Source organism: Nocardia veterana NBRC 100344 (genome assembly GCF_000308855.1).
Classification (GTDB): domain Bacteria; phylum Actinomycetota; class Actinomycetes; order Mycobacteriales; family Mycobacteriaceae; genus Nocardia; species Nocardia veterana.
In genome coordinates, this window is record NZ_BAGM01000011.1 from 1 (window position 1) to 57,671 (window position 57,671).

Annotated in this window: 50 protein-coding genes, 4 tRNA genes, 1 pseudogene and 1 riboswitch; of the genes and pseudogenes, 28 read left to right on the top strand and 27 right to left on the bottom strand. The window is 68.5% G+C overall.

Annotated elements, in window-relative coordinates; genetic code table 11:
* From ON37_RS33760 to ON37_RS03030, 5 genes and pseudogenes are all read right to left on the bottom strand, one after another.
* Positions 1-282, bottom strand: a pseudogene (locus ON37_RS33760) (LCP family protein); the annotation flags it as partial.
* 176 nt (positions 283-458) lie between these two features.
* Complete coding sequence (gene dusB / locus ON37_RS03015; protein WP_217999909.1) at positions 459-1,580, bottom strand: tRNA dihydrouridine synthase DusB; 1,122 nt, start codon at positions 1,578-1,580, stop codon at positions 459-461.
* A gap of 145 nt (positions 1,581-1,725) precedes the next feature.
* Positions 1,726-2,370, bottom strand: coding sequence for a TetR/AcrR family transcriptional regulator (locus ON37_RS03020; protein ID WP_051031100.1), 645 nt, complete (start codon positions 2,368-2,370; stop codon positions 1,726-1,728).
* A 91-nt stretch (positions 2,371-2,461) separates the two neighbouring features.
* Complete coding sequence (locus tag ON37_RS03025; RefSeq protein ID WP_040716366.1) at positions 2,462-3,433, bottom strand: acyl-ACP desaturase; 972 nt, start codon at positions 3,431-3,433, stop codon at positions 2,462-2,464.
* Between the two features lie 336 nt (positions 3,434-3,769).
* Positions 3,770-3,842, bottom strand: a tRNA-Lys gene (locus tag ON37_RS03030).
* A gap of 909 nt (positions 3,843-4,751) precedes the next feature.
* Here ON37_RS03030 and ON37_RS03035 point away from each other — a divergent pair.
* From ON37_RS03035 to ON37_RS03070, 8 genes are all read left to right on the top strand, one after another.
* A complete protein-coding gene (locus ON37_RS03035; protein WP_040716368.1) occupies positions 4,752-5,417 on the top strand; it encodes a TetR family transcriptional regulator in 666 nt (221 codons plus the stop codon).
* A 91-nt stretch (positions 5,418-5,508) separates the two neighbouring features.
* Positions 5,509-5,581 (top strand) — tRNA-Glu (locus tag ON37_RS03040).
* A gap of 28 nt (positions 5,582-5,609) precedes the next feature.
* A tRNA-Asp gene (locus ON37_RS03045) sits at positions 5,610-5,683 on the top strand.
* 32 nt (positions 5,684-5,715) lie between these two features.
* Positions 5,716-5,789: transfer RNA gene (locus ON37_RS03050), tRNA-Phe, on the top strand.
* A gap of 289 nt (positions 5,790-6,078) precedes the next feature.
* Positions 6,079-7,350, top strand: coding sequence for a PucR family transcriptional regulator (locus tag ON37_RS03055; RefSeq protein WP_040716370.1), 1,272 nt, complete (start codon positions 6,079-6,081; stop codon positions 7,348-7,350).
* A 137-nt stretch (positions 7,351-7,487) separates the two neighbouring features.
* Positions 7,488-8,930 (top strand): class I adenylate-forming enzyme family protein, encoded by a 1,443-nt coding sequence (locus ON37_RS03060; protein ID WP_040716372.1) that lies wholly within the window; start codon positions 7,488-7,490, stop codon positions 8,928-8,930.
* A gap of 28 nt (positions 8,931-8,958) precedes the next feature.
* The gene (locus tag ON37_RS03065; RefSeq protein WP_040716374.1) at positions 8,959-10,758 is read left to right on the top strand and encodes a DUF3556 domain-containing protein; all 1,800 of its coding nucleotides are present in this window, start codon (positions 8,959-8,961) and stop codon (positions 10,756-10,758) included.
* The gene (locus ON37_RS03070; RefSeq protein WP_040716380.1) at positions 10,755-12,173 is read left to right on the top strand and encodes a phytoene desaturase family protein; all 1,419 of its coding nucleotides are present in this window, start codon (positions 10,755-10,757) and stop codon (positions 12,171-12,173) included. The genes ON37_RS03065 and ON37_RS03070 overlap by 4 nt, the downstream gene beginning before the upstream one ends.
* A 14-nt stretch (positions 12,174-12,187) precedes the next feature.
* Here ON37_RS03070 and ON37_RS03075 read toward each other — a convergent pair whose 3' ends face one another.
* Positions 12,188-12,913, bottom strand: a complete 726-nt coding sequence (locus tag ON37_RS03075; protein ID WP_245552966.1) for a hypothetical protein — start codon at positions 12,911-12,913, stop codon at positions 12,188-12,190.
* 117 nt (positions 12,914-13,030) lie between these two features.
* Between ON37_RS03075 and ON37_RS03080 the strand changes: the two genes are divergently transcribed.
* Complete coding sequence (locus ON37_RS03080; RefSeq protein ID WP_040716382.1) at positions 13,031-13,450, top strand: hypothetical protein; 420 nt, start codon at positions 13,031-13,033, stop codon at positions 13,448-13,450.
* Between the two features lie 186 nt (positions 13,451-13,636).
* On the opposite strand, the gene ON37_RS03085 is transcribed toward ON37_RS03080, so the two are convergent.
* Positions 13,637-14,824, bottom strand: a complete 1,188-nt coding sequence (locus tag ON37_RS03085) for an acyl-CoA dehydrogenase family protein (protein ID WP_040716433.1) — start codon at positions 14,822-14,824, stop codon at positions 13,637-13,639.
* 199 nt (positions 14,825-15,023) lie between these two features.
* Here ON37_RS03085 and ON37_RS03090 point away from each other — a divergent pair, with 199 nt between their 5' ends.
* Positions 15,024-15,203, top strand: coding sequence for a hypothetical protein (locus ON37_RS03090; RefSeq protein ID WP_040716384.1), 180 nt, complete (start codon positions 15,024-15,026; stop codon positions 15,201-15,203).
* Positions 15,204-15,414: 211 nt separating this feature from the next.
* Positions 15,415-16,116: a polyprenol monophosphomannose synthase gene (locus tag ON37_RS03095; RefSeq protein WP_040716435.1), complete on the top strand. Its 702-nt coding sequence runs from the start codon at positions 15,415-15,417 to the stop codon at positions 16,114-16,116.
* A gap of 9 nt (positions 16,117-16,125) precedes the next feature.
* On the opposite strand, the gene ON37_RS03100 is transcribed toward ON37_RS03095, so the two are convergent.
* Together ON37_RS03100 and ON37_RS03105 are read right to left on the bottom strand one after the other, a co-directional pair.
* Complete coding sequence (locus tag ON37_RS03100) at positions 16,126-17,586, bottom strand: HAD-IB family hydrolase (RefSeq protein ID WP_051031081.1); 1,461 nt, start codon at positions 17,584-17,586, stop codon at positions 16,126-16,128.
* Positions 17,583-19,961 carry a glycerol-3-phosphate 1-O-acyltransferase gene (locus ON37_RS03105; RefSeq protein WP_083892687.1) on the bottom strand — a complete coding sequence of 793 codons (2,379 nt, stop codon included), beginning with the start codon at positions 19,959-19,961 and terminating at the stop codon, positions 17,583-17,585. The genes ON37_RS03100 and ON37_RS03105 overlap by 4 nt, the downstream gene beginning before the upstream one ends.
* A 176-nt stretch (positions 19,962-20,137) precedes the next feature.
* Here ON37_RS03105 and ON37_RS03110 point away from each other — a divergent pair, with 176 nt between their 5' ends.
* Complete coding sequence (locus ON37_RS03110) at positions 20,138-21,484, top strand: salicylate synthase (RefSeq protein WP_040716385.1); 1,347 nt, start codon at positions 20,138-20,140, stop codon at positions 21,482-21,484.
* Positions 21,485-21,620: 136 nt separating this feature from the next.
* Here the strand turns inward: ON37_RS03110 and ON37_RS03115 are convergent, their stop codons facing one another.
* Positions 21,621-23,258, bottom strand: coding sequence for a (2,3-dihydroxybenzoyl)adenylate synthase (locus ON37_RS03115; protein WP_051031082.1), 1,638 nt, complete (start codon positions 23,256-23,258; stop codon positions 21,621-21,623).
* A gap of 160 nt (positions 23,259-23,418) precedes the next feature.
* Here ON37_RS03115 and ON37_RS03120 point away from each other — a divergent pair, with 160 nt between their 5' ends.
* From ON37_RS03120 to ON37_RS03130, 3 genes are all read left to right on the top strand, one after another.
* A complete protein-coding gene (locus ON37_RS03120) occupies positions 23,419-24,300 on the top strand; it encodes an oxidoreductase (RefSeq protein ID WP_040716387.1) in 882 nt (293 codons plus the stop codon).
* A gap of 111 nt (positions 24,301-24,411) precedes the next feature.
* Positions 24,412-24,885 carry a carboxymuconolactone decarboxylase family protein gene (locus ON37_RS03125; protein ID WP_040716388.1) on the top strand — a complete coding sequence of 158 codons (474 nt, stop codon included), beginning with the start codon at positions 24,412-24,414 and terminating at the stop codon, positions 24,883-24,885.
* A 292-nt stretch (positions 24,886-25,177) separates the two neighbouring features.
* Positions 25,178-26,266: a 3-deoxy-7-phosphoheptulonate synthase gene (locus ON37_RS03130; protein ID WP_040716390.1), complete on the top strand. Its 1,089-nt coding sequence runs from the start codon at positions 25,178-25,180 to the stop codon at positions 26,264-26,266.
* Between the two features lie 15 nt (positions 26,267-26,281).
* On the opposite strand, the gene ON37_RS03135 is transcribed toward ON37_RS03130, so the two are convergent.
* A complete protein-coding gene (locus ON37_RS03135) occupies positions 26,282-27,451 on the bottom strand; it encodes a pyridoxal phosphate-dependent aminotransferase (protein ID WP_040716392.1) in 1,170 nt (389 codons plus the stop codon).
* A 229-nt stretch (positions 27,452-27,680) separates the two neighbouring features.
* Between ON37_RS03135 and ON37_RS03140 the strand changes: the two genes are divergently transcribed.
* Positions 27,681-27,878: a hypothetical protein gene (locus tag ON37_RS03140; protein ID WP_040716395.1), complete on the top strand. Its 198-nt coding sequence runs from the start codon at positions 27,681-27,683 to the stop codon at positions 27,876-27,878.
* A 100-nt stretch (positions 27,879-27,978) separates the two neighbouring features.
* On the opposite strand, the gene ON37_RS03145 is transcribed toward ON37_RS03140, so the two are convergent.
* Positions 27,979-28,920: a sigma-70 family RNA polymerase sigma factor gene (locus ON37_RS03145; RefSeq protein ID WP_040716443.1), complete on the bottom strand. Its 942-nt coding sequence runs from the start codon at positions 28,918-28,920 to the stop codon at positions 27,979-27,981.
* A gap of 66 nt (positions 28,921-28,986) precedes the next feature.
* On the opposite strand from ON37_RS03145, the gene ON37_RS03150 reads away from it, so the two are divergent.
* The 4 genes from ON37_RS03150 to ON37_RS03165 all read left to right on the top strand — a co-directional run bounded on the left by ON37_RS03150 (position 28,987) and on the right by ON37_RS03165 (position 33,580).
* Positions 28,987-29,559 carry a GNAT family N-acetyltransferase gene (locus ON37_RS03150; RefSeq protein ID WP_040716397.1) on the top strand — a complete coding sequence of 191 codons (573 nt, stop codon included), beginning with the start codon at positions 28,987-28,989 and terminating at the stop codon, positions 29,557-29,559.
* Between the two features lie 133 nt (positions 29,560-29,692).
* Positions 29,693-31,351: a DNA repair helicase XPB gene (locus tag ON37_RS03155; RefSeq protein WP_040716399.1), complete on the top strand. Its 1,659-nt coding sequence runs from the start codon at positions 29,693-29,695 to the stop codon at positions 31,349-31,351.
* Positions 31,352-31,396: 45 nt separating this feature from the next.
* A complete protein-coding gene (locus ON37_RS03160) occupies positions 31,397-32,062 on the top strand; it encodes a DUF3239 domain-containing protein (protein ID WP_040716401.1) in 666 nt (221 codons plus the stop codon).
* An 87-nt stretch (positions 32,063-32,149) separates the two neighbouring features.
* Positions 32,150-33,580, top strand: coding sequence for a M1 family metallopeptidase (locus tag ON37_RS03165; RefSeq protein WP_040716403.1), 1,431 nt, complete (start codon positions 32,150-32,152; stop codon positions 33,578-33,580).
* A gap of 28 nt (positions 33,581-33,608) precedes the next feature.
* On the opposite strand, the gene ON37_RS03170 is transcribed toward ON37_RS03165, so the two are convergent.
* Complete coding sequence (locus ON37_RS03170) at positions 33,609-34,448, bottom strand: hypothetical protein (RefSeq protein ID WP_040716405.1); 840 nt, start codon at positions 34,446-34,448, stop codon at positions 33,609-33,611.
* Positions 34,449-34,721: 273 nt separating this feature from the next.
* Between ON37_RS03170 and ON37_RS03175 the strand changes: the two genes are divergently transcribed.
* A complete protein-coding gene (locus ON37_RS03175; protein WP_040716407.1) occupies positions 34,722-35,240 on the top strand; it encodes an LppU/SCO3897 family protein in 519 nt (172 codons plus the stop codon).
* Between the two features lie 42 nt (positions 35,241-35,282).
* Here the strand turns inward: ON37_RS03175 and ON37_RS03180 are convergent, their stop codons facing one another.
* Entirely contained in the window at positions 35,283-37,637 is a 2,355-nt protein-coding gene (locus tag ON37_RS03180; protein ID WP_083892690.1) for a helicase-associated domain-containing protein, read from the bottom strand.
* Positions 37,638-37,678: 41 nt separating this feature from the next.
* Between ON37_RS03180 and ON37_RS03185 the strand changes: the two genes are divergently transcribed.
* Positions 37,679-37,867, top strand: coding sequence for a hypothetical protein (locus ON37_RS03185; RefSeq protein WP_040716409.1), 189 nt, complete (start codon positions 37,679-37,681; stop codon positions 37,865-37,867).
* 144 nt (positions 37,868-38,011) lie between these two features.
* Here ON37_RS03185 and ON37_RS03190 read toward each other — a convergent pair whose 3' ends face one another.
* Together ON37_RS03190 and ON37_RS03195 are read right to left on the bottom strand one after the other, a co-directional pair.
* The gene (locus tag ON37_RS03190; protein WP_040716411.1) at positions 38,012-38,653 is read right to left on the bottom strand and encodes a resuscitation-promoting factor Rpf1 domain-containing protein; all 642 of its coding nucleotides are present in this window, start codon (positions 38,651-38,653) and stop codon (positions 38,012-38,014) included.
* Positions 38,654-38,662: 9 nt separating this feature from the next.
* Positions 38,663-38,868, bottom strand: a riboswitch (cyclic di-AMP (ydaO/yuaA leader).
* A gap of 263 nt (positions 38,869-39,131) precedes the next feature.
* Positions 39,132-39,389, bottom strand: coding sequence for a hypothetical protein (locus ON37_RS03195; RefSeq protein ID WP_174362061.1), 258 nt, complete (start codon positions 39,387-39,389; stop codon positions 39,132-39,134).
* Between the two features lie 205 nt (positions 39,390-39,594).
* Between ON37_RS03195 and ON37_RS03200 the strand changes: the two genes are divergently transcribed.
* A complete protein-coding gene (locus ON37_RS03200; RefSeq protein WP_174362062.1) occupies positions 39,595-40,023 on the top strand; it encodes a cold-shock protein in 429 nt (142 codons plus the stop codon).
* 42 nt (positions 40,024-40,065) lie between these two features.
* Here ON37_RS03200 and ON37_RS03205 read toward each other — a convergent pair whose 3' ends face one another.
* From ON37_RS03205 to ON37_RS03215, 3 genes are all read right to left on the bottom strand, one after another.
* Positions 40,066-40,602, bottom strand: a complete 537-nt coding sequence (locus ON37_RS03205; RefSeq protein ID WP_040716413.1) for a DUF2771 domain-containing protein — start codon at positions 40,600-40,602, stop codon at positions 40,066-40,068.
* Complete coding sequence (locus tag ON37_RS03210) at positions 40,599-42,353, bottom strand: MFS transporter (protein ID WP_051031083.1); 1,755 nt, start codon at positions 42,351-42,353, stop codon at positions 40,599-40,601. Before ON37_RS03210 ends, ON37_RS03205 begins: the two co-directional genes overlap by 4 nt.
* Positions 42,354-42,462: 109 nt before the next feature.
* Positions 42,463-43,275: a glutaminyl-peptide cyclotransferase gene (locus ON37_RS03215; protein WP_051031086.1), complete on the bottom strand. Its 813-nt coding sequence runs from the start codon at positions 43,273-43,275 to the stop codon at positions 42,463-42,465.
* 17 nt (positions 43,276-43,292) lie between these two features.
* On the opposite strand from ON37_RS03215, the gene ON37_RS31475 reads away from it, so the two are divergent.
* The gene (locus tag ON37_RS31475) at positions 43,293-44,675 is read left to right on the top strand and encodes a DUF3027 domain-containing protein (RefSeq protein ID WP_168441182.1); all 1,383 of its coding nucleotides are present in this window, start codon (positions 43,293-43,295) and stop codon (positions 44,673-44,675) included.
* Between the two features lie 68 nt (positions 44,676-44,743).
* Positions 44,744-47,524 (top strand): sacsin N-terminal ATP-binding-like domain-containing protein, encoded by a 2,781-nt coding sequence (locus ON37_RS03225; protein WP_051031106.1) that lies wholly within the window; start codon positions 44,744-44,746, stop codon positions 47,522-47,524.
* Between the two features lie 10 nt (positions 47,525-47,534).
* Here ON37_RS03225 and ON37_RS03230 read toward each other — a convergent pair whose 3' ends face one another.
* Positions 47,535-48,161, bottom strand: a complete 627-nt coding sequence (locus ON37_RS03230) for a TetR/AcrR family transcriptional regulator (RefSeq protein WP_040716417.1) — start codon at positions 48,159-48,161, stop codon at positions 47,535-47,537.
* A gap of 88 nt (positions 48,162-48,249) precedes the next feature.
* Positions 48,250-48,486 (bottom strand): DUF2530 domain-containing protein, encoded by a 237-nt coding sequence (locus ON37_RS03235; protein ID WP_373281971.1) that lies wholly within the window; start codon positions 48,484-48,486, stop codon positions 48,250-48,252.
* A gap of 37 nt (positions 48,487-48,523) precedes the next feature.
* Here ON37_RS03235 and ON37_RS03240 point away from each other — a divergent pair, with 37 nt between their 5' ends.
* On the top strand, positions 48,524-48,988 hold the full coding sequence (locus ON37_RS03240; RefSeq protein WP_051031089.1) for a MarR family winged helix-turn-helix transcriptional regulator: 465 nt from the start codon (positions 48,524-48,526) through the stop codon (positions 48,986-48,988).
* A gap of 9 nt (positions 48,989-48,997) precedes the next feature.
* Here ON37_RS03240 and ON37_RS03245 read toward each other — a convergent pair whose 3' ends face one another.
* The 5 genes from ON37_RS03245 to pdxH form a co-directional block, all read right to left on the bottom strand.
* Complete coding sequence (locus ON37_RS03245) at positions 48,998-49,387, bottom strand: YccF domain-containing protein (RefSeq protein ID WP_217999911.1); 390 nt, start codon at positions 49,385-49,387, stop codon at positions 48,998-49,000.
* An 81-nt stretch (positions 49,388-49,468) separates the two neighbouring features.
* Entirely contained in the window at positions 49,469-50,671 is a 1,203-nt protein-coding gene (locus ON37_RS03250) for a GNAT family N-acetyltransferase (protein ID WP_040716457.1), read from the bottom strand.
* A 185-nt stretch (positions 50,672-50,856) separates the two neighbouring features.
* Positions 50,857-52,212, bottom strand: a complete 1,356-nt coding sequence (locus tag ON37_RS03255) for a citrate synthase (protein WP_083892689.1) — start codon at positions 52,210-52,212, stop codon at positions 50,857-50,859.
* 182 nt (positions 52,213-52,394) lie between these two features.
* Positions 52,395-53,690: an MFS transporter gene (locus ON37_RS03260; RefSeq protein ID WP_051031095.1), complete on the bottom strand. Its 1,296-nt coding sequence runs from the start codon at positions 53,688-53,690 to the stop codon at positions 52,395-52,397.
* 129 nt (positions 53,691-53,819) lie between these two features.
* Positions 53,820-54,518: a pyridoxamine 5'-phosphate oxidase gene (gene pdxH, locus ON37_RS03265; RefSeq protein ID WP_040716425.1), complete on the bottom strand. Its 699-nt coding sequence runs from the start codon at positions 54,516-54,518 to the stop codon at positions 53,820-53,822.
* A gap of 164 nt (positions 54,519-54,682) precedes the next feature.
* Here pdxH and ON37_RS03270 point away from each other — a divergent pair, with 164 nt between their 5' ends.
* Together ON37_RS03270 and ON37_RS03275 are read left to right on the top strand one after the other, a co-directional pair.
* Positions 54,683-55,825 carry a citrate synthase 2 gene (locus tag ON37_RS03270; protein ID WP_040716426.1) on the top strand — a complete coding sequence of 381 codons (1,143 nt, stop codon included), beginning with the start codon at positions 54,683-54,685 and terminating at the stop codon, positions 55,823-55,825.
* Between the two features lie 84 nt (positions 55,826-55,909).
* Positions 55,910-56,782: a polysaccharide deacetylase family protein gene (locus tag ON37_RS03275; protein WP_245552968.1), complete on the top strand. Its 873-nt coding sequence runs from the start codon at positions 55,910-55,912 to the stop codon at positions 56,780-56,782.
* A gap of 59 nt (positions 56,783-56,841) precedes the next feature.
* Here ON37_RS03275 and ON37_RS03280 read toward each other — a convergent pair whose 3' ends face one another.
* Positions 56,842-57,648: a hypothetical protein gene (locus ON37_RS03280; protein ID WP_245552970.1), complete on the bottom strand. Its 807-nt coding sequence runs from the start codon at positions 57,646-57,648 to the stop codon at positions 56,842-56,844.
* Between the last annotated feature and the right edge of the window lie 23 nt (positions 57,649-57,671).

Consider the following 57,671-nt stretch of genomic DNA (forward strand, 5'->3'; position numbering starts at 1 on the left):
ATTCGTTGCGTGGCTGCGGTTTCCGGCCGGGCGGCCCGCACGCTCGCTGCGCGCGTTCCCGCTCGGGTCTCGACGGCCGGCGGCTTCGTCCTTGCGCCGGCGTTCGATGCGCTCGCTGTCCACGCGCTGGACGAGATCGTGAACGGTGATGGGTGCACTCGGCTCATCGGAACGCCGACCGCGCGGGCCGGCGTTGTCCTCGGAATCCGGGGCTGGGTAGCGCTCCCAGGGGGCGCGACCTCCGGGCCGGGACGAACGCCCGCGCCGATCGTCGTCACCCACCAACGAACCTCACTTCACTGTTTCGTCGCGACCGGAGTTGTCGAATTCCACACTCCGATGGCGGCACGCGCGCTCACATTCGGCCGCAGCGGCCCCCGCCATGATAACGATTACGGCACAGTTGGCCACTTCTAAACCAGCAATCACGATCGGCGCAGGTCGGAGCGTATGAACGCTCAGCCGCCGCTGTGCATGACATCGGCGGCGGACGGGACCGTCGGATCCTCGGGATCGTCGAGCCAGCCCTCCGGCAGCACCACCTTGGCGGCCGGTGAGCCTTGGCGACCGCGCGGGCCCTGCGCGTCCGCGGGGAAGGGAACGTCCGGCGGCAACTGGTCGATCAGCTCACGCAGTTGCGTCAGGCTGCCCACGGTCGCGAAACTGCGCCGCAACTGTGAGCCGAGCGGGAAGCCCATGAAGTACCAGGCCATATGTTTGCGGATATCGCGCATGGCCTTGTCCTCGCCGTCGTGGTCGACGAGCAGATTCGCGTGCCGGTAGAGGATCTCGCCGACGCGGCCCAGCCGCGGTCCCTCCGGGATGGGTTCACCCCGCAGCGCAGCGCTGAGTTCGGCGAACAGCCACGGGCGGCCCAGGCAGCCGCGGCCGACGACCACCCCGTCACAGCCGGTTTCGGCGATCATCGTCAGCGCGTCGTCGGCGGTGAAGATATCGCCGTTGCCGAGCACCGGGATGGTGGTGACGGCTTCCTTCAGCCGGGCGATAGCGGACCAGTCGGCCTTGCCGGAATACAACTGAGCCGCGGTACGGGCATGCAGCGCGACCGCCGCCGCGCCCTCCGCCTCGGCGATCCGGCCGGTGTCCAGATAGGTGCGATAGTCGTCGTCGATGCCGATCCGGAACTTGAACGTCACCGGCACACCGGCCGGTTCGGCCGCCGCGACCATTTCCCGCACGATCTCGGCGAACAGTTTCCGCTTGTACGGCAGTGCCGCTCCGCCGCCGAGCCGGGTCACCTTCTTCACCGGGCAGCCCAGATTGAGATCGATGTGGTCGGCCCAGCCTTCCCCGACGATGATTCGCACCGCCTCGCCGAGGGTTTTCGGATCCACGCCGTAGAGCTGCATCGAGCGCGGCGACTCGTCCTCGTCGAAGGCCATCATGTGCAGCGTCTTCTCGTGCCGCTCCACGACCGCGCGTGCGGTGATCATCTCGCAGACGTAGATCGAGGTGCGGCTGCCGAACTCGCGGCACAGCTTGCGGAAGGCGACGTTGGTGATGCCGGCCATCGGGGCGAGCACCACCGGCGGATCGACGGGATAGGGGCCGATCCGCAGCTTTGGCTTGGCCTCGATCACCGCAGTCATACGCTCCAGTGTCTCAAATGCCGCCGCCGAACGAGCTCGCCGGTCCGGTGGCCGTGACCACCGGGGCATACCTCCGAGCGCGGAAGGAGGCTCTCGACCGGCATGCCCGGCCGAATCAGCGGACTTCGCCCGGTTCCGCGGGTGCGGCGAGCGCGCGCAGCCATCGGTGAATCGTCGGCCGGAGATCGTCGCGACTCGCGTCGGTGCCCGGCGTGAGTGCGAGGAGGGAACGCCGTCCGTAGAGGCGGTCGAACAGCAGTCCTTCGAGCAGGCTGATCAAATCGCCGGCGGCCCGGCCCGGGTCGGGTGCCCCCAGCGACGCCAACAGTGTTTCGGCGGCCGCAGGCGAGAACAGGCAGACCGCGAGGGACTCTCGCAGTTCCTCGTTGCCGGCCGTGTCGGCCGCCAGCGCATAGCGGGCGAGGGCGTCGCGCCGCCGCTCGCCGAGCAGCAGATCCACCTGTCCGGCGATCAGGTCGGCCGCCCCCGCGAACGGGTCGGCACAGTCGTCCGGCATGGCGAGCGCGGATCGGAACGCTTCGCGAGAGGTGGCTGCCAGGTGCTCGATGGCGGCTTCCAGGAGTTCCTGCCGGGTCCGGTAGTAATACGACGTCGAGCCGCGAGCGATGCCGAGGAGATCGTCGATCGCGTGGTGCGTGACGGCGCGGTTTCCGCCGGTTGCCGCGAGGTCGAGGGCGGCCTCTCGAATCGCTCGGCGCCGTAGGGATCGACTGTCCGACACCGCGGTCTTGCGAGTCATCCGCAGCACCTCCACAGCCGGCGGGCCGACAGTCGAAACAGATCGGCGGGCCGACGTACTGTCGGCCCGCCGCGGTTGCTCGGGAACGGACTCAGCTCGCGGAAGCGGCCGCCAGGTCGCGCTCTCGCTTGGCGGCCTCGCGGGCCAGCATGCGGTCGCGCTGCTCCTCGAACTTCACGACATCCTTGCTCAGCTTCTCCAGGAACAGGCCGAGCCGCTCCCGGGTCTGCTCACCACGCGCGGTGAAGTCGTCGCGCTCGAAGACGCGCCACTTCTTCAGCACGGGCTGGACGACATCCTCCAGGTGCTGACGCAGGTCGTAGATGCCGTGCTTGGCCATCAGCACGCCGTTGCGGCGGAAGTTCGGCATCCCGGCGCCGGGCATCTGGAAGTTCTCCAGGATCAGGGTGATCGCGTCGAGCGCCTGATCGGGGGCGAGATCCAAGGCCGCGCCGCACATGTTGCGGTAGAAGATCATGTGCAGGTTCTCGTCGGCGGCGACGCGCTGCAGCATGCGGTCGGCGATCGGGTCGTCGCACACCTTGCCGGTGTTGCGGTGGCTCACCCGGGTGGCGAGTTCCTGGAAGGTCACGTAGGCGACCGAGTGCAGGAAGCCGGCGTCCGCCTCGGCGGGGGAGGCGAAGCCGTTGGTCATGTGGACCATGCGGGCCTGTTCCAGGGCGACCGGGTCGACGCCGCGGGTGACGACGAGGTAGTCGCGCATCACGATGCCGTGCCGGTTCTCCTCGGCGGTCCACCGGCCGACCCAGGTGCCCCACGCCCCGTCCTGGGAGAAGTTCTCGGCGATCTCACGGTGGTACGAGGGCAGGTTGTCCTCGGTGAGCAGGTTCGTGATCATCGCGGCCTTGGCGACCTCGCTGAGCTTCGACTGCTCCGGGTCCCAATCGACGCCGCCCAGCGCGGCGAAGTTGCGGCCCTCATCCCACGGCACGTAGTCGTGCGGATGCCATTCCTTGGCCATCGAAAGGTGCCGGTTGACGTTTTCTTCGGCAACCGGCTCCAACTCCGTCAGCAGCTCGAGTTGAGTCAGATCCCTTGCCATACATACGCCCTTCGGTGTTGTCCTGCGATATTGCTCGTCGCCCCCCTACTGGCCGTGCCGCCGCCGCCCATACCTTACGGCACCGTAGGTGTGATGCGAAGCGCACCTGTATGAGTTCACAGCATCGGTGATGGAACTCATAAGGGCCGTTCGACTCCGGCCCAACCGTTGCGAGTGTAAGCGGGGAACCTGTGTGCCCCCGGTGTATCGCGTCGCCGGCGCGAACGTTAGCCGGGCAGCGGACCGGCGCGCGGAACCCCAGGTCGCGGACGTACCGGCACAGCCGTGTGCCGAAAAGACACCGGGCCGGAGCGAACTCGCTCCGGCCCGGCGGTGTGCCCCCACCAGGGCTCGAACCTGGGACCTGCGGATTAAAAGTCCGTAGCTCTACCAACTGAGCTATAGGGGCGCGGTCCGCAAGTCTAATGTTTCGCGCGCGGAAGTGGTAACCGGTATCCGGACAGGCGTGTGGCGGTGACTGTCTGCGCTGGTCGCGGGGCCGCCGCGCGGGGCGGGGGGTGGGTGGATTCGAACGCTGCCGGGTTCGCCGAGCGACGGTGCTGCCATGGCGGGGGCGGGGACATCCAACCCGGACGCCTCGTTCACATACGGAAGCCGTCCGGATACCCCGTGTGGCACCGGGGAATCTCCTTGCTCAGCAATTTGTTTCAGCGCGGAAGTGTGGAAATATTGTCCAAACGTAGTGCGTGGCAACATATTTGGTACGGGAGGTGAGCGTGTCGGTGGATCCGGCCGGCGGTCGACCGTGGCGGCCGGAGTGGCTCGCGGGTGTCGGCGGGCCGCACCGTGGTGATGAACATTGCTGGGGTGAGCCGGAATTCGCGTACGTCGAAGTACCGTAACCGCTAACGGGGCATTTGCCGCGAGTGGTAACCCGCATTCGGCGGAAGTGACTCCTCGGTAGGTGGCGCGCCGCTTCGAGATTCGAGGTACGGTGACCGCTTGGTGAATTCCGACGGAACCGGGAGCTCTTCCGGTGGTCGGGAATCGGCCGAAGGTTGTTATGCCCGAACATGTCGCGACCGGCGAGGGTCGGTTGCGACGTCGAAGGATGTGACGTCGCAGGAGGCGGATCCGAGACGAGTAGAACGCCCGGGTGCGCACCCCCTGCGGCGCACCCGGACGTCGAAACTATACCAGCTGGTGTGTTTCAGGTATCCCCGCGAATTTTCGTACCAAAAGTTTGAAAACCGGGCGGTAGCCCGGAATCAAGTAATTGAAAATCACATAACTTCTCGTCGAGGACCGTCCCCTATCGGTTTCTCCGGCGGCAAGCAGCTTCGGAGGCGTTTCGAGCATGGCACGGCAGCAAGAGCGGGCCCGCCGGACACGGGCGGCGATCATCAGGTCCGCCGCCGTTGAATTCGGGAAGAGCGGCTATGCCGCGGCATCGCTGAATCGCATATTGGAGGGCTCCCGCGCGACCAAGGGCGCGATGTACTTCCATTTCGATTCCAAGGAGGATCTGGCCCGGGCGGTGCTCGAGGCTGCCGTCGAGCGCTATCGGGCCACCACCGAAAGATGGCTCGGCCGAACGGATCTCGAGCCACTGGACATCCTGCACGGAATGATCGACGAGGTCGCCCTGCGGCTGGAGAACGACATCATCGCGCAGGCGGAGTTCCGCTTGATCATCGAGCCGGAGTTCTATCAGGACGCGCGCGCGGGCGGCAGCCGGATCGTCAGCCGGGCGGCGCGCCGGCTCGCGGTCCGCGCGGTCGATCGCAAGCAGCTGCGCCTCGACACCGACCCGGACCGGTTCACCCGCACGCTGGCCGCCGCCCTGGCCGGGCAGCGCTACATCATCGATCTGCTCGGCGGCGGCGTCGATCTGCGCACCCGGTTCACCGAGGCGCTCGAGGTGATCATCGAGGCGATGGCGACCTCCGACTGGCTCGACGAATTCCGCCGACACGGCTGGCGCGCCTCCGCTCGCCTGGAAGACCTCAATCTGGGCCTCTGACCAGCCGATTTGGGAATACCGCAAAGCCTGTCATAAGCTATGCGAGCTCCCAACGGAAGCCGTTGAGAAACGGACCGGAGTAATCCGGCGGGCCCCCTTCGTCTAGCGGCCTAGGACGCCGCCCTTTCAAGGCGGTAGCGCGGGTTCGAATCCCGTAGGGGGTACGGTGGCAACATCGTTGAGAGCATGCAAGGCCCTGTGGCGCAGTTGGTTAGCGCGCCGCCCTGTCACGGCGGAGGTCGCGGGTTCGAGTCCCGTCAGGGTCGCTTTGTTGTACGGCATTCGGTTCGGGTGCCCCGGCCAGGTAGCTCAGTTGGTACGAGCGTCCGCCTGAAAAGCGGAAGGTCGCCGGTTCGATCCCGGCCTTGGCCACTTCTGAATCCCCTCGACATATCACCTGGTCGGGGGGATTTTTCGTGCCATTCGGCGGATTGGGCGGGAGTCGAGATTCACCGCTGTCGTCTGTTTGTACCGGGCAGGATCGTGCGGCGTTGGTTGCGGCCGGCCACGGTGCGGCCCGGTGGTGACCGATGACACGCTCACGGTGATCCGGCTCGAACCTGGCCTCGCGAGATAGATGTGCGGCGCGCCTTCGTCCCCGGGAGACGAATTTCGAGCGGTATCGCGGTGCTCGTGGGAGTTCGGCTCTACCGTTCCTCGTGTGACGAACGCGCGGCCCGACGACGTGGGCGTCGGCGAGTATGTGGCCCGGATCGCCGCACGGATGAACGAGCAGGTGACCGTGGTCAGCTCGACCATCAAGGACGCGCTCGAACAGCTCATCCCGGAGTTGCGGGGGGATGCGCGGACAGTGGAATTGCTGGGAGCGAGCGTCGAGGGGAACGTCGACACGATCCTGCACGCGTTGCGGCACGGGATCGCGGTGGAGCGGATCATGGCGCCGACGGCCGCGCTCGAATACGCCCGGCGGCTGGCGCAGCACGGGGTGCCGGTGAACGCCCTGGTGCGGGCCTACCGGCTGGGCCAGCGGCGGTTGACCGAGCTGGTCTTCGCAGAACTCCATGCCATCGATATGGAGCCGGTCACCCGGATCGCGGTGATCGAGGAGATCACCGATGTGCTGTTCGCCTACATCGACTGGATTTCCCAGCAGGTGGTCGCGGTCTACGAGGAGGAGCGCGAACGCTGGCTGGAGAACCGGAACAGTGTGCGCGCCATGCGGGTTCGGGAAGTCCTGGCCGAGGACACCGCCGTCGACGTGGACGATGCGACAGCGGCCATCCGGTATCCGCTGCGCTGGCATCACGTGGCGATGGTGCTCTGGTATCCGGACGCCGAGTCCGACAGTGACGACCTGGCCCGGTTGCAGCGATTCGTTCGCGAACTGGCCGGCGCCGTCGAGGCCGATGCCGGCCCGCTGTTCGCCGCGGCCGACCGGACCAGCGGGTGGGTCTGGTTGCCGTACAAATCCGATCCGGGCGATCCGGCCGCCCGGATTCGCCAGGTCACGGCGAGCAGGCCGGATTCGCCCCATATCGCGATCGGTGCGGCCGGCGCCGGTGTCGAGGGGTTCCGTCGCTCCCATCGCCAGGCCCAGCAAGCCCGCGGCGTGGCGGCCTTGCGCGGACCGGGGGCGAAGGTGGTGGCGGCCACGGATCCGGGTCTGGTCGTCGCCGCCCTGCTCGGCGGCGACCCCGCGGCCGTACGTGACTGGGTGGTCGACGTTCTCGGCCCACTGGCCACCGACACCGCGAGCGACGCCCGCCTGCGCGACACCCTGCGGGTGTTCCTGCGCACCGGATCCAGCTACAAGGCCGCCGCCCAAGAACTGGATCTGCACTACAACTCGGTGAAATACCGGGTGGGCCGGGCCGTGTCCCGGCGCGGGCGACCCATCGCCGGCGATCGGCTCGATGTCGAGATCGCGCTCCTGGTGTGCGAGTGGTACGGCCGCGCGGTGCTCGCTCGGTAGTTCACGCACACGGCCCTAAGCCTTGTCTCGCCGAGACAACACTTCGCCGGTAATTCGTCCATTCGCGACGGTGTGGTCCAGATCACTTATTCCTACCGTTGTCCTGTCCGTGCGAGACCGACGATTCAGGACCATTCATGCATCTTTCCGAATTACCCGACCGGCGAAGCCGGCAGGAACCCGACGCACCCTGCCTCACCGACGATCAGGCCGAGCTGACCAATGCGGCGTTCGCCGACGCGGTGCGCCGGGCGGCCGCGGCGTTCGCCGCACGGGGCATTTCTTCCGGCGATGTGGTCGCGGTGATGCTGCCGAACACCGCATCGCTGGTGGTTTCGCTGTTCGCGGCCTGGCGGCTGGGCGCCGCGGTCACCCCGATCAATCCGTCGCTGGTCGACGCCGAAATCCGTTACCAGATCGCCGACGCGGGTGCCGCCCTGCTGGTGGCCGACCGCCCGGTGGACATCGCAATCACCGTGCTCACGCCGGCCGAACTCACCGCGCAGGCCCCGGCCGACATCGCGCTCGAGACTCGTGCGGACGCGCTGGCACTGCTCGTCTACACCAGCGGGACGACCGGCCGGCCCAAGGGCGTGATGCTCGACCACGCGAATCTGAACGCCATGTGCGCCATGGTGATCGAGGCGTTCGAACTCACCGCCGCCGATCACAGTCTGCTGGTTCTGCCGCTGTTCCACGTCAACGGCATCGTGGTCGGGGCCCTGTCGCCGCTACTCGCCGGCGGGCGCACCACGATCGCGGGCCGGTTCGCCGCGGGCACGTTCTTCGAACGACTGGAACGCAGCGGCGCCAGCTATTTCTCCGCCGTGCCGACCATCTACACGATGTTGGCGGATCTGCCGCCGGAGGTCGCGCCCGATACTTCGGCGGTGCGCTTCGCGGTCTGCGGTGCGGCACCGGCCAGTGTGGAGCTGTTGCGGAAGTTCGAAAACCGCTACCGCATACCGATAGTCGAGGGTTACGGGCTGTCCGAAGGGACCTGTGCCAGCGTCGTCAATCCGCTGCGCGGACCGCGCAAGCCGGGAACCGTCGGGCTCCCGCTGCCCGGGCAGACGATCCGCATCGTGGATCCGGCCGGCAACCCGGTCCCGGACGGAGAGGTCGGCGAGGTGTTGATCCACGGACCGAATGTCATGCGCGGCTATCTGAACCGGCCCGCGGAGACCGCACGAACGGTGGTCGACGGCTGGCTGCACACCGGCGATCTCGGCCGCTTCGACGAAGACGGCTACCTCGTCCTGGTGGACCGCGCCAAGGACATGATCATCCGCGGCGGCGAGAACATCTATCCCAAGGAGATCGAGAACGTCGTCTACCAGCTGCCCGAGATCGCCGAGGCCGCGGTGGTCGGCCGGGCCAGCGAGACCTACGGCGAGGAACCGGTGCTGTTCCTCGCGTTGAATTCCGGCGCCACGCTCACCGCCGAGCAGGTGCTCGCGCACGCTCGCCGGAACTTGTCGAAATACAAGCTGCCGGTGGGCATCACCTTCCTCGACGACCTGCCCAAGAACGCCGTCGGCAAGCTCGACAAGCCGTCGCTGCGCGCCCTGACCGCCTGATCCGCCCCCACGAACGAGGAGATATCCCATGGGCTTCACCAAGCCGGACCTACCGGCCGTCGATCCGGACACATTCCTGCAGAAACCGTTGATGGAGCGGATGCGCGTGCTCGGCGCGGATTGGGCCGAAAACGGTTTCGGCTCACCGAAAATGGTGCACTGCGTCTACATACTGAAGCTGATCGTCCTGTACGCGATCGGCGGAATCACGGTCGCCACACTGACTTCCGGGCTCCCCGCCTGCTGGCACGTGGCCGATTGGTGGAATCAACCGATCGTGTATCAGAAGGCCGTGGTGTGGACGGTCCTGCTGGAGGTCGTCGGCGTCGCCGGTTCGTGGGGCCCGTTGGCGGGCAAGGTCAAACCGATGACCGGCGGCATTCTGTTCTGGGCCCGGCCCGGGACGATCCGGCTGCGGCCGTGGCGCTGGGTGCCGGGGACCGGCGGTGATCGGCGCACCTGGTTCGATGTGATCCTCTACCTGGCATTGCTGACGAGCCTGGCGGTCGCGTTGGCGCTGCCCGGCGCGCCCGATGATTCGCTCGCGGCGGCCCTACCGGAGAACACATCCGGGCTGATCGATCCGGCGGCCCTGATCGCGCCGATCGTGCTGCTGATCCTCAACGGCCTGCGCGACAAGCTGATCTTCCTCGGCGCCCGCGGCGAGCAGTATCTGCCCGCGCTGATCGCCTTCACGATCTTCCCCTTCGTGAACATGATCATCGTGCTGAAACTGCTGATCGTGGTGGTCTGGGTCGGCGCCGGATTCTCCAAACTCGGCCGGCACTTCTCCAATGTGGTCCCGCCGATGGTGTCGAACAGCCCGTCGGTGCCGTTCAAAACGGTGAAACGCGCGCACTACAAGGATTTCCCGCGCGATATGCGGCCCTCCGGCGTCGCGCATTTCATGGCCCACGTCAACGGCACCTGCGTGGAGATGCTGGTTCCGCTGGTGCTGCTGTTCTCCACGAACAAGTGGGTGACGCTGATCGCGGTGCTGATCATGGTGATCTTCCACCTGTTCATCGTCTCGACCTTCCCGCTGGCCGTGCCGCTGGAATGGAACGTGCTGTTCGCCTACGCCACTGTCTTCCTGTTCCTGGGCTTCCCGGCCTGGAACGGCTACGCCGTGTGGGACATGTCGCCGGTGTGGCTGGTCGTTCCGGTGGTCGGCGCGCTGGTGTTCTTCCCGGTGCTCGGCAATCTACGACCCGACAAGGTCTCGTTCCTGCCGTCGATGCGGCAGTACGCGGGCAACTGGGCCTCGGCGGTGTGGACGTTCACCCCGGGCGCCGAGGAGAAATTGAACCGGGTCACCCGCTCGGCCGGCAATCAGATCGACCAGTTCATCGCTTTCGGTTACGAACCGCGGTGGGCGGAGATCACCCTGCAGAAGACGATCGCCTGGCGCGCGATGCACAGCCAGGGCCGCGGTCTGTTCTCGCTGCTGATTTCGCGGCTGCCCGATATCGATTCGCGCACGGTCCGTGAGGGCGAGTTCGTCTGCAACTCGATCGTGGGGTTCAATTTCGGTGACGGCCACTTCCACAACGAGGAGATGATCCGCGCGGTGCAGGACGAAGCTCGGTTCGAACCCGGCGAATGCGTCGTCGCCTGGGTGGAGTCGGAGGCGTTCGGCAGTGGTGTCCAGCACTACAAGCTGATCGACGCCGCACTGGGTGTGATCGAACGCGGCACCTGGCGGGTGGCCGATGCCGTCGCCGAGCAGCCTTGGCTGCCGAACGGCCCGATCCCGTTGCAGCCCACGTGGGTTCGCGAGGCGCACCGCACCGAACCCACGCCGGACGATTTCGGAGTGGTGGCGTGACGACCGCCCTGGTGGTGGGCGGCGGGCCCAACGGGCTCGCCGCCGCCGTCGCGCTCGCCGACGCGGGTGTCGAGGTCACGGTGCTCGAGGCCGCCGATCAGGTCGGTGGCGGCACCCGGAGCGGCGAGGCCATCGTTCCCGGCCTGCTGCACGACCACTGTTCGGCGATCCATCCGATGGCCGTCGGTTCGCCGTTCCTCGCGGGGCTCGGCCTGGATCGCTACGGCCTCACCTGGCGGCTGCCCGAGATCGATTGCGTGCATCCGCTCGACGACGGCAGCGCCGGGGTGCTGTACCGCTCGGTGCAGCAGACGGCGGCGGGGCTGGGACGCGACGAATCGCGGTGGCGGCTGGTGTTCGACCGGCCGGTGCGACGGTACGACGCGTTGAGCGAGGACATCATGGGGCCACTGTTGCGGGTGCCGCACCACCCGCTGACGCTGGCCCGGTTCGGGCTGCCGACGGTGCTGCCCGGTTCGGCCTTCGCGCGGTTGTTGCGGACCGAGCAGGCGCGGGCGCTGTTCGGTGGCGTCGCGGCGCATGCCTTCCGGCCGCTACATCATCCGCTCACGTCGGCGATCGGGCTCGGGATTCTGACCGCCGGACATCGGCACGGCTGGGCGGTGGCCGAAGGGGGCTCACAGGCGATCGCGAACGCGCTCGTGCGACTGCTCGCGGAGTTGGGCGGCAAGGTCGAAACCGGGATCCGGGTCGAGTCCGCCGCGGACCTGCCGCCCGCGGATATCACCATGTTCGATCTGGCTCCCGATGCCATCGCCCGAATTCTCGGTGATCGGCTGCCGAGCCGGGTTCGGCACGCCTTCCACCGTTTCCGACGCGGGCCCGGTGCGTTCAAGGTGGATTTCGCGGTCGCCGGTGGGGTGCCGTGGACCAATCCACATGCGCGCCGCGCCGGAACCGTCCACCTGGCCGGTACCTTCCGGGAGCTGGCCGCCACCGAACGTGCGATCCATGCGGGCCGGATGCCGGAACGTCCCTTCGTTCTGGTCGGGCAGCAGTATCTGGCCGATCCGCAGCGATCCGCCGGTGACATTCATCCGGTGTGGAGTTACGCCCATGTCCCCAACGGTTATTCGGGCGATGCCACCGAGGCGATCATCGCGCAGATCGAGCGATTCGCCCCCGGCTTCCGGGAACGCATTGTGGGACAAGCCGTTCGGTCGACCGACGACATCGCCGTCCACAACCCGAACTATGTCGGCGGGGACATCATGACCGGTGCCAAGGACATCCGTCAGCTGGTATTCGGCCCGCGAACCACGTTGTCCCCCTATAGTCTCGGCGTTCGGGGCATGTACATCTGCTCGGCGGCGACGCCGCCCGGCCCGGGTGCGCACGGAATGTGCGGCGCTAATGCCGCCCGGCTCGCGGTCGCCGAGCTGACGCGTCGCTGAGCGGATCCGCTCGCCTACTTCAGGACGTTGACCGCGCGGGCGATGACCAGTGCCGCGGTGATCAGCGACAGCGCCGATTCGGCCATCATGAGGGTCTTCGCCCAGCGCGACATCGGCATCACGTCGGTGGGGCTGAAGGCGGAGGCGTTGGTGAACGACAGATACAGGTAGTCCACGAATTCCGGCTCCCAGTCGCGAGGTGAAAGCTCGGGGCTCTGCATCTGGACGAACAGGAAATCGGGAAGCGGTTTGCGGGCGTGGGCGCGGGCGGCCGGCCCGCCACGGTCGAATTCCCAATACCAGAGCGCGAAGACGATGACGTTGGTCAGCCAGATCGCGGCGCCCGATCCGAGCAGCATCGGCGGATCGTTGCTGAGGGTGCCGTTGATCAGCCCGGCCACCAGCCGGAATACCGACCAGGCGGTGGCGATGCCCAGTAGTGCCGCCAGGCCCAGGCTGCACCAGCGCAGCCAGATCTCCTCCCGGTCGAGTCGGACCGGACTGCTCACCACCAGCACGATCAGCAGCACCGTCTCCAGTGCCGGCAGCAGCCAGATCGGCTGCAGTCGAAAGTGTTCGGGAATCACGAGCTGCAACGCGATGATGCCCAGTATCGCCACCGTCGCCGCCCACCGCGATTCCCCGGCCGTGCGGCGTGCCCATGCCGGCACCTGCTCCGCGGCCTCGTCACGGTCGTGACCGGCGATGTCGCCGCTGCTGTCGTTGTCGGAGCCGCTCACCCGAGCAGTATCGCCCCGGTGGTGACAGCCCGCGCGCAAGGAACGCCGGTCGGCGATGCGTACCCCTAGGATGGGAGAACCAAGGCGAGTACGTCGGCTCACGTGAGGAACTCGGTGATGACTGTGGTTCGCAAATTCGCTCTGTGCAGTGCCGTCGCGGTGAGCAGCGCGATCGGTGTGATGCTCGGGTCGGGGTCCGGTGCCGCGGAGACGACGCCGTTTCAGCTCAACCCCGCGCCGTATGCCAACCCGAACGGCAGCGTCGATTCGCTGCCCGCACACTGTGTCGCCATCACCGGTGAACGGCCTGGCGAGGTCACCATCACCGGGGCGGACCCGCGAGGGTGGGGGTGCAGTACGGCGCCGGTGCGCTGGCTGAATTTCTCCACCGGCGCGTCCGGCGAGGCGCATCTGTCCAACGGGCTCAACGGCATTCCGCCCGCTGCCACGATCGCCACCGGGAGCGGACAGGTGGCTGTCGTCGTCTTCACCGGCGGCGTGTACACGCCCGGTTTCGTGACCGTCCGGGTGCCGTAATCCACTGTGTGACGTGCGGATGCCGCGACCACGCCCACCCCCCGCGGTCCATCACCTGGCCGGGCGATTCAGTGGCCGCGAAGCGGTGCAGCCGCAGGGTCGCTCCAGGCATCGCGCGGCCGTGCCGAGTGAAAATCCGGGCCGGTGCGTTCGGGGCAGCACTCCGGCCGTGGTTTCCCGTCCGGGTCAGCGGAAGGCGTTCTGACCGGTGAAGGCCTGGCCCAGCACGAGTTGATGCATCTCCGGCGTTCCCTCGTAGGTGAGGACGGATTCGAGATTCACCATGTGCCGGATGACGGGATATTCGAGCGAAATACCGTTGCCGCCCAGAATGGTTCGCGCCGTGCGGCAGATCTCGATCGCCTCGCGGGTGTTGTTGAGCTTGCCGAAACTCACCTGCTCCGGCCGCAGCCCGACCGAATCCTCGAGCCGGCCCAGGTGCAGCGAAAGCAGCTGGCCCTTGTGCAGTTCCACGGCCATATCGGTGAGTTTGGCCTGGGTCAGCTGAAATCCGGCGATCGGCCGGCCGAACTGATGGCGCTGCATCGAATAATCGCGCGCCGCCTGCCACGCCGAACGCGCGGCGCCCATCGAACCCCAGATGATTCCGTAGCGGGCCTCCGAAAGACTCGACAGCGGCGCCCGCATGCCCTTGCCTTCGGGCAGTACGGCGTCGGCCGGCAGCCGGACGTCGTCGAGGACGAGCTCACTGGTGACCGAGGCGCGCAACGACAGTTTGTGCTTGATCGTGTGCGCGGTGAAGCCCTCGGTGTCGGTGGGTACGAGGAAACCGCGAATGCCCTCGTCGGTATTGGCCCAGACCACCGCGACATCGGCGATCGAGCCGTTGGTGATCCACATCTTGCGGCCGTTGAGGATCCAATCGTCGCCGTCGCGCGTGGCGCGGGTCTGCATGGCCGCCGGATCGGAGCCGACATCCGGTTCGGTGAGGCCGAAGCAGCCGATGATCTCGCCCGCGGCCATACCGGGCAGCCATCGCTGCTTCTGCTCCTCCGAACCGTTGTTCCAGATCGAGAACATCGCCAGCGATCCCTGCACCGAGACGAGTGAGCGGATACCGGAATCGCAGGCCTCGAGCTCGAGACAGGCGAGTCCGTAGTGCACGGCCGAAGCGCCGCTACAGCCGTAGCCGTCGAGGTGCATGCCGAGCAGGCCGAGTTTGCCGAATTCCCGCGCCAGGTCGCGGGCGGCGGGCAGATCACCCGCTTCGAACCAGTCGGCGATATGCGGGGTGATGTGCTCGGCGCAGAAGCCGCGCACGCTGTCGCGCACCGCCCGCTCGTCCTCGGACAGCAGGGAGTCGATGGCCAGCGGGTCGAGTGGGTCGAATGCGGGGGGAGTGGTGGCGCTCATGAGTTCGTCCTTGTCCGGATGGGTGTACAGCGAATCCGAGGAGTGGTCGCGCGGGCGTTCGAACGCGAGCGTATGGGATACCGGCCCGCCGCGGTGCAACCACGGGGTCGTCGTCCGGGGTGAATCCGGCCCGGTCGCTGTCGCCGCCCGATGCGCCGGTTCGCTGACAGGTCGCGCCCCGGATGCGACGATGAGCGGCATGGGCGACTCCGATGAACGCTGGTACTACTGCCTCAAGCACCACCGCGCCGAACAGGGCAAGCGCTGCTGGTTCGCCGACCGGATGGGCCCCTATCCGGATCGAGCCACCGCGGAACGGGCGCTCGACATCGTCCGCGAGCGCAACGCCCGGGAGGATGCGCGCGACGCCGACAGGTGACGGCCGGTGGGCATGCCGTTCGACGGGCTTGTCCGAGTGACGAGCGACGCGCGCGTGGCGGCGGGCCCGGCCCTCGCCGGATACCGGGCAGCTCGTCCCCGCTCAGGTGGGTGGGCTACGGTTCTCCAGAGCAGCGTTGGGCCCGTATCCGGAGCGGGCGCGCAATCAGGTCGATTCGAGTGGAGGGCGACTTGTGAAGGTGACCGTGGTGGTGCCGACCTACAACGAGCGGGAGAACCTGCCGGTGGCGGTGGAGCGGCTGACCGCACTACCGGTCGCCGATCTACACGTGCTGGTGGTCGACGACAACTCCCCGGACGGCACCGGTGAGGTCGCCGACAAGCTCGCCGCCGAGTTGCCCGCCGCGGTCGGTGTGCTGCACCGCACCGAGAAGGACGGTCTCGGCCGGGCCTATATCGCCGGCATCACCAAGGCGCTCGACGAGGGCGCGGACGTCGTCATCCAGATGGATGCCGATCTGTCGCATCCCGCCGAGGTCATCCCGGCCATGCTGGACAAGCTCGAGACCTCCGGTGCCGGGGTGGTGCTGGGCTCGCGGTATGTCGAGGGCGGCTCCACCGCGGCCGAGTGGAAGTGGTACCGCAAGGCCCTGTCGGCCTGGGCGAACTTCTACGTCAACGCGATTCTGCGGCTCGGTGTGAAGGATGCCACCGCCGGCTTCAAGGCGTGGAAGGCCGAAACGCTGCGGGCCATCGACGTGGCCTCCATCCACAGCAACGGCTACTCCTTCCAGGTCGAGATGAACTACCGCACGATCAAGCAGGGGATCTCGATCGCGGAGGTGCCGATCCGTTTCGAGGAGCGCACCAAGGGCGCCTCGAAGATGAGCCTGAAGGTGCAGCTGGAGTCGGCACTGATGCCGTGGAAGCTGCTGTTCGGCCGCAGTGTGTGATCCGCTGAGCTAAACGGCCCGACCGGCTCGGTCGGTGACGGTGTCGTCGGTCGGCCAGTCGAGCAGGGTGTCGACGAACAGCTGTCGTACCCGGGCGATGTCGGCATCCATATCCTGCGGATCCCAATCGCTGACGTCGATCGGCGGCAGCACCGCGACGTCGACCGTGCCCTTGCGCACGATCGCCGAATTTCGCCAGGCGATTTCGCCGGCATTGCGGATCACGATCGGAATGATCGGCACCCCCGCCGCGATCGCGATATGGAACGCGCCCTTCTTGAACGGTCCGATCCGTGGGGTCAGTGAGCGCGTGCCCTCGGGCGCCACCACGATCGACAGACCCCCACGCAGGGTCTCCACCACCGGCTCCAGCGCCGCCTTCGCGCTGGTGGTGTCGGATCGGTCGATGAAGGTGGCCTCGGCGAAGCGCAGCAGCGGCCCGAAGACCGGGTTGGCGGTGACCTCCTTCTTCACCACCGCCGTGAATCCGGATCGCAACACCTCGGCCAGCACCACCATGTCGAACTGGCTCTGGTGATTGAACAGGAACACCGCCGGTCGCGGCTGCCGGGCGTGTTCGGCGCCGACCACCCGGACCCGAATCCCGGTGCTGCGCAGGGTCGCATCGGCCGCGGTGGCGATCATCGCGTCGGCCATCGCTCGGTGCTCGCGCGTCGGCGCGCGGGAGACGACGCCGGCCGCCGCCCCGCTCAACAGACCGGTGAAGCCCACCGCGGTGCGCAGGTAGTCGCCGACCCGGGGCGCCTCGCGCGGCCGGAAGGACAGGGTCGGCCATTGGCGTTCGCCGGCCGTCATCGCCATCCGCGGCCCCGGATTCACCGCGACCGGATGGCCGACCGACTCCAGCAGCGGAATATCCGGCGCCGCGTCGGCATAGGCGTAACTGTCCGGCAACTCGATCCCGTGGGCATCGGCGAAGCGGCGCACGGCCGCGGCCTTCTCGTTGCGCCACAGCGGTTTTCCTTCCGTGAAGCCGGTGAGGACGCCGTCGGCGGTTGCCATCGTCGTGCAGAGTACGTGCTCCACGCCCAGTTCCCGGGCGGCGGGGGCGACCTGGAACCGGGTCAGGCTGGACGCCAGCAGCACGGTGTGCCCAGCGGCCTCGTGTTCCCGGATCAGTTGCCACGCTTCGGGGTACACGTGACCGTAGATCGTGCTGCGGAACAATTGCGCACCCAGTTCGGCCAGTTCGTCCTCCGAGCGACCCGCCCAGACGCGGGTTATCCGTTGCAGGAAGCGTTCGTATTCGCCCTCACTGCGCGCCCCGCGGATGCTGGTCACCAGGGTGTCGGCGAGTTGCCGGCGGGGATCACGGTGGCGCAGTACCCGCAGCGGGGCGGGCGCCGGCGCGAAGCCGGCGACGACGGTGCCGCCGTAATCGAAAACGGCCGCCACCCCGGGTCCGCGCGGGCCGGACCGGATGGCCTGGATCGCTTCGGCGAGATTCACGCTGTCCCCTGCGGTGTGCGATTGGACGGGTCGAGGGCGGCCGCGCGGGAGATGCGGGCGCCGATGGTGCGCAGTTCGTCGGCGAGTTCGCGCCGCCGCCGCACCAGATCGGGCGTGGCCGGGTCGAGCAGACCGTAGTTCTCCACGAGTTTCCACGCGCTGGAGAACAATTCGGTGGAGACCGATTCCGGGCTGTGCAGACGCTGTTGCAACAGCATTTGACGGCCGACGGCCAGACACTCGTCGATGAACTGTTTGCGATCCGGGGGCACGGTCGGATCGGCGGCGGCCAGCCGTTCGGCCACCACCAGCTGGGCGTCGAAGAACGACCGCACCACCCGGTGCGCCATGATGAAGCCGGAGTCGGCGAGCGCGCACACCAGTTCGGAGCCACTGGAGCGTTGTTCCCAATCCCGGTCCACCAGCAGCATTTCCGCGCTCATCGCGGCCGCGAATTCGATCCGGTCCGGGAAGAAGAATTCGAACTTCAGCAGATCCCGCAGGCGATACGCGGCATCCCAGATCGCCTCGATACCGGGTGCGGCACCGGCTTGCTCGTCGGCCACCTCCAGAATCGCCAGCTCCAGGATCGCGCGGTCGACGAACCAGTGCACGGCGCTGTTGCGATAGAACGCCGCCTCCAGGTGAGCACCGGTTTCGATGGAGTAGACCGGTTCCAGCCCACCGCGATACACGGTGACCACCTTGGCCAGTGAGAGATGTTCCAGCACCACCGCCAGGCCCTGATCGGTGCGCAGCCGCTCCAACTCGCCGGTGGGCAGGCCCCGGCGCGCGATATATCCGCACACCGGTTCCAGCGTCGCGCGCACCTCGCCGAGGGTCAGCGCGCGTTCGTGCACACCGAGCAGTGCCAGTGTCACCAGCGCGTTCACCGTGATCGGGGTGACGGCGTTGATCCCGACGGCGACCTCGAAGGCGAGTCGCTGCACGGCCAGACGCTGGCGTTCGGCGAGTTCGGGCGGGCTCGGGGCGAACGGCTCCGGCGGCCGCTGCATCGGGTCACCGTGGGCGGCAAGGCGATCCCGGGCCGACAGCGGGGCGCCGAAGCGGATGTAGACCCGCCCGGCCGAATGCTGCTGACTACGGATGTAGCGCGCCAGCCAGGGCAGGCCCTCGGGCTTCTTGGTTCCGCCGATCTGCTCCGCGGCGATGGATCCCAGCTCGTTGAGCCGTTCGTAGGTGATCGACACCGGAACCAGCATCACGTCGTCGATGCGTCGGCTACGGATCGCGGCGGCCAGGTAGTTCAGCAGCCCGAACCGAGGCGGGCGCAGTTTGCCGGTCCGGGTGCGACCGCCCTCGAAATACCACTCCAGATTGAAGCGTTTGGCCAGCAGGTAGGCGAAGTACTCCTCGACCACCGCCTTGTAGACCTCGTCGTCGCCGAAGCTGCGGCGGATGAAGACCGTCCCGGTGCGGCGCGCGATCGGGCCCATCGGCCAGAAGCTGAGGTTGGCTCCGCCGATCACGTGATTGGGCGGGAAATCGTTGCGTGCCAGCGCGTCTCCGAGGACGAAGGCATCCACGTACGAGCGGTGCGAGGGCAGGAACACCAGCGGATGACTGCGATTGAGCCGGCGCAGGGCGGCCAATTGGGTGCGATCGCAGTCGATCTTCCACGCCGAGGCGTGGACCGGGCGCATGGCCTGGGTGAACAGATCGGACACCAGACGGCTCTGCGCGGCGACCAGTTCGCGCAACGCCTTCTCCGCTCGCCGATAGACCTCGCGCGGGGCGACACCGGAATCCCTGGCGATGGCATCGAGACGGCGCAGGAAATCCGGTGAGTCCAGGATCTCCTCGACCACCATCCGCGGCACCTTGTAGCGGTCGCCGATCACGGACCGTTCCGCGCGTTCGAGGGCGACGGTGCCGGCGCGGACGATCGCGCGGGCGAACGGCTCGGCGCTGCGCGCGGAGGCGGCGTTGTTGGCGCGCAGATCGCTGAGCCGCGCGGGCTGTCCGGTGAGAATGAGGTGGCGATCGGGTGCCTTGTCCACCAGCCGACGCTGTAGGAATCGGTGCGGCCGGCGGGGGTTGCTCAAGGTCGCGAGGTCGGCGAAGGTGGTGCGGCGCACCCCGTCTCGTTCCGGCGGCAGCCACAGCACTCGGATCGGGAGCACCAGCGGGTCGTCTCGGCGGTCCACCAACCGGGTGGCGATGGCCGAGGCGTCGAGATCGATCTGGGTGACCGGTGCGTCGATGCCGAGTTCGGCGGCGACCCCGCCCTCGGCGAGCCAGCCGCCGATCAGTTCGCGTTCCACCGGTGACACCGCGTCGACCAGAGCCACCACTGAGCGCGGCAGATCGTTCGTGGTACTCGGAGCCGGATTGCCGGCGGCGTGGTCGATCATGACGGGCCTCCCTCGACGGCGCCCCACCATTCAAGCTCGCGCGGGCGCATTCCCGCAGGAAGTTGATCGCAGCGCTCGGAAAGCGAGTCCGATGTGTGCTCCGGCACAATACGGACAAGGGCAGGTAATGCTAACCTCACCTCTTGTAGTTAGGTAAGCATAACCTTGGAGGAACGGTGTCGACCACGGACGAGCGGGTGCGAAACGGTTACGGGGACGGTCCGGGGGCGACGAACACGGCAGCAGGTATCGCACCCGCCGACGCCGTGGCGGCACTCGCCGCGGCCGACCGGTTCGGCGAATACGTCAGCTACGAGGGTCCCGACGGCTGGGTCTTCGCCGCCGACCCGATCGGCAGTATCGAACTGGATTCCGGTGAGCTGCGGGTGGAATGGGAGGGCCGGGCCACCGTCGAACCCTGGCAGGGTCGCCCCGCCGCCGTGATCGACGCCGCGCTGGCGAAGCTGCCGCTGGCGGGCCGCAGCGCCTACGGCTGGATCGGCTTCGAATTCTGTGCCTGGGCCCTGGGCGCCGATGCGCACGTGGCACCGCGAACCACGCTGGCGCACCTGATGATTCCGCGGATCGAGGTGCGTATCGACGCCGCCGGCGTGCGGGTGGCCGGCGCGACGCCGCGCGAGACCAGCGAGATTCACGAGCTGATCGCGCAGGCGCGCGGTGTTCCCCTGGCCCGGCCCCGGCCGGTCGATGTCGAAATCGACCCCACCGACTATCGGGGCCGGGTGGCCGAGGCGGTCGCCGAGATCCAGGCCGGTCGCTATCAGAAGGTGATTCTCTCGCGCAAGGTCGACCTGCCGTTCCCCGTGGACATTCCGCAGACCTATCGGCTGGGTCGTGCCAACAACACTCCGGCGCGGTCGTTCCTGCTGCGACTGGGTGGACTGGAAGCCGCCGGTTTCAGCCCGGAACTCGTGGCCGCGGTCGACGAACACCGCATCGTGACCACCGAACCGCTGGCCGGTACCCGGGCCTTCGGCCGGGGTGCGGCGGCCGATGCCGCCGCCCGGGAAGAACTGGTGGGCGATCCGAAAGAGATCGTCGAACACGCCATTTCGGTGCAGACCTCGTTCGGCGAGATCGCCGCGGTCGCCGAACCCGGCAGTACCGCCGTCTCCGACTTCATGGCGGTGCGGGAGCGGGGCAGTGTGCAGCATCTCGCCTCCACCGTGCGCGGGAAGTTGGCCGAGGGCAGAAGCGCTTGGGACGCGGTGGAAATGTTGTTCCCGTCGGTGACCGCATCCGGAATTCCCAAGCGCACCGGGGTGGATGCCGTCTTCCGCCTCGACCACGACGCGCGCGGCCTGTATTCCGGGGCGGTGGTGAAGGTATCGGCCGCCGGCGCGCTGGAGGCCACCCTCGTGCTCCGGGCGATCTATCAAACCCCCGAGGGGGCCTGGTTGCGGGCCGGCGCGGGCATCGTCTCCCAGTCGCGGCCCGACCGCGAATTCACCGAGACCTGCGAAAAGCTCGGCAGCGTAGCGCCTTACGTCGTCGAGGCCTGAGCGAACGGAGCCCGGCGGAGAGTGTCCGTCGGGCTCCGTTCGTACCCGGGCGCGAGCGCCTTACCCGGCACCGACGGCAGGACCCGAAGTGCGGGAACCTTTTTCGGTGTCGCACGGCCCGACTGCCGTCGAGCGGTCAGCCGATGCTGTCGGCGGCGTACCGGGCCCGCAGGACCTTCTTGTCGATCTTGCCGACCGCGGTGAAGGGCAGCGCGTCGGCCTGCTCCAGGGTGTCGGGCAGTTTGTAGGTCGCCAGGCCGCGCGCGGTGAGAAATTCCTTGATCTCGACCAGGCTCGGCATCGCGCTGTCGACCACCAGGACGGCGCAGACCTTTTCACCGAGGGCCGCGTCCGGCAGGCCGACCGCGGCCGCATGGCGGACCGCGGGGTGCGCGAGTAGATGCTCCTCCAGTTCGTCGCAGGAGATGTTCTCACCGCCGCGGTTGATCACATCCTTGATCCGGCCGGAGACGATCAGGTGCCCGCTCGGCAGTTGCCGCACCAGATCGCCGCTGCGGTAGTACCCGTCCGGGGTGATGGCGCGGGAATTGTGTTCCGGCGCACGATAGTAGCCGCGAATGGTGTACGGCCCGCGGGTCAGCAGTTCGCCTTCCGCGCCGGGCGCGACATCGTTACCCTCGCCGTCGACCACGCGCACCTCGTCGGCCGGCGACAGCGGCCGGCCCTGGGTGGTGCAGATCAGTTCGTCGGAGTCGTCGAGACGGGTGTAATTGATCAGGCCCTCGGCCATCCCGAACACCTGTTGTAACTTCGCGCCCAGCGCCGGAGTCACCTCGCGGGCGTTGACCTCCGCCAACTTGGCGCCGCCGACCTGCAGCAGCCGCAGGCTGGACAGCTCGGCCTCCTCCCATTCCACTGCGGCACACCACAATTGGGCCAGCGGCGGTACGACCGCGGTGACGGTCACGCCGTGACGTTCGATGGTCGCGAAGGCGTTCTCCGGACTCGGATCGGCCAGCATCACGATCGAGGCGCCCGCCGCGACCGCGCCCAGCAGCCCGGGGCACGACAGCGGAAAGTTGTGTGCGGCGGGCAGTGTCGCCATGTACACGTCGTCGGAGGTCAGCGCGCAGATGTCCGCGCTGGTGCGGGCGTTGTAGTGATAGTCGTCGTGGGTCCGGGCGATGAGCTTGGGCAGGCCGGTGGTCCCGCCGGAGACGAGCAGCACCGCGATCCCGGCGGCATCGATCTCGGGGAGCGAATCACCCTCGCGTGCAACCGTCCGCAGGTCGATATGGGGTCCCGGATCGCCCAGGACGAAGATCTGCCGCAGCGACGGCACTCGGTCGGCCACCGTTGCCGCGAGTTCCCGGTAATCGAAATCGCCGACCCGGTCGGCTGCGATATAGCCGCGCGCGCCGGCCACTCGTGCCAGATGCTCGATCTCTGCCTGCCGATGTGCCGGGAGCGCCAGTACCGGCACGATGCCCGCGCGCAGCAGGCCGAACAGCACCTCGACGAATTCGCTCACGTTCGGCAGCTGGACCACGACGCGATCGCCGGGCTCGAGGCCGCAAGCGAGCAGGCCGTGGGCCATCCGATCGGCGCGCCGATCCAGTTCGGCGTAGTCCAGGGTTCCGGAATCGGTGTGCAGCGCGGGGCGGCTCGGCCAGGTCCGGGCCGCCGTGCGCAGCAACTCGCCCAGCGGCTCGCCGCGCCAATAGCCGGCTGCCCGGTAGCTGTCGGCGAGTTCCGCGGGGAAGGGCACGAAACCGTCGAGAAGGTCCTGCTGGGCCGGGGATATCGAAGTCACGGGTACCGCCTCACGGGTCGAGCTGCGCAGCCGAAGCTGCCCTAGATAGGTTAGGCAACCCTATATCAGTGGTGTCGGACCGTGCCGAGGACCGCCCGCCGCGCGACGGCGCGCTCGCACAACAGCGCGCCGCGGCGGCGCCCCGCCTAGACTCGTGCGGGTGAGCGGTTGGAACGTGTCGGATATTCCGGACCAGAGCGGTCGCACGATCATCGTGACCGGCGCGAACAGCGGACTGGGCGCGGCCACCACCAGGGCCTTGGCGAATGCCGGTGCGCAGGTGATCATGGCCTGCCGTGACGAGGTGAAGGCGCGCGCGGTCGCCGACACCATCGGTGACCGAGTGCAGGTGCGCCGGCTCGACCTCGCCGATCTGGCCTCGATCCGTGATTTCGCGCGCACGATCGACGGCGCCGATGTGCTGATCAACAACGCCGGCGTGATGGCCCTGCCGTTGCGTCGCACCGCCGACGGCTTCGAAATGCAGTTCGGCACCAACCATCTCGGTCATTTCGCGCTGACCGGCTTGTTGCTGGACAAGATCTCCGATCGCGTCGTCACCGTGTCCAGTGGTGCCCACCTGATCGGCCGCATCGACCTCGCCGATCCGAACTACCAGCACCGGCGCTACGAACGCTGGCGTGCCTACGGCCAATCGAAATTGGCGAATCTGATGTTCGCCTACGAACTGCAGCGTCGGCTGACCGCCGCCGGCTCGTCGAAGGTCTCGGTCGCGGCCCATCCGGGCTATGCGTCCACCGAACTGCAATCGCATACCGAATCGTTCCTGGACGCGATCATGGCCCTGGGCAACCGGATTCTCGCGCAGTCGGCCGAAATGGGCGCACTACCAAGCCTTTACGCCGCGACGGCGGAGGTGGAGCCGGGCGCCTTCTACGGTCCCACCAAGCTCGGGGGCCTGCGCGGCTATCCCGAGCGCACCGGATCCTCGGCCGCCTCCCGCGACGAGGTCACCGCCCGCCGGCTGTGGGATCTGTCCGAACAGCTCACCGACGTCACGTACTCCTTCGCCCGCCGCTGACACAGTATGTGACCGGCATCACTTTCAGTGGTGTCACACCTGTAGGCACTGCGTAGTCGTCTCTGTGTAGCGGTGCCGCGGACGCGGCGCATTGTTCACAGGAGGATGGTCATGGAACCCCGTTTCGCTTCGCACGGCAACGACGTCTCGATGAAGTTCATCAAGCGGCTCGGCAACGCCGGCCAGGTGGTCGACCAGTCGACCCTGCCCAAGGCGACGCAGGAACTGGTCAAGCTGCGCGCCAGCCAGATCAACGGGTGCGGATTCTGCACCGATATGCACTCCAAGGATGCGGCCGCCGCGGGCGAGACCGCGGTGCGGCTCAATCTGGTCGCCGCCTGGCGCGAGGCCGTCGTCTTCACCGAGGCCGAGCGGGCCGCGCTGGCGTTGACCGAGGAGGGCACCCGGATCGCGGATATCCATCGCGGCATCAGCGACGAGACCTGGCAGCAGGTGCGCAAGCACTACGACGACGACCAGATCGGCGCGCTGATCTCGCTCATCGCGTTGATCAACGCCTACAACCGGCTCAACGTCATCGCCGGTACGCCGGCCGGGAACTACGAGCCCGGAATGTTCGGCTGATCCGTCCCGGACACAGCGAATTCGGGCCCGGCACGGGATCTTTCGATCCCTGGCCGGGCCCCGTTGCGTTCGAGCCGGCTGTGGCGGTGGTCACTCGGATCACCGGGCCGGTGATCGCGGTCCGGCACCCCTGGTACAGTCGCCCTCGTGCAGCGCGCGTATTTCTGGTTTACCAAGCCGGCCCCGGGTGGGCCGGTCGGTGACCCGCGCTGACCTTCTCCCACCCCCGAGCCGGATGACAGACCGGCTCCACGGGATTCTCGATGGGTCGGCCTGAGAAAAGGAACCCATTATGACGACCGCAGCCGATGTCGATGCCTCGCACAGTGACCTCGACGATCAGCGCACGCTGAGTATCAGCCCCCTGCTCTCGCCCGCCGAGGTCCGCCGCGAACATCCCATCGACGACGCGCTCGCCGACACCGTGCGGGCCGGCCGCGCCGCCACCGTCGGCGTGCTCGACGGTGCCGACGACCGCCTGATGGTCGTGGTCGGTCCGTGTTCGGTGCACGATCCCGAGGCGGCTCTCGACTACGCCCGCCGGCTGGCCGCCGTCGGCGCCGAATTGTCCGATCGGCTGCATGTGGTGATGCGGGTCTACTTCGAGAAGCCGCGCACCACGCTGGGCTGGAAGGGCCTGATCAACGATCCGCACCTGGACGGGTCGTTCGACGTCAACACCGGACTCGGGCTGGGCCGGCGGTTGCTGGTCGACATCACCGGGCTCGGACTGCCGGTGGCCTGCGAATTCCTCGATCCGATCACGCCGCAGTACATCGCGGATCTGGTGTCCTACGGGGCCATCGGCGCCCGGACTGCCGCCAGCCAGGTGCACCGGCAGCTGTCGAGTGCGCTGTCCATGCCGGTCGGCATCAAGAACGGCACCGACGGTGATGTGCAGGTCGCGGTGGACGGTGTACGTGCCGCCGGTGCGAGCCACGTCTTCCCCGGCACCGATCTCGACGGGCGCTCGGCGTTGATCCGGACCAGCGGCAACCCGGACTGCCACGTGATCCTGCGCGGCGGCAGCTCGGGTACGAACTACGACGCCGCCTCGGTCGCGGAGGCCTGCCTGCGGCTGGAGAAGGCCGGGCTGCCGCAGCGAGTGGTCGTCGACGCCAGCCACGGCAACAGCAACAAGGACCACAACCGGCAGGTCGATGTCGTCACCGATATCGCCGAGCGCATCGCCGCCGGTGACCGCGCGGTGGTCGGCGTGATGATGGAGAGCTTCCTGGTTGCCGGGCGGCAGGACCTCACGCTCGGGCACGCCGACGATCTGACCTACGGCCAGTCGATCACCGACGCCTGCCTGGACTGGGAGACGACGGCGGCGCAGCTGAACCGGCTGGCCGACGCGGTGGCCCGCCGCCGCGGCTGAGGTGGGACGGTCCGATCAGACGTGGGCGGCGTGCAGCCGGCGGACGGCTTCGTCGAGCGTGCTGTCCTTCTTGCAGAAGGCGAAGCGCACCAGGCGATTCCATGATTCCCGGTCGTCGGTGAAAACCTCGATCGGGACGGCCACCACGCCGAGGCGCCGCGGCAGCTCGCGACAGAACGCCAGTGCGTCGGCGGAGCTCAGCGGGCTGATGTCGGCGCAGACGAAGTAGGTCGCATCGCTGCGTTTGACCAGGAATCCGGCGTCGGCGAGCGCCTCCGAGAGGCGAATCCGCTTGTCGGATAGGCCGACGCGCAGGTCGGCGACCCACTGCTGTTCGTGTTCGAGGGCGTAGGCGACGGCGGGCTGGAACGGCCCGCCGCCGACGAAGCTCATGAACTGCTTGGCCGCGAGCAGCCCGTCGAGGAGTGGCGCCGGACCGCATGCCCAGCCGATCTTCCAGCCGGTGACGCTGAATGTCTTTGCCGCGCTGGAGACCACGATGGTGCGTTCGAACATGCCGGGCAGCGTGGCGATGCTGATGTGGGTGTTGCCGTCGTAGACGAGGTGTTCGTAGACCTCGTCGGACACGACGATGAGATCGTGTTCGCGGGCGAGGTCGGCGATGGCCTCGAGGTCGGCGCGCGACAGGATCGCCCCTGTGGGGTTGTGCGGCGTATTCAGTAGCAGCATGCGGGTTTTCGGCGTGACGGCCGCCCGCAGACTGTCCAGATCGAGGACGAAGCCGTTGCCGTCCGGCACCAGTCGCGCGGTGCGGCGGGTGGCGCCGGCCAGGGCGACGACCGCGGCGTAGGAGTCGTAGTACGGCTCGATCAGCACCACTTCCTCGTCGGCTTCCACCAACCCCAGTACCGCCGCGGCGATCGCCTCGGTCGCGCCGACGGTGACCACCACCTGCGAGTCGATGTCGTAGTCGATGCCGTAGCGGCGGGCGCGGTCGGCCGCGATCGCCCGCCGCAGCACCGGCATTCCCCGCCCGGGCGGGTACTGATTCACCCCGTCGGCGATGGCGGTGCGGGCCGCCTCGAGCATGGCGGCGGGACCGTCGGTGTCCGGGAAGCCCTGACCCAGGTTGACCGCGTCGTGGCGCACGGCCAATTCGGTCATCTCCGCGAAGATCGTGGCCCCGAACGGGCGCAGGCGGGTGACGGTGGGGATGGCTGACATGGTCCCAACGTAGCGATACCCGCGCCGGATCCGCGCCGCCCACCCCACCGGGCGGCTCGCGGCGAAGCTTGCCCGCGGTTCGCCATGGTTGCGACATGATAGCGAATAGCTATGTTTCACATTCGGTTCACCGCTCTGACCTGCATAGTTGTCAGATATCCCGATGGCAGCTAGCCTCCCCGTGTTCTATCTCACAACCACTTCGGTGGTAGCTCGAAAGGGGCGATTCATGGCCTCCTATCTCGACCTTCTGCTGCATCCGGCGGCGGGCACGGTGCTCGGGTACATCGGCGACACCCTGCACAACATCTTCGCCAACGACTGGGGCTGGGGTTCCTCGACGCCGAACTGGGGCACCGGTTCGTCGACCGGCAACTGGGGGCTCGGTTCGAGCACCCCGGACATGTGGTCCGGCTCGGCGACCTGAGCCGGCCGATCGAGCGGAAACGACCTGTCGTGGTGTGGGGTTCCCGATCGGGAACGAAGTGGGTCGAACCGCCGGGGCGCTCGTTCGCCCCGGCGGTGCGCTACCGCCGCGGGTCCGGCAACCGCAGCCCGCTCAATTTCGCGGGATTGGCGAAATCGTATGCACCCCAGACCAGTCCGTCGCGGACCGTGAATCCCACCACCCGCTGCGGCGAACCCGGGAAACCGTCGTGCGGTGCGCGCTCGTGTAGCAGCAACCCGAGTTGTCCGTTGACGCTGACGAATTCGAATTCCGGGGAATCGGAACGGGCGAACTCGGTCGGATCCACCCCGTACTTTCGCAACAGGCCCAGGGCCAGCCGGGCGATCTTGTCCGGCCCGGTGACCGCGTTGGGCGCCGACTTGGTGGTGCCGCCGGTATCGGCGATGAAGACCGAATCCGGGTGCAGCGCCGCCACGACCGCGTCGACGTCACCGGAATACAACGCCTCCAGCAGCCGCTGCACCGCGGCCATGTGGTCGGCATCGGACACCGGCTCCGGCGTGCGCGCCAGGGCCTTGCGCGCCCGAACCGCCAATTGCCGTGCCGCTTCGGGGGTTACGTCGAGCAGTTCGGCGATTTCGTCGAAGGGGACCGAGAAACCGTCGTGCAGGACGAAGGCCACCCGCTGGGGCGGGGTCAGCGCGTCGAGGACGACCAGCGCGGCGAATCGGCAGTCCTGCTTGCGCACCAGCGATTCCAACGGACCCGGCGGATTCGATGCCGCCACGGCGGTGACGATCGGTTCCGGAAGCCATTGCCCCACATAACTTTCCCTGCGCGCCGCGGCGCTGCGCAGGCGGTCCAGGCAGATCCGGCTGACGACGGTGGTCAGCCAGGCGCGAAGGTCCTCGATCTCGGACTGATGGGCGGAGGCCAGGCGCAGCCAACTCTCCTGCACCGCATCCTCGGCATCGGCCACGCTGCCGGTCAGCCGGTAACCCACCGAGAGCAGATGCGCCCGATGGGATTCGAACAGATCGGCGAGCAACGCGGCAACCATTGCGTAGATTCTACGGTCGCCGGAAATCGGCTGGGCCACCGCCGGGGCGCGTGCCAGCATGGGGCGGTGGACGACTGTGTACTGACCGACGGCACCGTCTGGTTGTCGCGTCCGGCCGAGGCCGATGTCGACGCGATCGTCGAATGCTGCCGGCAGCCGTCGATCGCGGCATGGACGGTGGTGCCGGTGCCCTACCGCCGCGCGGACGCGACCGGATTCCTGACCGATATCGTCGCCCCCGGCTGGGCCGGCCGCAGTCCGGTGTGGGCGGTGCGCACCGCCGCCGACGGTCCGGTCGTCGGCATGATCGGACTCGATGCCGGGGCCCCCGGCACCGCCGAGATCGGCTTCTGGCTTCATCCGGCCGCCCGTGGCCGCGGGCTCATGACGGCCAGTGCGCGGCTGGTCTGCGATTTCGGCTTCGCCCCCGACGGGCTGGCTCTGACCCGGATCGAATGGCGCGCGTTCGTCGGCAATGTCGCCTCCGCCGCCGTCGTGCGGCGGGTGGGCTTCCGATACGAGGGGCTGTTGCGGCTGGCCGGTGTCCAGCGCGGCGTCCACCGGGATTCCTGGATCGGTGCCCGGATACGTACCGATCCGCCGGCCCCGGTAGCCGACTGGCCACCCCTGGCCGGATAGGTGCGGCATCGCTCACAGCCAACATCTGCCCAGCTCGCGTAGGGTTGATGGAGGTTTGTCGGGGGTCCCCGCAACAATGTGGGACGTATTCCCCGAGCGCCCGGGGCCGGCCCGGGAATCTGGAGGAGGTGCCGTGACGGACGGACCGCTGATCGTGCAGAGCGATAAAACCCTGCTGCTCGAGGTCGATCACGAACAGGCCGACGCCGCCCGGCAGGCGATCGCGCCGTTCGCCGAACTCGAGCGCGCGCCCGAGCACGTGCACACCTACCGGGTGACCCCGCTGGCGCTGTGGAACGCGCGCGCCGCCGGTCACGACGCCGAACAGGTGGTCGACGCGCTGGTCAGCTACTCGCGCTACGCGGTGCCGCAGCCGCTGCTGGTCGACGTCGTGGAGACGATGGCCCGCTACGGGCGGTTGCAGCTGGTCAAACACCCCGCACACGGCCTGGTGCTGGTCAGCCTGGACCGGGCGGTTCTGGAAGAAGTGCTGCGGCACAAGAAGATTCAGCCGATGCTCGGCGCGCGCATCGACGACGACACGGTCGCCGTGCACCCGTCCGAACGCGGGCGGATCAAACAGATGCTGTTGAAGATCGGCTGGCCGGCCGAGGACCTCGCCGGTTACGTCGACGGTGAGGCGCACCGCATCGACCTGGACTTCGACACTCACGAATGGCATCTGCGCGACTATCAGGAGCTCGCGGCCGACTCGTTCTGGGCCGGTGGGTCGGGTGTGGTGGTGCTGCCCTGCGGGGCGGGTAAGACCATGGTCGGCGCGGCGGCGATGGCCAAGGCGCAGGCCACCACGTTGATCCTGGTCACCAATACGGTGGCGGGCCGGCAGTGGAAGCGCGAACTGCTCGCGCGCACCTCGCTGACCGAGGACGAGATCGGGGAGTACTCCGGCGAGCGCAAGGAGATCCGCCCGGTCACGATCGCCACCTACCAGGTGATCACGCGCAAGACCAAGGGTGAATACAAACACCTCGAGTTGTTCGACAGCCGGGACTGGGGCCTGGTCATCTACGACGAGGTGCACCTGCTGCCGGCCCCGGTGTTCCGGATGACCGCCGATCTGCAGTCGCGGCGCCGGCTGGGGCTGACCGCGACGTTGGTCCGTGAGGACGGCCGCGAGGGCGACGTCTTCTCGCTGATCGGACCCAAGCGGTACGACGCGCCGTGGAAGGACATCGAGGCGCAGGGCTGGATCGCCCCGGCCGACTGCATCGAGGTGCGGGTCACGCTCACCGACGCCGAACGCATGGCCTATGCCACCGCCGAACCCGAGGAGCGTTACAAACTCTGCTCCACCGCGCGCACCAAACTTCCCGTCGTCGAATCCATTCTGGCCCGGCACCGTGATGCGCCCAGCCTGGTCATCGGCGCCTACCTCGATCAGCTCGACGAACTCGGTGCACACCTGAACGCGCCGGTCATCCAGGGTTCCACCCGGACCAAGGAGCGGGAGGCGCTGTTCGACGCGTTCCGCAACGGCGAGATCCCGGTACTCGTGGTCAGCAAGGTCGCGAACTTCTCCATCGACCTGCCGGAAGCGTCTGTGGCAGTGCAGGTTTCGGGAACCTTCGGCTCCCGGCAGGAGGAGGCGCAGCGGCTGGGCCGGTTGTTGCGCCCGAAATCCGACGGTGGTCAGGCGCATTTCTACTCGGTGGTGGCGCGGGACACGCTGGACGCCGAATACGCGGCACATCGACAGCGTTTCCTGGCAGAACAGGGGTATGCCTACCGCATCACCGATGCCGACGATCTGCTGGGACCGGCGATCGGGTAGGAGCCGCCGAAGGCCCGCAGCCGGACAGATGTGAGGATTTGACACGTGCGACGCTTCGAATTCGCGGTGGACCGTGAACATGCCCGGGCGGTGAACGAAGTCGTCCGCGATATCCGGCGGCTGCGAACCCTCGCCTTCGCCGCGGCCATCGTGCTGGGCCTGGGCACGGCGGGACTGATCTGGCTGAACCATCCGTACTCGTTCCTGCTGGCGGTCGCCTTCGCCTTGGCCACCATTTCCGCGCTGTTCGTGGCGATGTGGACTCCGTATCGCTCGCGGATCGAGAAGCTGTACGCCGAGGGCGAGCTGGTACCTGCCGTCGTGTCCGGCCGCCATCCCAAAGGGGTGACCCTGCTGGCCCTGGTGAATCTCGCCAAGCCCGGCACGATGCCGCGCTACGCGCTGATCACCCGCGTGGTCCGCGCATTGCCGGGACACCGCGCGGATGCGGGGGAACAGGTGCCGTCGGTGACCGTGCGGGCCGACCGCGCGCCGCGGTCGGTCGGGGATCTGCGGCAGCCGATCAGTGCCATGCCGATCGCCTGGGGCACGCGGGATCTCGCGGTCATCGAGCGCGCTCGCGCGGCGATCTCCGATGTGGAGTGGAAATTGCTGGCCGACAACCTGAGTCTCGCCGAGAAGGTGGGCCGGGTAGACACCAAGCGGCTGCTGCTGGATCCGCAACAGCTTCCGGAGGAACTGCGCGGGTGATGCGCGGCGCGGTGCCCGCGGGCCCGCCACGGCGACTAGCATCGTCTCTCGGTCGGCACGCCGTGCCGGGAAGGGGTGGATGGTCGGATGAAATCGCAGGTCTGGGCACGGTGTCTCACGGTGGGCGCGCTGTGCGGCGTGGCGTTGGTCGGCCCCGCGCAGCTGCAGCCGCTGCCGGCGCAGGCGCAACCGGCGGCCGATCCGTTCGTCGGCTCGTCCGGCCTCGGTGATCCGTACTATCCCGAGGACGGCAACGGCGGCTACGACGTGCGGCACTACGACGTCGCGATCGACTACGACCCGCCGAGCCGGCATCTGACCGGGACCGCGACGATCGACGCCGTCTCGACGCAGGCGCTGCGCGCGTTCAACCTCGACTACGCCGGGCCCGATGTGCGGCGGGTAGCGGTGAACAATCTTCCGGCCGGGTTCGACCGCCACGGCGAACACGAACTCACCGTCACGCCGGCGCTGCCGATCCTGCCCGGCCTGCCGTTCACGGTCACCGTGGACTACGCCGGGATCGAGGGCGACAACCCCGATTCCGGGTGGACCATCGCACCCAGCGGCGGGGCCTTCGCGGCGGGTGAACCACACTCCGCGACGAGCTGGTACCCGCTCAACGACACACCGTTGGACAAGGCGACCTTCGATCTGCAGGTGACCGTGCCGCAGCAATGGCAGGCGATGTCGAACGGGCTGCGGGTCGGCGACCGGGTCGACGGCGACAAGCGGACGGTCCGATGGAGTTCGAAACACCCGGTCATCGGTTATCTGACCACGGTGGCGATCGATCACTTCGACTTCCTCGACCAGCGTCGCGCCGATGGCACCCCACTGATCAGCGCCTTCGCCCCGGATGCGGGGAAGGGGCGCGCGCTCGAGGAACGGTTGCCCGAGATTCTGGACTTCCTCGAATCCCTCTACGGGCCCTATCCATTCGAAAGTGGCGGCGGAATCTATGTCGACACCGACCTGAATTTCTCTCTCGAAACGCAGACCCGGCCGACCTATGCGCCGTGGGTCGACCTGAATACCGTCGTGCACGAGAACGCCCATCAGTGGTGGGGTGATTCGCTATCGGTGCGGAACTGGTCCGACATCTGCCTGAACGAATGTTTCGCCAGCTATACCGCCGACTATCTGTGGCCCGAGCGGAAAGAGGGTAAGGATGTCGACGCCCTATATCGCAAGACCATCGCCAAGATCCACGACAACCCCGAACTCTGGGACATCCCCCTGCAGAACCCCGGGGCCGGCCAGGAGTTCACCTCGGTGTACTACCGCGGTCCGCTCTTCCTGCACGCGCTGCGGCACGAACTCGGCGACGACGTATTCTTCTCTGCCATAGCGCAATTCGTGCAAGGTCACGCCTACGGCAACGCGTCGATGCCCGAGTTCCGCAGCTTCGTTCAAGCCAAGACCGCGACGGATCTGAGCGGGTTCTTCGCCGCCTGGCTCGAATCCACCACCCCGCCGCCGGATCAATACCTCTATCCTGGGGCGCTTCGGGGTTAGAACTTACGGCCGCAACGTCTTTCGGGTGTCATTCGGATAGCCGTCCGCGCAGGCCGTCGGCGTGCCGGGACGCGCGGTCCAGCGTCTTCTCCGCCCGGCGCAGTGCCGTCCGGGCCGCGTCGATCCCGGCGGTGGTGAAGCGAAGCGACTGTTCGGCCTGCTCCAATTCGGAGCGCAGGGCGGCGATTCGTTCGTCCAGGGCGGCGGCCTCGCGCTGCTGACGTTCGAGCTCCGCGCGCGCCGAATCACGCTCGGCCCGTGCGCTTTCCACCGCCGCCTCGGCTTCGGCCACGGCCTCGGCATCCGGCTGCTCGGTGTCGGGCTCGGCGGTGCCGGTCCGTTCGGTCCCGGCGCGTTCCGGCTCGGCCTTCGGTACCGGTGCCAGGGCCGGCCCGGCCGGTCCGAATCCGGCATAGTCCACCGCGGCCGTCACCACGCCCGCGCGCACCTGTTCGGTCACCTCCGGTTCCGCGAGCGCCGCGGTGAGCGTCTGCGCCACCGCGCGCCGGACCGGCTCGCCGAGGTTCTTTCCGGCGTCGGCCGCCAGGCGAGCTGCCTTGTCGGTCAACGCGTTCACCGCTTTGCGGCGTTGATCGGCCAGGGTGCGCATGCGGTCCGCGGACAGGGTGCGTTGCGCTTCGCGCAGCGCTTCGCCGAGATCCAGCAGTGCCCCCAATTCCTGGGGCGCGTTGTGTGCCAACAGATTTACCGCCCAGGCGGCGACGGTCGGCCGCCGCAATCGGGAAATCGCCGTGGCCAGCGGTTTGTCACCGGCCGCGCGGGCGGCGCGGGCGCGTTCGTCGCGGGCGGCGACGAATTCGGCAGGGTCCAGCGCGTAGAGCTCAGCGGTGATTTCCTCGAGCTGCATACCGACGAGCGTAACGATCCGGACAGCGATATCGACTACAGATCGCGCGCGTGCGTGGTGTGCGCGGGCTGTTTCGAAAGGTGTCGATGTGAATTACTTCGGGCTCCAGCTACTGAACAATCTGCTGCCCAGTATCGTCAACTATTCCTTCTGGGGTCTGTACGGTCTGCACGGCCTGCGGATGTGAGGCGGCACCCGCCCGGCAGGGCGGGCGGGTATTCTCCCCACCACGTTCGCCATGGGTGAACGGTTCGGCGAGAAAGGTTTTCGTAGGTGAAGTTCGCAGGAACGAGGCTCCTGTCGGGTCTCGTGCTGGCTCTGCTGGCGGTCGCCGCCCTGACAGTGACCGGCTGTTCGATGTTTTCCGATGCGTCCAAATCCGACACCGCCCGTGCGAAGGTCGGAGACTGCATCAACGTCCTCGAGGGTTCGCCCTCCGATTCCAAGACCGAGCCGGTGGACTGCTCCTCCGCCAAGGCCGTCTACACGGTGAAATCGACCTCCGACAAGAAGCAGGACTGCGGTCCGGAGTACTCCTCCTACGAGGAGACGTTCAACGGCGGGACCACCGCCTACCTGTGTCTGGTGCCCAACCTGAAACAGGGCAGCTGCTATCACGACGACAAGGCGACCGGGTTCTCCTACGCCGAATGCGATTCGGCCGAGGCGACGGTGAAGGTGGTCAAGCGGGTCGACGGCCAGAGCGACGAATTCCTCTGCGACTCGAACTCCACGTTCCTGACGGTCTCGGATCCCAAGACGACGTTCTGCTTGGCGAATCCGAAGAGTTGACCTGACCCCGGCCCGGCCCGGCTCGGCTCGGTGAGCCGAGGCCTAGGGTTCGACCAGGGCCACCGAGGCGATCCGGTGCAGCGTGAAGTGCCGGATCGCACCGGTGTCGGGGTCGGCCGCATCCAGCTGCCCGCCCGCCACGCGGACCGGCTCCACGATGCGCTGGGTGGCCACGCCCTGAGCGTCGACGTAACCGATGTGGACCGGGCGGCGCACCCGCACCGCGAGTTGCAGCAATGCCAGCGTGGCCGCGGTGCTGGTGCGGGTGCCGTCGCTGCGCACCCGCTGCCCGGATCGAGAACGCGCGGCCTTCTCCCCGGCCCGCAATTCACCGACCAGCAGGCGCAGCTGTTCCGTGCTGGGCGGTGTCGGCCGCCAGGCGTGGCGTTCGTTCGGCCGGGCCGACAGCCGTGCCCCACGTTGGCGCAGATCCACGATGGCGCCCGAGGAATCCTCACCGGCCGGGCTGAAACCCGCGGACCGCAAACGTTCGAGCACCTCGCCCAGCGGCGCCTGGGAGATCGCGACCGTCGGGGCTACCGCCCGCAATGCCAACTCGCCGGCGACCGGGGCGGCCAGGACCTCGGCCAGGAGGGCCGGATCCTCGCTGCGGACGAACGACTGCGCCATTCCGGCCCGCAACCGCCCGTGCCGGCGAGCCACATCGTCGATCAGATAGGTCAACGACTGCGGCACCGGGGTGCGCGAATGCGTGGTGAACAGTTGATGCAGCTCCGCCGCGGTCATCCCGGCGTCGAGCGCGCGCCGTACCGAACTCTCGCCGATGCGATAGACGGTGGCCGCGCCCGCGGATTCGATATCGGCGACCAGGGCGATCCGTTCGCGTAGTTCGGGGACGAGCGGGCCGGGAGCGACCACGGTCAGATCCGCCTGGACGAGTACGTGATCGACCGGTTCCGGCAGCGCCGCGTCCATTTCCGCCTCGGCATCGGCGACCGTGCCGTGCAGGAGCGCCCGTCCCGCCGAGGTCAACGCGCCCCGGCCGACCACACCGAGGGCGGCGGCCTCGGCCAGCGTGCGCTCGACGGCCTCGACCCGGAAATGCCTGCGCCGCCGTGGCATTCGCCAGGCCAGCAGCCGCGCCACATCGGCCGCCGAGATCGCGGTGCCGGGGGGATACTCCGCGATGACGGACAGGATCGCGCGGCGGTCGGGAACCGCGTGCACGGTGCGCAATTCCGCGGACAGGGCCGCCAGCGGCTTGTCGTTGACGTCGCGCAGACCGATCATCCAAGGGAACCGGTCCAGTTCGAGCCACGCGTGCGCAAGTACCGCCCACCGGCGCGCCGCCGGCCCTTCCAGCCAGCCGTCGGCGGCGATCGTCGGCGCCCAATAGTCCTCACCGGTGTCGCCGTCCGGCGGCGGCTCGGGAATTCCCTTGTCCAGCAATCGGGCCGCCGACAGCACCTCCACCAGCAGACCGACGCGGGATTCGTCGAGGCCGGCCTGTTTGGCGATGCGCCGTAGTTCGCGCACGCCCAGCCCGCCCGCACGCAGCACCGGTGCGGGCAGCTGGGAAAGCACCTCGAGGATGTCGCCGCCGTGCCGCAGCAGCTCTCCGACCTCACCGGCGGCCGCCGCGTTGACATCGGCGGCGGTGTATTCGCGAGTCTGCGGTTGCGGCGGGGTGAGGAGGTGGGGATCGGTGACCGGTTCGCGCCGCAGCACCTGGCCGACCGCCGGCGGGAGTTCGACCGTCTCGTCGTCGATCCGGATCAACAGCCGGCGAGCCAGCAGCCGGGGGACGGGACGCTCCGGATCGGCATCGGGTGCGGCATCGCGGGTGCGCCCGCGCGGGCCGGTGGTGGCGAGCTTGTCGAGCAGGGCGCGTTCGGCGCCGCCGATCTCCCGCAGCGCCGACTCGATCTCCGGCTCGGTCAGCGCGTCCGGGAGTTCGGTCGTGGCGCCCATCTGCCACGGCAGGGCCTCGGGGGCGGCGGCGACCACGAACAGATCGTCGGTGCCCCACACCAGAGCGCGCTCGATGAGGCGAGCCAACGCCGTATCGACCGCGGTGGCCGGGACCCGATCGGCCAGCAGCTCGTGCAGCCGCTGTCGGGGCAGCGGATGCTCCTGCCGGGGACCGCCGAACGCGCCGTGGGCGGCGAGGGTTTCGATCACCGCGAATTCCAGCGTGTTCAGGTCGTCGGCGGCACGCAGCACCGACGCCCGCTGTTCGGCCCGGGCGGCCAATACGGTCATCGACCCGGGCAGCGGGACCGCGAGGTCGGGACGCAGGCTCAGCAACCGGACCAGCTCGTCGTCACTGCGCGAACTCAGCCAGTCGGTGAGTGTGCCGAGTTCGGTAGGGCCGTGCTCGGCACCGGTGTGCGTCCCGGAGCCGTCGTCGGAGGCCCGGGCATCGGTCGTGGTCATCCAATCCAGACTACGGCGAGCGAACATGCCAGAATGAGGCCGTGGTGAACAAATCGAAGAAACCCTACGTCGACAACGGCTGGCCCCAGGTGGGCGACGGTAACCACGCGGTCACCGAACTGTCGTCGACCCGCTCCGGTGGTCTGTCGCCCTACGGTGAGGACACCGAGTTTCCGGTCCCGGCAGCCGACCTGCCCTATGTGCACCCGCACACGGTGGTCAACCGCTGACCCGACGCATTCGAGGCCCGTATCCCTGAGCGGATGCGGGCCTCGAATGTTGTCGGGCCTCGAAGTTATCGGAGCCGGACAGCAGAGAAGGCCCGCACGGTCGATGCGGGCCTTCTCTGCTGCAGGGGGATATTTCGACGGCGATCAGTTGGGCAGCAGGCCCTTGTTCGCCTCGTAGAAGTTCACGATCGAGGGATCCAGCTTGGCGCCACTGCTTTTGAAGGCGTTGTAGGCGTCGAGCGCCGGCTGCGGCAGCTGCACACCCTGAGCCTGGGCGACGGAAACGGCCTTGTCGACGGCGGAGAAGACCTGCTGATTGCCATCGATCGGGGCTTGGGTGGAGGCCTCGCTCTCGGGAGCGACGGGCTGCCAGCGCGGGGTCTGAGCGGGGGAGGCCGGGGCTTCACGCGGAGTCGCGTTGCCGTGCAGGCCGAGGCTGGAGGAGCAGGAAGGCCAGGCACCCCAACCCTGGGTGGCGAGGACCTTCTCGGCTACCGCGATCTGCTGTTCGCGGGAAGCCTGATTGGCGGACGGGGCGTACTGCGTGCCGCCGTGAGCGGCCCAGGTCGACTGCGAGAACTGCAGTCCGCCCTGGTAGCCGTTGCCGGTGTTGATGGCCCAGTTACCACCGGATTCACACTGCGCGAGGCGGTCCCACTCCGAATCGGGAGCCGCGGCGGCGTGTCCAGCGAGAGCCACACCCGCGCCACCCATGATCGCGGTGGAGACAGCGACCTTGGCGACGGTGCGACCGGTGTTGGTCTGCTTGCGATGGCGTCCACTCATATCGGGTCGTCTTCCTCTCGTCCGCGCCTGCGAGGTGAGCTGTCGGGTTCGGACTGAGAGGCCGTCCGGTCCCGGCATGCCGGGACTTCACCCCAAGGGATCGGTCGTTACCGGCCGTTCCCGCTTCCCTGCGGAGGTCCGAAGCCAGGGCCTCGAAAACCCCTGTGGGAACGTGGGTTCCCCGCCCTCGCCCCTGGTTCCGTCGGGGTCCGTACCCGCGGGGCGAGGCTCGGTGCGGCGGGCCGGTGGTGCCGGGATGTCCCGGCTGCGATAGACGGTACGACGAACCGGCTGAAAAATCACTATTTGGTAACCGGCGTGTATGTCCGGTCGCGCTGTGTCGCAACACCTTCCGAATTTGCGTCTGTGCAGGTGAGTGCGGCGTGTCTCGGTCGAGTGCCGGTCGTGACCCGCGCGTTATCCCGCCGTTATGTGACGAAGGTCACACGTGTAAGGCGCGGGCGTGTCGGGCAAAACATCACCGGACCCGGCGTCCCGACCACAGCGCGAATACGATCGCGAGCAGGAGTCCCAGCGGGGTGGCGGCCATCGCCACCAGGTACAGCCACAGCGGCGGGTCGTTGTCGGTGGCGATCGGGGTCAGGAAGATGGCGACGATCGCCAGCACGCCGACGGCGAACAACCCCAGCGCGAGCCGCAGCAGAACATCACCGCGCCGCCGAGGTGTGGCGTCGCTGGAACGCCGGGGTGTCCGGCGCGAGGAGGAGTCTGGCATTGGTGCACCGTAAAACGGATGTGCTAGCCATACCCCCACCGGGGTAGACTCGGAGCAATCGCGTCCTGCATACCTGTGGGGCGCGTTCTTTTCGCACAGAGAAAGGTTCCGGCGGCGACGCCGGAGCCTACGACCGTGTCCGGCCCCGAGAGCGGGCCCCGTGGATGCGGACGAACCGGACAACGATGACGAACGGGTGAGCGCAGTGCCGACCGGCAAGGTGAAGTGGTACGACGTCGACAAGGGCTTCGGCTTCCTTTCCCAGGATGAGGGCGAGGACGTCTATGTTCGGTCGTCCGCCTTGCCCAAGGGTGTGGAGGCGCTCAAGCCCGGCCAGCGCGTGGAGTTCGGGATGGCCGCCGGTCGCCGCGGCCCGCAGGCGCTGAGTCTGAAGCTGCTCGATCCGCTGCCTTCGGTCCGCAATGCGCAGGGCCGTAATTCGCAGGGCCGCAAGGAAGCGCCCGCCCATCCGCGCAAGGCGCCCGACGACCTGCACGGGATGATCGAGGACATGATCACCCTGCTGGAGGCGACGGTGCAGCCGGAGCTGCGCAAGGGCAAGTACCCGGACCGCAAGACCGCGCAGCGGATCGCGGAAGTGGTGCGCGGGGTCGCTCGCGAACTCGACCACTGACTCCGGCCGGTCGCCGCCCCGGGTGATACGGTCCGCGCCGCGTCAGGCGGTGCGGACCGACCAGGCCTGATACGGCATGAACGATTCGTTCCCGAGATCGTCGCGGGTGGGGATGATCAGCTGGATCTCGATGCCGACCAGCCGCAGATCCGGTTCCGGCCGCGACGGCACGGTGACCGCACGGGTGCCGGCCGCGTAGTTGCGATAGGACGCCAGATGCTGCACGGCGGTGCCGTCCGGCGTGCGGTACTCGAGCACCATCACCCACGGTGCGTCGCTGATGTGCCGGGGCAGCGACAACTGGACCGGATATCCCGGCGGAGTGGGCAGTGAGACGGTGGTTTCGCTCTCCGGGGGCCGTTTCAGCTCCAGCTGACCGTTGGCCTCGGACCGCTCGATCGTCCAATACCGGTACGGCGGGACCGTCACGGTCTTGCCGTGCGCGTAGGCGGTCACCGCCGGATCGGCCTCGTGCGCGTTGTGCACCGCCACCGCGACGATTCCGGCGACGGCCGCGACGAGCACCAGAACTGCCGCCAGGGCCAGCGCGAGAATCGTGCGGGTGCTGGGTTTGGTCACTGTGGCTGATTTCCTGTCGCTAGGGGAACTTCCTGTTCGGCGTGCTGCGGCCGGTTACCGCCCAATCCGGGCAGCAGCGAATGACCACGGTAGCTCAACCAGGTCTGCGTCAGTCCGAGCGCCAGGACGGCGGTGATCACCGCGAAGCCCTCCCAGTACACCGTCGGCAGGAGTACGCCGCCGGCGCCGCCGACCACCCAGGACAACTGCAGCACCGTTTCCGAGCGACCGAAGCCGGAGGCGATGGATTCCGGCGGCAGATCGTCCTGGATCGAGGCGTCCAGCGACACCTTCGCCAGCGCACTCGCGCAGGAGGCCACCAGCGCGGCGGCCGCGGCGCCGATCAGATTGTCGAGCAGCATCGCGACGACCGCGACGGCGGTACACGCCGCTGTGCACTCGACCACGATCAACGACGGCCGACCCAGTTTCAGCCGGGCGCCGGTGGCGTTGCCGACGAAATTGCCGATCGCCGCGGCGGCGCCGACCATGCCGAGCATCGCGGCCTGCTGCACCGGGCGGTGTTCGGTCGATTTCGCGACGAACGCCACGTAGAAGGTGAGGAAGCCGGTGAGCACCCGGATCGCGCTGTTACCCCACAGTCCGGTGACCACCGACCGGCCCAGCGGCTGGCGCCGGCGGCTCGGTTTCACCGGTGATTTGGCGCCGCGGTCGAGCACCTCGGTGCCGCCGCTGCGGCCGTGATAGCCGAGGGTGGCCGGCACCTCGCCCTCGGTGACCTCGACCCAGGACGGAATGCGCAGGCTCAGATAGGCCCCGGCCGCGGCGATCAACGCGGCGAAGACCAGGGCGCCGACGGATCCGGCCACGGCCGCGACCATTCCCGCCAGCGCACCGGCACCGAGCGTGCCGCCGACCAGGCCGAATACCGTGAGTCTCGAATTGGTGCGGACCAGATCGATGCCGGGTGGCAAGACCCGTGGCGTGACCGCGCTCTTGAGTACCGCGAACGATTTACTCGAGATCATCATGCACAGCGCCAGCGGATACAGCGCCCAGCTGTCGAAATTGAAGATCAGCAGGATCGCGAAGACCACGCGGATCGCGAACGAGGCCGACAACGCCAGCCGTCGACCCCGTTGCAGCCGGTCCAGCAGCGGCCCGATCAGCGGCGCGATCACCGCGAACGGCGCGATGGTGATCAGCAGATACAACGCCACCTTGGTTTTGGATTCGGCCGTGGCACTGGCGAAGAAGAGGGTGTTGGCCAGTGCCACCGCGATCGCCGCGTCCAAGGCGAAATTGGCCATCGTCGCGTAAACGAGTGCGGTGAGCCCGGATTCGCCCGCGCCGTCGGCCCGGGCGGCGCGCTGGAAGGTGTGAAATCCCTTCTCGGTCAGGTCTCTGGTGCGCATCGCCATCACCCGGGTCACGGTCAGCTTGCGCGGGACGCGTTGGCGGGCCGCGATTTTCGCGTCCTTCGGCCGGGGGTGTTCGGTGCCCCGGGTCGCCTGCCGGTCCGCCGGGTCGTATCCCTCGCGTTCGTCGGTGCGCGGCGGAAGCGCCCGCGGGGGTTCGCCCGAGGCCATCCGCCGAGTCACGAATTCGGGCACGTCCGGTTCCCCGCTGCGGCGCGGCAGCGGCGGCAGGGGCGGTGACGACGGGGCGTGCGACGACGGGGCGTTCGGCGGCGGATACCGGTCGTAGCCGGGATGCCGCCGGTTTGCGGGATAGTCCTCGCCGTCCCACGGACCGGGCTCGGTACCGGAGGGTTCGCGGGAGGCAGTCACACGTCGATTCTCTCGCACGCCGTCGAGCGGCGGACAGCGGCCGGGGTGTGATCCGCCGCGTGTCGTCGCCGGGCGCCCGGAATATCCGCGACCGGTGCGCGGCGCATCCTCATCGGGTGCTCGAGCCCGCCGAGTCCGATGCGGCGACCGGGACGAACCGGACCTCGAACATGGTCGGCCAGTACTTTCCGGTGATCAGGAAGTGATCGGTGCCCGGCAGCTGGGCGATGCCGTTGAGGACGTCCGCGCCGGTACGTTCGGTGGGTCGCAAAAGACCGCCGGCGTCGATATCGCCCAGTACCGTGCCACTGCCGGGATCGATGCGCAGGATGTGGTCCGTCGGCCAGACGTTGGCGTAGACGGAACCGTCTGCGGCGCAATCGAGCTCGTTGAGCCGGGCATCGTGGTGGCTGGTCAGCCGCATCGTTCCGGTGACGGCGAAGGTGTGCGGATCGCGAAAGGTGAGGGTGTCGCTGCCGTCGCTCATCACCAGTCGGTCGCCCTGGCTGCACAGTCCCCACCCCTCACCGTCGTAGTGGACGCGGCGCCGCTCGGCGAGGGTCCGGGGATCGCGCGCGAAGGCGGTTTCGTTCTTCCAGGTGAGTTGCCAGAGTGTGTCCCCGGCGCGGGCGATGCCCTCACCGAAATAGGTGTCGGCGAGTTTCGCCTCGGCGATCGGCGCGCCGGTCGCGAGATCGCGGGCCCGCACCCCGGACTCGCCTTCCATTCCGGTGCTCTCGTAGAGCACCGATCCGTCGATGTCGAGACCCTCGGTGAACGCCGCGTGGTCGTGCGGTCGGGTGGCGACGACGTCGACGCGCAGCCGAGGGGTGTCGTCATGGCTGTCACAAGCCGTCGCGGACAGCATTGTGGACGCCGCGATCAGCACTGCTGCGGCCGCCGCACGGCGTTGGCGTTTCATACGGCAAAATGTAGGACGTGAGCGCAGTGTCTGTTTCGGAGTCCGGTGTGCGACCGATCCTGGCGGAGGCGGTCGACCTGGCCCGTCGTGCGCTCCTGGAGTTGCAGCCCACCGGTGTGGGCGAGCATCTGGGCGTCACCGGCGAGGACGAGTGTGCGGCCACCCACCACTTCGCGGCGACCCTGCCGGGTTACCGCGGCTGGCAGTGGGCGGTCGTGGTCGCGGCCGCGCCGGACGCGGAATACGCGACGGTCAGCGAGTCGGCGTTGCTGCCCGGGCCCGACGCCCTGGTCGCACCCGAGTTCGTGCCGTGGGAGAAACGAATCCGGCCCGGTGATCTGGCCCCCGGTGATCTGCTCGCCCCGCGGGTCGACGATCCGCGCTTGGTGCCCGGGTACCTGCAGACCGGCGACCCGGTCGTCGACGAGGTCTGTGAGGAGGTCGGCCTCGGCCGCCGCCAGGTGCTCAGCCGGGAAGGTCGCCTGGAAGCGGCCGAACGGTGGTACTCCGAATTCGGGCCCGAAACCGATATGGCTCGATCCGCGCCCGGCACCTGCGGCGTGTGCGGCTTCTTCGTCCCGTTGGCGGGTGCGCTGCGCGCGGCCTTCGGTGTCTGCGCCAACGCGATGGGCGCCGACGGCCGGGTCGTGCACGTCGAATACGGCTGTGGCGCCCACTCCGACACCGAGGTGCCGACCGGCGCCGGCTCCCCGCTCTACGAGGCCTACGACGATGCCGCGATCGAGGTGATTCCCGCCGAGGAGTTGACCGCCCGCTCGACGGCCGAGCCCGCGAGCCCGGAATCGGCGGACGCCGGCACCGCCCCGTCCGAGACGCAGCCGACCGCCGCCGCGACCGCCGAAGTCACCGAAGCCACAGCCACCGAAGCCGCAGCCACCGCAACCACGACCACCGAACCGGCCGGAAATGCGCCCGATGCCGAGACGGCTTCCGCCGCGGAAACGACCGATCCCCAAGGGCTTTCGGCCGCAACCGGCGACGAGCGGCAAGACGGCCCGGTTGCCGGTTCGGCCGACGCGGTCGAGGGATCTACTTCCGCCGAAGACATCCCCGCTGCAGCAGGGACCACGCGTACCGAGGCCGGACCGACCGAGGCCGCCGCCACCGGCGAGGCTGCCGACCAGGAGGAGCTCCAGACCACCGCCGCCACCGGCCCCGCGCCCGACGAGACGGCCGCCGACGCCGGTACGACCCGGTCCGCTTCCGCCGAACCCGCTGCGGAGGCCCTTACCGAAGCAGAGGCCGGCGGCGAAGCCGCGGCGACGGTGGATCTCGAGTCGGCCGAACCGAGCAGTGAGATCGTCGAATACAGCGGTGCCTGGACGGTGTCCGCGGTGCGGGTGCAGCCGGGCGAGGCCGGGGCGGCGGAGGAGCACTGACGAGCGCGAGCGGGGGAGCCGTAGGGGTGACACAGGATCCGTTCGGCACCGCCGAGTTGCGCGCGGGAGTGCTCACCGCGTGGCGGAATTCGCCGACCCGGTTGCGCGAGGACGCCGCGACCGAGGCGGATCTGGTGCGCGGGGGTTACCGCGACCGCCTGCTGACCGAATTGGCGCAGAACGCCGCCGATGCCGCGGTGAAGGCCGGGGTGCCCGGACGGGTATCGGTGCGGCTGCGTGGCCGAGCCCTGCACATCGCGAATACCGGTGCGCCGCTGGATCTTTCCGGCGTACACGCCTTGACCGCCCTGCGCGCGTCGGCCAAGACGGGATCGGCGGTCGGGCGGTTCGGGGTGGGTTTCACGTCGGTGCTGTCCGCCGGTGACGAGGTCGAATTTCGCTCCACCACGGGCTCGTTGCGCTTCTCGCGGGCGCAGACGCTGACCGAGTTGCATGCGGAGGGCATCGAGATTCCCGACGGTGCCGACGGGCCCGCGGTGCCGGTCCTGCGCCTCGCCTGGCCGGTGCCGGTCGAGCCGGAGCCCGGTTTCGACAGTGAGATCGTGGTCTGGCTGCGCGCGGACGTGGACGCCGACGACCTGCTCGCGGCCATGCGCGCCGAAACGACGGACCTGCTGCTGGAGCTGCCCGGCCTGCGGTCGATCCGAATCGAGGACGACGAATCCTGGCGGGCGGCCGAGACTTTCGACAACGGCCTGCAGCAGATCTGCATCACCGGCCCGTCCGGCGCGGATTCCCGGTGGTGGCAGTACACCACCGGCCGGGCGCGCTGGTTGCTGCCGGTGCGCGACGGCCGGGCCGTGGCGGCGGCGCCCGATGTGCTGCGGGCGCCGACCCGCACCGACGAGGAACTGTCGCTGCCCGCTCTCGTCGTTGCCGATATCGCACTGCAACCGGATCGGCGCCGGTTGCTGCCGGGTGCCCGGATCGCCGAATTGGCCGAGGGCTACGCCGATTTCGCTCGCGCGCTACCGGCGCAGGACCGGCTGGTGCTGGTGCCGGCCCCCGGATTCGCGCGCAGCGAAGCGGATGCCCTGCTGCGCGAGGCGGTGGTGGCTCAGCTGCGGGCGAACCCGTGGTTGCCGGTCCTGGCACCGGTTTCGGACCCGGACGACGACGCGGGCCTCGCTCCGGCCGAGTTCGGCGCCGCCCGTGGCGACGATGTGCCCGCACCGGTGCGCACCGAGGCGGCCCCCGCCCGCGCCGGCGTATTCCTCGGTGTCACAGACGATCTCGCCGAGCTGCTCTGTGGGCTGCTCGGGCCGCTGGTGATTCCCGAATTGTCCGGTCGTGCCCATGCCGACCTGCTGGGTGTGCTGGACGTGCACCGGATCGGCCTGGCCCGGATCGCCGAGTTGACCGGCAGCGTGCAGCGCCCACCGCAGTGGTGGTACGCGCTCTACGACGCGCTGGAACCGTTCGTCACCGATCCGCTGGCGGCCGAGGAGCTGGGCGCGCTGGCGGTTCCGCTGTCCGACGGCCGTCTCGTCACCGGCCCCCGCACGGTGGTACTCGACGACCAGCTCGAGGATGCGGTGGCGGTGCCGTGGGCTCGGCTGGTGCACCCGGAAGCCGCACACGATCTGCTCGGCCGCCTCGGTGCGCAGCAGGCCGATGTCGAGGATCTGCTGACCGACTCCGCGCTGCGAGCGGAGCTGGACCACCGTCCCGACGACGAGGACCTGCGCGCGGCGGTTCTGGGCCTCGCCGCCCATCTTCCGCCCGAGACCACCCCGCCGACGTGGTTGGGCGCCCTCGAATTGCCCGACGAGACCGGCGAATTGCGGCCCGCGGACGAACTGCTGCTGCCGGATGCTCCCCTCGCGGAGGTACTGATCCCCGATTCGCCGTTCGGCACGCTGGACCCCGTGACCGCGCGGGAGCATCCGGCGGCGGCCTGGCGCGCGATCGGGGTCGGCTGGGGTTTCACGGTCGTCACCGAGACCGATCCGACCGGACCCGACCATGATCTCGACGACGAGGATCGCTGGTGGCAGGGACTGCCGGAGGACCCGCCCGAGTTCGCGGCGGTGCGCGATCTCGATCTCGTCGACGACAAGGCCTGGCCCCGGGCGCTGCGCCTCCTGCTGGCCGAACCCGCGACCCGGCGCCTGCTGGCCGATCGCGACGGCTACACCGCGTGGTGGTTGCGCCGGCACGCCCGCATCGACGGCCGCCCGCTCGGCGTCTTCCGCGCCGGCACCGATCCGGTGTTCGCCGACCTGCTGCCGGCGCTGCCCGGATTCACCGAGACCGATCTGTCGGCGCTGGCCACCGTGTTGGCCGATCCGGCCGACATCACCGCGCATCTGGCGGTGGCGTTGCTGGAGGCGTTGGCCGATCCGGCGAAAACCCCGACGCCCGAAGCGGTTTCGCAGGTCCATCGTCGGCTGGCCGCGGCGGTGCCGCAGCTCGACCTCGACGAGATCGGGGTGCCGGAGCGAGTTCGCGCGCTGTCGGGTGCGGTGATCGACCCGGATCGCGCACTGGTGCTGGACCGGCCCTGGTTCGGCTTGGCGCTACCGGCGGATCGGCTGGTCGTCGGCGATATCGATCACGCCGCCGAGCTGGCCACCCTGCTCGATGTGGCCTCGGCCTCCGAGGCGGTGCATGCCGAGGTGCTCGGTACCGGTCGGCGCACCACCTGGGCGGACGAACCGCTCGGGGTGCTGCTGCGCTTGCAGTTCGGACTGCCGCCGCTGACCGGCGAGCTGGTGCTGCACGACCGGCTCGAGGTGCGGTTGACCGGCGCCTACGAGGCGACCGTGGCGGTGCCGTGGTGGCGCGCGGAGGACACCACCCACGTGCAGCGGCAGCCGAGCCCGTGAGCCGCGGGGATTATTTCGCGTAGGAGGCGATCATTTCCGCCAGCACGTCGAGCTGGCCGCGCACGGCCTCGCTGTCGTCGTCGACGAGCCAGCGCAGAACGATGCCGTCGATGACATTGAGGGTGAATCGGCTCAAGGTCTGAACCGGAATTCGCCATTCGGTTCCGGTGGCCACTCGCCCGTGCTCGAGGACGTCGGCGACGGTGGCGTCGTTGAACAGATACTGTTCCCGCGCGATCGCGAGTTTCGCCGGCGTCTGCTCACTTTCGCGCAATGCGTAGGTGGTGGTTTCGTAGGTGAGCAGTTGTCGTTGGGGGGTGGCTTCGATGTTCAGCCAGAGCAGTTCCAGACTGGCCCGCACCAAATTTTGAAGGGATTCTTTTCCACTTCCGACTTCCTGCCACACCGTTTCGTTGGTCTCGACGGAATCGCGTAATTCCATCGATAATGCTTTGACCAGTTCGGTCATCAGCGCATCTTTGTTTTCGAAACAGTAATGCACCACACCGAGCGAAACCCCGGCCGCCTGCGCGACATCGCGCGTGGTTACCCCGGCGACACCCTTTTTCTCCGCGAGGCCGATGGCGGCCTCGATAAGGTGGGCTCGTCGTTCTTCGACGCTCAATCGGGAGGACACGGAAGCGAGTTAAGCCGCAAGGACGCGATCAGTCAATTCGCACACTGTAAAGTCGGCGCGCTCGGCGTGGCGGCGTGTTGACCGGGCGTCACAAGCCTTTCTGTGCGCCTTTGTCGCCCCGGCGGGCGCTGCGCCGCTGAATCACGAAAATGGTGTAGCCGAGCAGTCCGACGCCCAGACCCATCAGACAGATCGGCCGCGCGTCGGCCCAGCTGTCGGTGCACCACACCACGACCGTCGCCACCAGCCACACCAGGGTGCCGATGGCGAGTACGGGACGCGGGTCGGTCAGCCGCGGCGGGATCTCGGGCACATCGGGGGTCACGAAGTCAACCATAGCGACGGGAACGGGCGGACCCCACATGTGCTGTCCCGTATCGTTTGCCTCTGTGACAACGCCTTCCGATATCCGTGCGCTCGCCGGTGAACTGTCCCTGGCGGTCGTGCGGCTGACGCGACATCTGCGTGGCCGCCGCGCCGACGCTCAGATTTCGCTCACCCAACTGTCGGCCCTGGCGACCCTGGCCAGGGACGGGGCGATGACTCCCGGCACGCTCGCCGCGAAGGAGCGGGTGCAGCCCCCGTCGATGACCCGCGTCATCGCGTCGCTGTCGGAAATGCAACTGGTGAAACGCGATCCGCACCCCACCGACGGCCGCCAGGTCATCGTGTCGCTGTCGGATGCGGGTAAGGCGCTGATCGAGGACGAGAACAATGCCCGCGAGGCGTGGATGTTCGATCAGCTGTCCGGGCTGACGCCGGAGCAGCTGCGGGTCCTCGCGGATGCGGTGGCGATCATGAAACAACTGGTCGCCGACTCGGAATAGGCCTGCCGATCAGGCGACGAAAGCCCGGTCGCTGGAGACGATTTCGCGCCCGAGCGGCATGAGCGAGACCGGAATCAGTTTGAGGTTGGCCCATCCGAACGGGATCCCGATGATCGAGACGAACAGCGGGATGCTCGTGACCAGATGTCCGATCGCCAGCCAGAAACCCGCGAAGATCACCCAGATGACATTGCCGATCAGCGACGGCGCCCCCGCGCCCGGCTTCGCGACCACTTCGCGCCCGAAGGGCCACAGCACATAGGCGCCGATCCGGAACGACGCGATCCCGAACGGGATGGTGATGATCAGGATGCAGCAGATGATCCCGGCTAGAAAATAGCCCACGGCCAGCCAGAACCCGGCGAAAATCAGCCAGAGCACGTTCAGGACGAACCGGATCAGGGTCACACCTCCAGCATGCCAGGGCACGGCCGTACCCACCAGAGATGGCGGCAACCCCGGCGGGCGGCCGAACCGCGGTCAGAAGAACCAGCCGAGGACCGGTTGCCGCTCGGTGCGGAAGGCGCGGTCGAACTCCGCGATCGTGCGGGGATCTTTCGCGCGGAGCCGGTTCGCGGTGGCGAAGGTCCGGGCGGAGTGGGCGCCGAGATAGAGACTGCCGAGGACGTCGATGCCCAGCTCGAGATCGGCGGCCCGGGCGGTGGGCTCGCATTCCGCACGACCGTCGCGGATGCGCAGGGCGAACGTCCCGCCGGCGTTGCGGAACGGATCGCCCACGGCCACAACGAGTTCCAGGTCGGTTTCGTAGCCCCGCGCGCACAGGGCGGCCGGAACGTCCATCGGCCGGGCCCACAGGCCGTCGTGGCGGCTGGTTGTGCGGATCAATCGGGCATCGGTGAGCAGATGGGGGAGCGGGTCGTCGTCGCTGACGGTGGCGGTGACCGTCTGCACCAGATCCAGGCCGAGCAGGGCCCGCCACAGGGCGGCATGCGCCTCGGCGGTGACCGCACGCAATTCCACCACTTCGGCGGTGAGCGTGCTCGGCACGGAATCGTCGTAGCGGTACAGGGCGTAGCCGTCGGCATGGACGAGGCCGAACAGGGCGGCGTGCCCGCCGCTGCCGAGCACCTGGATCAGCCAGGCCGGATCCGGACGAGCCTGTGCACCGGGGACCAGCCGCCGCCAGCGGTCGTAGATCGCGGGCGCGACGGCCAGCGCATCGTCGAGCGACACGAGCGCCACCCCGCCGGGATCGGGTGCGGTGGGCCGGAATTCGGCGAACCGCCGATCGATCGTGATGCGGTTCTCCACCACGCACGGGCCGTAGCCGAACCGGCCGTAGATGGTGGCCCGGCTGGCGGTGAAGATGGTCAGCGGCAGTCCGGCGGCCTCGGTGCGGGCGTGCAACTCGGTGTACATCGCGCGCAACAGCCCGCGGCGGCGGTGGGTCGGGGCCACCGCGACGGCCGCCACGCCGCTGACCTCGGTGCTGCGGGCGCCCGGCACCGTGAGGGTCATGGTGGTGTCGCGGGTGTGCCCGACCACGCGGTCCCCGTCCACGGCCACCAGTGATCGCTCGATCGGGAACAGTTTCAGCCGTTGCTCGGTGACGACGGGATCTTCCTTGGGCGGCGCACCGAACGCGTTCGACAGCAACAGGCCGATCCCGGGAAGGTCGGCCTCGGTCGCGGGTCGCAGCGTCACACCTGATGCGGTCGCCATACCCTCGACGATCGCACGACCGCCCGGTCCCACGCATCAGGATTTCCGGCCGTGTGGCCGGCCGGCCGCGACCGTATTCCGAGCCGGGTCGCCACAGTGGCGGTCGACGGTGGACGACAGGGCAACGACCGAAAAACGAAGCCCGCCTTCCTGCAGAGCGGAAGACGGGCTTCGGAGGGGGAGCTTCAGCGACCGGCGATATCGCTGTAGTCGCGGGCGCCGTAGCCGGTGTAGATCTGGCGCGGGCGGCCGATCTTCAAAGGCTCGCTGTGCATTTCGCGCCAGTGCGCGATCCAGCCGGGCAGCCGGCCCATCGCGAACAGCACGGTGAACATGCGCGTCGGGAAGCCCATCGCCCGGTAGATGACGCCGGTGTAGAAGTCGACGTTCGGGTACAGGCGGCGGTCGACGAAGTAGGAGTCGGTCAGGGCCGCCTCTTCCAGCGCCTTCGCGATGTCGAGCAGCGGGTCCTGCACGCCGAGCTTGCCGAGGATCTGGTCGGCGGTCTTCTTGACGATGGTCGCGCGCGGGTCGTAGTTGCGGTAGACGCGGTGCCCGAAGCCCATCAGCTTCACGCCGTCTTCCTTGTTCTTGACCTTGCGGATGAAGTCCTTGACGGCCTGGTCGACGGTGCCGCCGTTGATGTTGGCCTTGATGTCGTCCAGCATCTCCAGCACGGCCTGGTTGGCGCCGCCGTGCAGCGGGCCCCACAGCGCGTTGATGCCGCCGGATACCGAGGTGAACAGGTTGGCGTCGGAGGAGCCGACCAGGCGCACGGTGGAGGTGGAGCAGTTCTGCTCGTGGTCGGCGTGCAGGATCAGCAGCATGTCCAGCGCGGCGGCGACCTCGGGGTCGACCTCGTACGGCTCGGCCGGGAAGCCGAAGGTCATCCGCAGGAAGTTCTCCACCAGGCTCAGCGAGTTGTCCGGGTAGAGGAACGGCTGGCCGACCGACTTCTTGTAGGAGTAGGCCGCGATGGTGGGCAGCTTGGCCAGCAGGCGGATGGTGGACAGCTCGACCTGTTCGGGATCGCGCGGATCCAGCGAGTCCTGGTAGTAGGCCGACAGCGCGTTGACCGCCGAGGACAGCACGGGCATCGGATGCGCGTTGCGCGGGAAGCCGTCGAAGAAGCGCTTGAGGTCCTCGTGCAGCAGGGTGTGCCGGCGGATCCGGTCGGTGAAGTCCTCCAGCTGAGCCTGGGTCGGCAGCTCGCCGTAGATGAGCAGGTAGCTGACCTCGATGAAGGTCGAGTTCGCGGCCAGCTGCTCGATCGGGTAGCCGCGGTAGCGCAGGATGCCGGCCTCACCGTCGATGTAGGTGATCGCGGACTTGGTGGGCGCGGTGTTGGTGAAGCCCGGGTCGTAGGTGACGTATCCGGTGCTGGCCAGCAGCTTGCCCAGATCGATTCCGTCGTTGCCCTCGACGGCCTGGGCGACAGTCATGGCATATTCGCCGCCAGGGTAGGAAAGTACCGGCTTGGCGTCGCCCGCGCCGTTGGCGTCCGAAGGCGTTTGCGCGACTTTGATGTTCTCAGCGGGCACGGAAGGATCCCTCTCAGGCTAGAACCGTAGGCGTCGGGCGCGGTCGGCGTCCGGCGCACTTACCTCAACGCTAGCCGCTCACCGCTAGCGCCGATTCGTGAGGGTGGCCATTGGCTACCTCACGGTCACGTCGATGCGATGTGAGCTCTCGGGCCTCGGCGTGCTATTGGCCGGTGTCCGGCTCACGAAGGCTGACCGGCCGGAATCTCGGCGTGGGCGTGGGGAACGCGGTAGCGGACGAAGGCCGGGAAGACCGCCGCGGCGATCAGGACCCCGATCACCACCAGCACACCACCACCGGCCGCGGCCACCGCGGTACCCATGGCCGCGGCGGTGAAACCGTGGGCAACATCACCGATCCGGGGGCCGCCCGCGACCACGACTGTGAAGACCCCTTGCAGCCGGCCACGCATCTCGTCGGTCGCGACCTGCTGCAACATACTGGTCCGCAGGGCGGCGGAGAACATGTCCACCGCACCGCCGAAAGCCAGGCAGGCCAACGCGATCCACAGTCCCACCCCGATGCTCAACCGATGTCCGGTGGCGCCGACCGCGGCCCCGAAGCCGATCATCGCGACACCCCACAGCGCAATGCACACCACCACCGCCAAGCCCTGCCGCCGCACATGGCTCAGCCAGCCGGAGAAGACGCCACCGGCGACGGCGCCGGCGGACATCGCCGCGAACAGCAGTCCGAGTGCGACACCGCCGGTGACCGGGTCGCCGAAGGTGTCGTGTGCCATCTGCGGGAACAGCGCGCGAGGCATGCCGAACACCATCGCGATGATGTCGACCGCGAACGAGGCCAGCAGGATCGGCTGCGTGGCCAGATAGCTGAAACCCTCGACGACCGTGGCCAAACCGGCTCGCCTGGCCACGCCCGTCGGCGGGATGGCGGGCAGCCGCCACACCGCCCACAGGGTCGCCAGCAGCGCGATCGAATCGATGAGGTACAGCATCGACAGCCCGGTGACCGGAATCAGCGCGCCGGCCAGGACCGGACCGGCGATGGCACCGAACTGCATGACCGTCATGTTCAGCGAATTGGCCGCCGGCAGTAGCTCACCCGGCAACAGTCGCGGAATGATGGCCGCGCGGGTCGGCTGGTTCATCGCGAAGAAGGCCTGCTGCACGGAGAACAGCCCGAGCACCAGCCAGACGTTGTTCACCCCGGCCGCGGCCTGCAGCCAGAAGGCCACGGAGGTCAGTCCGGTGCCGATGCTGGTGATCAGCAGCAGCGTCCGCCGATCCATCACATCCGCGACCGCGCCGCCCCACAGGCCGAAGACGATCAGCGGCACCAGGCCGAAGACGCCGGCCAGGCCGACATAGCCGGAGCTGCCGGTGATTTGGTAGATCTGCTGCGGAACCGCGACGACCGAGAGCTGTGCTCCGATGACGGTGACGATATTGGTGACCCACAGCCGCCGGAAGTCGATATCGCGCAGCGGTGCGACATCGGCGAGTACCTTCACCATGTCGGTGCGGGGCCGGTCGGACCTGGACAACCGGCCGGCGGCCGTCTTCGGGGAATCATCCCATGAATATAACCGGTGGTCGCGGATGCGCGACTCGGACGATCGGCGCAGTGGCGGGCGGCCGCGGCGTCACGGTTGCAGGCGTTCGATCCGGGCGGTGGCGAGTGCGGCCGGGCCGTCCGGCAGCGTCATCCGGATGCGGTTGTGCAGCCGGCTGCGCCGGCCCTGCCAGAATTCGATCTGCTCCGGGCGGAGCAGGTACCCACCCCAATCGGCCGGCACCGGAATCTGCTCCACGCCCTCGAAACGTGCGGTGACGTCGGCCAATGCCTGGTCGAGCGCGGCCCGCGAGGCCACCGCGCGGGACTGGTGCGAGGCCCACGCGCCCAACTGGGAATTGCGCGGACGGGAGCGCCAGTACGCGGTGGTGGCCGCCGAGGAGACCTGGTCCACCCGGCCGCGCAGGGTCACCTGGCGACCCAGTTTCGGCCAGACGAAGGTGGCCGACGCATAGGGCACGGCGTGCAGGTGCGCACCCTTGGCGGATTCGTAGTTCGTGTAAAAAGTCACACCCTCGGCGGACAGCCCCTTGCACAGGACGGTGCGGGACGCGGGTCGCGGACCGCCGTCGGTGAGCTCGACCGTGGCCAGCACCATGGCATTGGGTTCGGCGATACCGGCTCGGGTGGCGAGCTCTATCCAATTGCGTAGCAATGGTTCCCAGCCGTCGGCCAGCCAGTCCTCGGCCAGATCGGCATCGCCGCCGTATTCGGCGCGCATCGCGGCGATATCGAAATCGGCCCGCGCGGTGGCGTCGAGGTGATCCATGATCCAGACGTTACTCCCCAGTACTGGGGGGGTATGGTTGCAGGTGATCGGCCGGAGTGGCATACGGCCGCGCCGAAGCCGCATCGAGACCCCGGCCGAGCCGGGATCGGACAAGCGTGGCCGCCCACGGATCGTGCGGCCCGAATTGCAAGGAGAGTCACAACATGACTACCAGCGCTGCGGCTCCTACTGGTCCTGCCGTACCTCCCGACTTCGTCAGTGGCCTGGAAGGCGTGGTGGCATTCACCACCGATATCGCCGAGCCCGACAAGGACGGCGGCGCCCTGCGCTACCGGGGCGTCGATATCGAGGACCTGGTCGGTAATCACGTCACCTTCGGCGACGTCTGGGCGCTGCTGGTCGACGGCCGGTTCGGGCAGGGACTGCCGCCGGCCGAACCGTTCCCGCTGCCCGTGCACACCGGCGACGTGCGCGTCGACGTGCAGGCCGGTCTGGCGATGCTGGCCCCGATCTGGGGCTATCAGCCGCTGCTCGACATCGACGATGCCACCGCCCGCGAGAATCTCGCCCGCGCCTCGGTGATGGCGCTGTCCTATGTGGCGCAGTCCGCGCGCGGCATCTACCAGCCGGCCGTGCCGCAGAAGGAGATCGACGAGGCCAGCACGATCACCGAGCGCTTCATGAAGCGGTGGAAGGGCGATCCGGACCCGCGCCACGTCGAGGCCATCGACGCGTACTGGGTATCGGCCGCCGAACACGGTATGAACGCCTCCACCTTCACCGCCCGGGTCATCGCCTCCACCGGCGCCGACGTGGCGGCCTCGCTGTCCGGCGCGATCGGTGCGATGTCGGGACCGCTGCACGGCGGCGCCCCGGCCCGGGTGCTGCCCATGATCGAAGAGGTCGAGAAGTCCGGTGACGCACGGGCTCTGGTGAAGGGCATCCTGGACCGCAAGGAGAAGCTGATGGGCTTCGGACACCGGGTCTACCGGGCCGAGGACCCGCGCGCCCGCGTGCTCCGCGCCACCGCCAAGCGACTGAACGCCCCGCGCTACGACGTGGCCGCCGCGCTCGAGCAGGCCGCCCTGGCCGAGCTGCGGGAGCGTCGCCCCGACCGGGCGATCGAGACGAATGTCGAGTTCTGGGCCGCGGTGATCCTGGACTTCGCCGAGGTCCCGGCGCACATGATGCCCGCGATGTTCACCTGTGGCCGCACCGCGGGCTGGTGTGCTCACATCCTCGAGCAGAAGCAGCTGGGCAAGCTGGTCCGGCCCGCCGCGATCTACACCGGCCCCGCGCCGCGCCGGGCCGAGACGGTCCCGGGTTGGGAGACCGTCGTCCGGTAAGCCGGGCCCACACCGGGATTCGAGCGCCGCTGCGGCTTCGGCTGCGGAGGCGCTCGATCCGTCTCTCCCGTAGCATCTGCCCGCGTGGGTGGAGCAGAACTGTCGCGGCGTCGGCTACTGGTTACGGGTGCGGCCCTCGCCGCCGGGTTCGCCGCATCGGGATGTGCTGCGGCCGAAGGGAATTCGAAGGTGGAGACGATCGTCTCGACGGCGCGTCCGACATCACGCGTGGCCGCACCGGTGTCGGCGACCGTGCCGCCGGGGACGAATCCGGCAACCGTCGCCGCCCGGTACGCCGGCCGGCAGCCAAGCGACTGGGGTATGGATCTGCCCGGAATTCTCACCACGATCCCGGCGCAGGGCAAGCAGATGGCGTTGACGTTCGACGCCTGCGGTGGCCCGGACAACGACGAGATCAACACCGCGCTGATGGATTATCTGGTGGCCCATGAGATTCCGGCGACGCTGTTTCTGAACAAGCGGTGGATCGACGCCGATCCGGCCCGGGCCGAGCGCTTGGCCGCCAATCCGCTGTTCGAGCTGGCCAACCACGGCACGCGGCACTGCCCGCTGTCGGTGACCGGGCACGCCGCCTACGGCATCGCGGGCACCCGCTCACCACAGGAGGCGGTGGACGAGGTGTGGGGCAATCACGAGCGGCTGACCCGGTTGCTCGGACATCCGCCGCGCTTCTTCCGGGCCGGTACCGCGCATTACGACGATCTGGCGGTCGCGATCGTCCGCGAGCTGGGGGAGCAGCCGGTCGGCTTCAGTATCAACGCCGATGCCGGCGCCACCTATACCGCGGCCCAGGTCCGCACCGCGATGGCGGCCGCGGAGCCGGGCTCGATCTCGATCGCCCACATGCACCGGCCGAAATCCGGTACCGCCGAAGGTATGTCGGTGGTGCTGCCGGTCTTGCGTGCGCGCGGTTTCGAATTCGTCAAGCTGCCCTGAGGTCGTCGGGCCGCCCGGTTTGCGTGCCCCGAGTCCCGAATCCCTGCCCCGGGCCCCGCTCACCGTTCGGCCGAGGCCTCCCAGTCCACGGCCACCGATTCGCCGCGGTCCACCGCGAAGAACGCGACCTCCAGATGCCGCCCCAGATCGACCAGTTCGATCGCGTGCAGCGGCACCGGCTGCACGATCCGCACCCGCCACGGCTGCGGTTCGTCCCACGCTCGCAATTCCAGATCCAGCCGGAGCACCGGATCGTCGCGGCCGGAGTAGTCGGCCGCGATCGGGGTGGCGGCCAGCACGGTGGCATCGGCTCGACGACCCGACGACAGGATCTTCGCGATGCTCACCCGGGTCGCCTCCCGGATACCGGGCACGTACAGCACCAGCCGCTCACGGTCGCCCGGGTCGACCCGGCAGCCGATCACATCGCCCGGTTGCATCCCCTCCCGGTCGTCGTCGCTCACTCGTTGCCGGACCCGCGTCTCGTACGGCGCCGCACCCTCGAGCTGAACACGCACCCAGAACCGGTACAGCCGGTTCCGAGTGCCCGTCGTGGTCCGGACTCCACCCCCGCGGGCCGGGCCGGGCAACGCCGAATTCCGGCACGGCCGCACCCCGAGCACCGTCGCGGTGCCCGGTAGGCCGCGCAGCAGCAGTTCGTGCCGCGCGCTGTCGGACAGCGTGCCGGTGCTCAGCGTGATCCCGCGTGCCTCGAGCCGCCCGGCCAGGCGGCCGAGCAATCCGTGGCGTTCGTCCTCGGCGGACGGCCCACCGGTGTCGTTCCGCTCGCCCGCGGGCGAATCGCCTGCCGGGCACCCGGCCGAAGAGCCCGCCGGTTCCGCTCGATTCCGCCCTGCCATATTCATTGCTCAACGGTAACCGGCAGGTG

Excerpts from the sequence above, each read along its gene's own strand:
- ON37_RS03060 (WP_040716372.1), top strand. The coding sequence starts at position 7,488 with ATGCATCTTTCCGAATTACCCGACCGGCGAAGCCGGCAGGAACCCGAC.
- ON37_RS03035 (WP_040716368.1), top strand. The coding sequence starts at position 4,752 with ATGGCACGGCAGCAAGAGCGGGCCCGCCGGACACGGGCGGCGATCATC.
- pdxH (WP_040716425.1), bottom strand. The coding sequence starts at position 54,518 with ATGGATCACCTCGACGCCACCGCGCGGGCCGATTTCGATATCGCCGCG.
- ON37_RS03170 (WP_040716405.1), bottom strand. The coding sequence starts at position 34,448 with ATGCAGCTCGAGGAAATCACCGCTGAGCTCTACGCGCTGGACCCTGCC.
- ON37_RS03080 (WP_040716382.1), top strand. The coding sequence starts at position 13,031 with ATGACTGTGGTTCGCAAATTCGCTCTGTGCAGTGCCGTCGCGGTGAGC.
- ON37_RS03145 (WP_040716443.1), bottom strand. The coding sequence starts at position 28,920 with ATGGTTGCCGCGTTGCTCGCCGATCTGTTCGAATCCCATCGGGCGCAT.
- ON37_RS03090 (WP_040716384.1), top strand. The coding sequence starts at position 15,024 with ATGGGCGACTCCGATGAACGCTGGTACTACTGCCTCAAGCACCACCGC.
- ON37_RS03180 (WP_083892690.1), bottom strand. The coding sequence starts at position 37,637 with ATGACCACGACCGATGCCCGGGCCTCCGACGACGGCTCCGGGACGCAC.
- ON37_RS03270 (WP_040716426.1), top strand. The coding sequence starts at position 54,683 with ATGACTACCAGCGCTGCGGCTCCTACTGGTCCTGCCGTACCTCCCGAC.
- ON37_RS03020 (WP_051031100.1), bottom strand. The coding sequence starts at position 2,370 with ATGACTCGCAAGACCGCGGTGTCGGACAGTCGATCCCTACGGCGCCGA.
- ON37_RS03065 (WP_040716374.1), top strand. The coding sequence starts at position 8,959 with ATGGGCTTCACCAAGCCGGACCTACCGGCCGTCGATCCGGACACATTC.
- ON37_RS03140 (WP_040716395.1), top strand. The coding sequence starts at position 27,681 with ATGGCCTCCTATCTCGACCTTCTGCTGCATCCGGCGGCGGGCACGGTG.
- ON37_RS03165 (WP_040716403.1), top strand. The coding sequence starts at position 32,150 with ATGAAATCGCAGGTCTGGGCACGGTGTCTCACGGTGGGCGCGCTGTGC.
- ON37_RS03025 (WP_040716366.1), bottom strand. The coding sequence starts at position 3,433 with ATGGCAAGGGATCTGACTCAACTCGAGCTGCTGACGGAGTTGGAGCCG.
- ON37_RS03105 (WP_083892687.1), bottom strand. The coding sequence starts at position 19,961 with ATGATCGACCACGCCGCCGGCAATCCGGCTCCGAGTACCACGAACGAT.
- ON37_RS03250 (WP_040716457.1), bottom strand. The coding sequence starts at position 50,671 with ATGGCGACCGCATCAGGTGTGACGCTGCGACCCGCGACCGAGGCCGAC.
- ON37_RS03260 (WP_051031095.1), bottom strand. The coding sequence starts at position 53,690 with ATGGTGAAGGTACTCGCCGATGTCGCACCGCTGCGCGATATCGACTTC.
- ON37_RS03195 (WP_174362061.1), bottom strand. The coding sequence starts at position 39,389 with ATGCCAGACTCCTCCTCGCGCCGGACACCCCGGCGTTCCAGCGACGCC.
- ON37_RS03125 (WP_040716388.1), top strand. The coding sequence starts at position 24,412 with ATGGAACCCCGTTTCGCTTCGCACGGCAACGACGTCTCGATGAAGTTC.
- ON37_RS03190 (WP_040716411.1), bottom strand. The coding sequence starts at position 38,653 with ATGAGTGGACGCCATCGCAAGCAGACCAACACCGGTCGCACCGTCGCC.
- ON37_RS03280 (WP_245552970.1), bottom strand. The coding sequence starts at position 57,648 with ATGAATATGGCAGGGCGGAATCGAGCGGAACCGGCGGGCTCTTCGGCC.
- ON37_RS03240 (WP_051031089.1), top strand. The coding sequence starts at position 48,524 with ATGTGCTGTCCCGTATCGTTTGCCTCTGTGACAACGCCTTCCGATATC.
- ON37_RS03215 (WP_051031086.1), bottom strand. The coding sequence starts at position 43,275 with ATGAAACGCCAACGCCGTGCGGCGGCCGCAGCAGTGCTGATCGCGGCG.
- ON37_RS03130 (WP_040716390.1), top strand. The coding sequence starts at position 25,178 with ATGACGACCGCAGCCGATGTCGATGCCTCGCACAGTGACCTCGACGAT.
- ON37_RS03135 (WP_040716392.1), bottom strand. The coding sequence starts at position 27,451 with ATGTCAGCCATCCCCACCGTCACCCGCCTGCGCCCGTTCGGGGCCACG.
- ON37_RS03085 (WP_040716433.1), bottom strand. The coding sequence starts at position 14,824 with ATGAGCGCCACCACTCCCCCCGCATTCGACCCACTCGACCCGCTGGCC.